This is a genomic window from Ancylobacter koreensis, assembly GCF_023016525.1.
In the GTDB taxonomy this organism is placed as follows: Bacteria; Pseudomonadota; Alphaproteobacteria; order Rhizobiales; family Xanthobacteraceae; genus Ancylobacter; species Ancylobacter koreensis.
Map to the genome: position 1 here is coordinate 55362 of NZ_JALKCG010000003.1, position 57671 is coordinate 113032.

49 protein-coding genes (2 of these 49 cut by a window edge) are annotated in these 57671 nt (G+C 68.7%); 33 read left to right on the forward strand and 16 right to left on the reverse strand.

The window, feature by feature from the left end; genetic code table 11:
- The 14 genes from MWN33_RS10245 to dnaE form a co-directional block, all read left to right on the forward strand.
- Positions 1-430, forward strand: partial view of an NADH-quinone oxidoreductase subunit J gene (locus MWN33_RS10245; protein ID WP_247200404.1) — the 3' portion only. Its footprint begins 176 nt before the window's first position; 430 of the gene's 606 nt are visible here — the last part of the coding sequence; the start codon falls outside the window, past its left edge; the stop codon is at positions 428-430.
- Between the two features lies 1 nt (position 431).
- Positions 432-740 (forward strand): NADH-quinone oxidoreductase subunit NuoK, encoded by a 309-nt coding sequence (nuoK, locus tag MWN33_RS10250; protein WP_247200405.1) that lies wholly within the window; start codon positions 432-434, stop codon positions 738-740.
- Between the two features lie 10 nt (positions 741-750).
- On the forward strand, positions 751-2682 hold the full coding sequence (gene nuoL / locus MWN33_RS10255; RefSeq protein WP_247200406.1) for an NADH-quinone oxidoreductase subunit L: 1932 nt from the start codon (positions 751-753) through the stop codon (positions 2680-2682).
- Positions 2682-4196: an NADH-quinone oxidoreductase subunit M gene (locus tag MWN33_RS10260; RefSeq protein WP_247200407.1), complete on the forward strand. Its 1515-nt coding sequence runs from the start codon at positions 2682-2684 to the stop codon at positions 4194-4196. The genes nuoL and MWN33_RS10260 overlap by 1 nt, the downstream gene beginning before the upstream one ends.
- 31 nt (positions 4197-4227) lie before the next feature.
- Complete coding sequence (nuoN, locus tag MWN33_RS10265; RefSeq protein WP_247200408.1) at positions 4228-5655, forward strand: NADH-quinone oxidoreductase subunit NuoN; 1428 nt, start codon at positions 4228-4230, stop codon at positions 5653-5655.
- A 2-nt stretch (positions 5656-5657) separates the two neighbouring features.
- Entirely contained in the window at positions 5658-6413 is a 756-nt protein-coding gene (locus MWN33_RS10270; protein WP_247200409.1) for a biotin--[acetyl-CoA-carboxylase] ligase, read from the forward strand.
- Positions 6414-6484: 71 nt separating this feature from the next.
- Positions 6485-8113: a ribonuclease J gene (locus tag MWN33_RS10275; protein ID WP_281493736.1), complete on the forward strand. Its 1629-nt coding sequence runs from the start codon at positions 6485-6487 to the stop codon at positions 8111-8113.
- A 96-nt stretch (positions 8114-8209) separates the two neighbouring features.
- Positions 8210-8614, forward strand: a complete 405-nt coding sequence (gene mce, locus MWN33_RS10280; protein WP_247200411.1) for a methylmalonyl-CoA epimerase — start codon at positions 8210-8212, stop codon at positions 8612-8614.
- A gap of 9 nt (positions 8615-8623) precedes the next feature.
- Positions 8624-8893, forward strand: coding sequence for a DUF1467 family protein (locus tag MWN33_RS10285; protein WP_247200412.1), 270 nt, complete (start codon positions 8624-8626; stop codon positions 8891-8893).
- A gap of 440 nt (positions 8894-9333) precedes the next feature.
- Positions 9334-10656, forward strand: a complete 1323-nt coding sequence (gene proS, locus MWN33_RS10290; RefSeq protein WP_247200413.1) for a proline--tRNA ligase — start codon at positions 9334-9336, stop codon at positions 10654-10656.
- A 226-nt stretch (positions 10657-10882) separates the two neighbouring features.
- Positions 10883-12106: a lipoprotein-releasing ABC transporter permease subunit gene (locus MWN33_RS10295; RefSeq protein ID WP_247200754.1), complete on the forward strand. Its 1224-nt coding sequence runs from the start codon at positions 10883-10885 to the stop codon at positions 12104-12106.
- 10 nt (positions 12107-12116) lie between these two features.
- Complete coding sequence (locus tag MWN33_RS10300) at positions 12117-12812, forward strand: ABC transporter ATP-binding protein (protein WP_247200414.1); 696 nt, start codon at positions 12117-12119, stop codon at positions 12810-12812.
- 81 nt (positions 12813-12893) lie between these two features.
- Positions 12894-13349, forward strand: coding sequence for a hypothetical protein (locus MWN33_RS10305; RefSeq protein ID WP_247200415.1), 456 nt, complete (start codon positions 12894-12896; stop codon positions 13347-13349).
- A 343-nt stretch (positions 13350-13692) separates the two neighbouring features.
- Entirely contained in the window at positions 13693-17127 is a 3435-nt protein-coding gene (dnaE, locus tag MWN33_RS10310) for a DNA polymerase III subunit alpha (protein WP_247200416.1), read from the forward strand.
- A 79-nt stretch (positions 17128-17206) separates the two neighbouring features.
- Here the strand turns inward: dnaE and MWN33_RS10315 are convergent, their stop codons facing one another.
- Both MWN33_RS10315 and MWN33_RS10320 read right to left on the reverse strand, forming a co-directional pair.
- Positions 17207-17596 (reverse strand): hypothetical protein, encoded by a 390-nt coding sequence (locus MWN33_RS10315; RefSeq protein WP_247200417.1) that lies wholly within the window; start codon positions 17594-17596, stop codon positions 17207-17209.
- Between the two features lie 9 nt (positions 17597-17605).
- Positions 17606-18625 carry a hypothetical protein gene (locus MWN33_RS10320; RefSeq protein WP_247200418.1) on the reverse strand — a complete coding sequence of 340 codons (1020 nt, stop codon included), beginning with the start codon at positions 18623-18625 and terminating at the stop codon, positions 17606-17608.
- Between the two features lie 353 nt (positions 18626-18978).
- Here MWN33_RS10320 and MWN33_RS10325 point away from each other — a divergent pair, with 353 nt between their 5' ends.
- The 13 genes from MWN33_RS10325 to lpxB all read left to right on the forward strand — a co-directional run bounded on the left by MWN33_RS10325 (position 18979) and on the right by lpxB (position 32743).
- Entirely contained in the window at positions 18979-19977 is a 999-nt protein-coding gene (locus tag MWN33_RS10325) for a 30S ribosomal protein S2 (RefSeq protein ID WP_247200419.1), read from the forward strand.
- A gap of 118 nt (positions 19978-20095) precedes the next feature.
- Complete coding sequence (gene tsf, locus MWN33_RS10330; protein ID WP_247200420.1) at positions 20096-21019, forward strand: translation elongation factor Ts; 924 nt, start codon at positions 20096-20098, stop codon at positions 21017-21019.
- 136 nt (positions 21020-21155) lie between these two features.
- Positions 21156-21890: a UMP kinase gene (gene pyrH, locus MWN33_RS10335; RefSeq protein ID WP_247200760.1), complete on the forward strand. Its 735-nt coding sequence runs from the start codon at positions 21156-21158 to the stop codon at positions 21888-21890.
- A gap of 128 nt (positions 21891-22018) precedes the next feature.
- The gene (gene frr, locus MWN33_RS10340; protein WP_247200421.1) at positions 22019-22582 is read left to right on the forward strand and encodes a ribosome recycling factor; all 564 of its coding nucleotides are present in this window, start codon (positions 22019-22021) and stop codon (positions 22580-22582) included.
- Between the two features lie 74 nt (positions 22583-22656).
- The gene (locus MWN33_RS10345) at positions 22657-23406 is read left to right on the forward strand and encodes an isoprenyl transferase (protein ID WP_343313013.1); all 750 of its coding nucleotides are present in this window, start codon (positions 22657-22659) and stop codon (positions 23404-23406) included.
- 4 nt (positions 23407-23410) lie between these two features.
- Positions 23411-24232: a phosphatidate cytidylyltransferase gene (locus MWN33_RS10350; RefSeq protein WP_247200422.1), complete on the forward strand. Its 822-nt coding sequence runs from the start codon at positions 23411-23413 to the stop codon at positions 24230-24232.
- A gap of 142 nt (positions 24233-24374) precedes the next feature.
- Positions 24375-25520, forward strand: a complete 1146-nt coding sequence (gene rseP / locus MWN33_RS10355; protein WP_247200423.1) for an RIP metalloprotease RseP — start codon at positions 24375-24377, stop codon at positions 25518-25520.
- Positions 25521-25735: 215 nt separating this feature from the next.
- Positions 25736-28186 (forward strand): outer membrane protein assembly factor BamA, encoded by a 2451-nt coding sequence (gene bamA / locus MWN33_RS10360; protein ID WP_247200424.1) that lies wholly within the window; start codon positions 25736-25738, stop codon positions 28184-28186.
- A gap of 88 nt (positions 28187-28274) precedes the next feature.
- Positions 28275-29351, forward strand: a complete 1077-nt coding sequence (lpxD, locus tag MWN33_RS10365) for a UDP-3-O-(3-hydroxymyristoyl)glucosamine N-acyltransferase (protein WP_247200425.1) — start codon at positions 28275-28277, stop codon at positions 29349-29351.
- 3 nt (positions 29352-29354) lie between these two features.
- Complete coding sequence (fabZ, locus tag MWN33_RS10370; protein ID WP_247200426.1) at positions 29355-29861, forward strand: 3-hydroxyacyl-ACP dehydratase FabZ; 507 nt, start codon at positions 29355-29357, stop codon at positions 29859-29861.
- Complete coding sequence (lpxA, locus tag MWN33_RS10375; RefSeq protein WP_247200427.1) at positions 29858-30685, forward strand: acyl-ACP--UDP-N-acetylglucosamine O-acyltransferase; 828 nt, start codon at positions 29858-29860, stop codon at positions 30683-30685. Before fabZ ends, lpxA begins: the two co-directional genes overlap by 4 nt.
- Positions 30660-31568, forward strand: a complete 909-nt coding sequence (locus tag MWN33_RS10380; RefSeq protein WP_247200428.1) for an LpxI family protein — start codon at positions 30660-30662, stop codon at positions 31566-31568. Before lpxA ends, MWN33_RS10380 begins: the two co-directional genes overlap by 26 nt.
- Entirely contained in the window at positions 31565-32743 is a 1179-nt protein-coding gene (gene lpxB / locus MWN33_RS10385) for a lipid-A-disaccharide synthase (protein WP_247200429.1), read from the forward strand. The genes MWN33_RS10380 and lpxB overlap by 4 nt, the downstream gene beginning before the upstream one ends.
- Before the next feature lie 211 nt (positions 32744-32954).
- Here the strand turns inward: lpxB and gltA are convergent, their stop codons facing one another.
- Both gltA and gltX read right to left on the reverse strand, forming a co-directional pair.
- Positions 32955-34265, reverse strand: coding sequence for a citrate synthase (gene gltA / locus MWN33_RS10390; RefSeq protein WP_247200430.1), 1311 nt, complete (start codon positions 34263-34265; stop codon positions 32955-32957).
- 244 nt (positions 34266-34509) lie between these two features.
- Positions 34510-35946 (reverse strand): glutamate--tRNA ligase, encoded by a 1437-nt coding sequence (gene gltX, locus MWN33_RS10395; protein ID WP_247200431.1) that lies wholly within the window; start codon positions 35944-35946, stop codon positions 34510-34512.
- Between the two features lie 123 nt (positions 35947-36069).
- Between gltX and MWN33_RS10400 the strand changes: the two genes are divergently transcribed.
- The gene (locus tag MWN33_RS10400) at positions 36070-38538 is read left to right on the forward strand and encodes a ComEC/Rec2 family competence protein (protein WP_247200432.1); all 2469 of its coding nucleotides are present in this window, start codon (positions 36070-36072) and stop codon (positions 38536-38538) included.
- Between the two features lie 403 nt (positions 38539-38941).
- On the opposite strand, the gene lexA is transcribed toward MWN33_RS10400, so the two are convergent.
- The 10 genes from lexA to MWN33_RS10450 all read right to left on the reverse strand — a co-directional run bounded on the left by lexA (position 38942) and on the right by MWN33_RS10450 (position 48927).
- Positions 38942-39640: a transcriptional repressor LexA gene (gene lexA / locus MWN33_RS10405; RefSeq protein WP_247200433.1), complete on the reverse strand. Its 699-nt coding sequence runs from the start codon at positions 39638-39640 to the stop codon at positions 38942-38944.
- A 233-nt stretch (positions 39641-39873) separates the two neighbouring features.
- Positions 39874-40572: a GntR family transcriptional regulator gene (locus MWN33_RS10410; protein WP_247200434.1), complete on the reverse strand. Its 699-nt coding sequence runs from the start codon at positions 40570-40572 to the stop codon at positions 39874-39876.
- Between the two features lie 114 nt (positions 40573-40686).
- Positions 40687-41070: an oxalurate catabolism protein HpxZ gene (gene hpxZ / locus MWN33_RS10415; RefSeq protein ID WP_247200435.1), complete on the reverse strand. Its 384-nt coding sequence runs from the start codon at positions 41068-41070 to the stop codon at positions 40687-40689.
- A 57-nt stretch (positions 41071-41127) separates the two neighbouring features.
- The gene (locus MWN33_RS10420; protein ID WP_247200436.1) at positions 41128-42351 is read right to left on the reverse strand and encodes a molybdopterin molybdotransferase MoeA; all 1224 of its coding nucleotides are present in this window, start codon (positions 42349-42351) and stop codon (positions 41128-41130) included.
- A gap of 11 nt (positions 42352-42362) precedes the next feature.
- Positions 42363-42848, reverse strand: coding sequence for a cyclic pyranopterin monophosphate synthase MoaC (gene moaC / locus MWN33_RS10425; RefSeq protein ID WP_247200437.1), 486 nt, complete (start codon positions 42846-42848; stop codon positions 42363-42365).
- A 3-nt stretch (positions 42849-42851) separates the two neighbouring features.
- Positions 42852-43667 carry an indole-3-glycerol phosphate synthase TrpC gene (gene trpC, locus MWN33_RS10430; protein WP_247200438.1) on the reverse strand — a complete coding sequence of 272 codons (816 nt, stop codon included), beginning with the start codon at positions 43665-43667 and terminating at the stop codon, positions 42852-42854.
- Between the two features lie 12 nt (positions 43668-43679).
- The gene (trpD, locus tag MWN33_RS10435; protein ID WP_247200439.1) at positions 43680-44705 is read right to left on the reverse strand and encodes an anthranilate phosphoribosyltransferase; all 1026 of its coding nucleotides are present in this window, start codon (positions 44703-44705) and stop codon (positions 43680-43682) included.
- A gap of 44 nt (positions 44706-44749) precedes the next feature.
- On the reverse strand, positions 44750-45358 hold the full coding sequence (locus MWN33_RS10440) for an anthranilate synthase component II (protein ID WP_247200440.1): 609 nt from the start codon (positions 45356-45358) through the stop codon (positions 44750-44752).
- A gap of 137 nt (positions 45359-45495) precedes the next feature.
- On the reverse strand, positions 45496-47010 hold the full coding sequence (trpE, locus tag MWN33_RS10445) for an anthranilate synthase component I (protein ID WP_247200441.1): 1515 nt from the start codon (positions 47008-47010) through the stop codon (positions 45496-45498).
- Positions 47011-47025: 15 nt separating this feature from the next.
- Positions 47026-48927, reverse strand: a complete 1902-nt coding sequence (locus tag MWN33_RS10450) for a peptidylprolyl isomerase (RefSeq protein ID WP_247200442.1) — start codon at positions 48925-48927, stop codon at positions 47026-47028.
- A 188-nt stretch (positions 48928-49115) separates the two neighbouring features.
- Between MWN33_RS10450 and tpiA the strand changes: the two genes are divergently transcribed.
- The 4 genes from tpiA to MWN33_RS10470 all read left to right on the forward strand — a co-directional run bounded on the left by tpiA (position 49116) and on the right by MWN33_RS10470 (position 53208).
- A complete protein-coding gene (tpiA, locus tag MWN33_RS10455; protein ID WP_247200443.1) occupies positions 49116-49871 on the forward strand; it encodes a triose-phosphate isomerase in 756 nt (251 codons plus the stop codon).
- Between the two features lie 143 nt (positions 49872-50014).
- Positions 50015-50413: a preprotein translocase subunit SecG gene (secG, locus tag MWN33_RS10460; protein ID WP_247200444.1), complete on the forward strand. Its 399-nt coding sequence runs from the start codon at positions 50015-50017 to the stop codon at positions 50411-50413.
- Positions 50414-50535: 122 nt separating this feature from the next.
- Complete coding sequence (gene pyrG, locus MWN33_RS10465; RefSeq protein ID WP_247200445.1) at positions 50536-52164, forward strand: CTP synthase; 1629 nt, start codon at positions 50536-50538, stop codon at positions 52162-52164.
- Between the two features lie 174 nt (positions 52165-52338).
- Positions 52339-53208 carry a VOC family protein gene (locus MWN33_RS10470; protein WP_343312933.1) on the forward strand — a complete coding sequence of 290 codons (870 nt, stop codon included), beginning with the start codon at positions 52339-52341 and terminating at the stop codon, positions 53206-53208.
- A 96-nt stretch (positions 53209-53304) separates the two neighbouring features.
- Here the strand turns inward: MWN33_RS10470 and MWN33_RS10475 are convergent, their stop codons facing one another.
- Together MWN33_RS10475 and MWN33_RS10480 are read right to left on the reverse strand one after the other, a co-directional pair.
- Positions 53305-55863 carry a glycosyltransferase gene (locus MWN33_RS10475; RefSeq protein ID WP_247200447.1) on the reverse strand — a complete coding sequence of 853 codons (2559 nt, stop codon included), beginning with the start codon at positions 55861-55863 and terminating at the stop codon, positions 53305-53307.
- Positions 55864-56197: 334 nt separating this feature from the next.
- Positions 56198-56674 (reverse strand): hypothetical protein, encoded by a 477-nt coding sequence (locus MWN33_RS10480; protein WP_247200448.1) that lies wholly within the window; start codon positions 56672-56674, stop codon positions 56198-56200.
- A gap of 207 nt (positions 56675-56881) precedes the next feature.
- Here MWN33_RS10480 and MWN33_RS10485 point away from each other — a divergent pair, with 207 nt between their 5' ends.
- A protein-coding gene (locus MWN33_RS10485; RefSeq protein ID WP_247200449.1) for a glycoside hydrolase family 17 protein crosses the window boundary here: on the forward strand, positions 56882-57671 show its start. Its footprint extends 836 nt past the window's final position; the window shows 790 of its 1626 coding nt (coding positions 1-790); it begins with the start codon at positions 56882-56884; its stop codon lies off the right edge, out of view.

Consider the following 57671-nt stretch of genomic DNA (forward strand, 5'->3'; position numbering starts at 1 on the left):
CGTCGTCTATGTCGGCGCGGTGGCGGTGCTCTTCCTGTTCGTGGTGATGATGCTCGACGTCGATTTCGTCGAGCTGCGCCAGGGCTTCCTGCAGTACCTGCCGGTCGGCGGGCTGGTTGGCTTCATCTTCCTCGCCGAGCTGGTGCTGGTGGTGGGCTCCTGGAGCTTTGGCCAGGGCGTGACCGGCGCGGTCGTCGCACCGGCGCCGGGCGTCTCCAACGCGGTGCAGATCGGCCGCGTGCTCTACACGGACTATGTCTACTTCTTCCAGGCGGCTGGCCTCGTGCTGCTGGTCGCCATGATCGGCGCCATCGTGCTGACGCTCCGCCACAAGGAGAACGTCAAGCGCCAGAGCATCCCGGTCCAGAACGCGCGCACCAAGGCGATGGCGATCGACGTCGTCAAGGTGCCCTCCGGAAAGGGGCTCTGAGATGGCGATCGGCCTTCCGCACTATCTGACCGTCGCGGCCATCCTGTTCACGCTGGGCACGCTGGGCATCTTCCTCAACCGGAAGAACGTCATCGTCATCCTGATGTCGGTGGAGCTCATCCTGCTGGCGGTGAACATCAACCTCGTCGCCTTCTCGGTCTTCCTCGGCAATATCGTCGGGCAGGTCTTTGCCCTGTTCGTGCTGACGGTCGCCGCCGCCGAGGCCGCCATCGGCCTTGCCATCCTCGTGGTGTTCTTCCGCAATCGCGGGTCGATCGCCGTCGAGGACATCAACACCATGAAGGGCTGAGCGGGCAGTCATGTATCAGGCGATCGTCTTCCTCCCCCTGATCGGCTTCCTGATCGCCGGCCTGTTCGGCCGGCTGATCGGCGCGCGCGCCTCGGAGCTGATCACCACCGGGCTGCTCTTCGTCTCGGCCTTCTTCTCCTGGATCGTGTTCTTCAAGACCGCCTTCGGCGGCCAGGACGTGGTGATCGAGCTGTTCACCTGGTTCTCGACAGGCGGCGTCAACGTCGCCTGGGCGATCCGGGTCGACACGCTCACCGCCGTCATGCTGATCCTCGTGACCAGCGTGTCCTCGCTCGTGCACCTCTACTCCATGGGGTACATGCACGAGGACCCGAGCCGGCCGCGCTTCTTCGCCTATCTCTCGCTGTTCACCTTCGCCATGCTGACGCTGGTGACGAGCGACAACCTCGTCCAGCTCTTCTTCGGCTGGGAGGGCGTGGGCCTGGCCTCCTACTTGCTGATCGGCTTCTGGTACGACAAGCCGTCGGCCTGCGCGGCGGCGATGAAGGCCTTCATCGTCAACCGCGTCGGCGATTTCGGCTTCGCGCTCGGCATTTTCGCCGTCTACCTGATGACCGGTTCGGTCGCCTTCGAGCAGGTCTTCGCGGCGGCGCCTTCGCTGCTCGACAAGAACATTCTGTTCCTCGGCCATGAGTGGCACGCGCCGACGGTGATCTGCCTGCTGCTGTTCATCGGCGCCATGGGCAAGTCGGCGCAGCTCGGCCTGCACACCTGGCTGCCGGACGCCATGGAAGGCCCGACGCCGGTCTCCGCGCTCATCCACGCGGCGACCATGGTGACCGCCGGCGTCTTCATGGTGGCGCGCCTGTCGCCGTTGTTCGAGCTGTCGCAGACCGCTCTCAACGTGGTGCTGTTCGTCGGCGCCTCGACCGCCTTCTTCGCGGCGACGATCGGCTGCGTGCAGAACGACATCAAGCGCGTCATCGCTTACTCGACCTGCTCGCAGCTCGGCTACATGTTCGTCGCGCTCGGCGCCGGCGCCTATTCGGTCGGCGTGTTCCACCTGCTCACGCACGGCTTCTTCAAGGCGCTGCTGTTCCTCGCGGCCGGCTCGGTCATCCACGCGATGCACCATGAGCAGGACATGCGGCACATGGGCGGCCTGTGGCGGAAGATCCCGTTCACCTACGCCACCATGATGATCGGCGGCCTGGCGCTGACCGGCTTCCCCTTCACCGCCGGCTATTTCTCGAAGGACGCGATCATCGAGACCGCCTTCGTCAGCCACAGCCCCTTCGCCACCTATGCCTGGGTGCTGACGGTGGCGGCGGCGGCGCTGACGGCCTTCTACACCTGGCGTCAGATGTTCATGACGTTCCACGGCAAGACGCGCGCGGATCACCACACCTACGATCACGCGCATGAATCGCCGCTGACCATGCTCATCCCGCTCGGGCTGCTGTCGCTCGGCGCGCTGTTCGCCGGCATGATCCTCTACCCCTATTTCGTCGGGCACGATGTGGATCACTTCTTCCGCGAGGCCATCTTCATGGGGCCGGAGAACAAGATCCTCGAGGAGATCCACCACATCCCCGGCTGGGCCAAGTGGGCGCCGACGGTGATGATGGCGGGCGGCTTCCTCGTCGCCTACTGGATGTACATCGCCAATACGGCGGTGCCGAAGGCGCTCGCGAAGCAGAACGACGTGCTGTACCGCTTCCTGCTCAACAAGTGGTACTTCGACGAGATCTACAACTTCCTGTTCGTGCGCCCGACCATGTGGCTCGGCAACTTCCTCTGGAAGGAGGGTGACGGCCGCGTCATCAACGGCTTCGGCCCGGACGGCGTCTCCGCCCGCGTGCTCGACGTCACCGACCGCGTGGTGCGTCTCCAGACCGGCTATCTCTACCACTACGCGTTCGTGATGCTGGTGGGCGTCGCGGCCCTCATCACCTGGTTCATGTTCGGGGGCGCGCACTGATGTACGACTGGCCCATTCTCTCCGTCGTCACTTTCCTGCCGCTCGTCGGCGCGCTGCTCATCGTCCTGATGATCCGCGGCGACGACGAGGTGGCGCAGCGCAACGCCCGCTGGGTGGCGCTGTGGGCAACCCTCGTCACCTTCATCATCTCGCTGCTGCTGCTGGTCGGCTTCGATCCGTCGGGCCAGGAGTTCCAGTTCGTCGAGCACCGCCCGTGGCTCGGCGAGTTCGCCGCCTACCGCATGGGCGTCGACGGCATCTCGCTGCCCTTCGTGCTGCTCACGACGCTGCTGATGCCGATGTGCATCCTCGCCAGCTGGGAATCGATCCATGTCCGCGTGAAGGAGTACATGATCTGCTTCCTCGTGCTCGAGACGCTGATGATCGGCACCTTCTCGGCACTGGACCTGCTGCAGTTCTACTTCTTCTTCGAAGGCGGCCTGATCCCGATGTTCCTCATCATCGGCATCTGGGGCGGCAAGCGGCGCATCTACGCGACCTTCAAGTTCTTCCTCTACACGCTGGCCGGCTCGGTGCTCATGATGCTCGCCATCATGGCGATGTACTGGCAGGCGGGCACGACCGACATCGCGGCGCTGCTGAAGTTCAACTTCCCGGCGGGCATGCAGACCTGGCTCTGGCTGGCCTTCTTCGCCTCCTTCGCGGTGAAGATGCCGATGTGGCCGGTGCACACCTGGCTGCCCGACGCGCATGTCGAGGCGCCGACTGCCGGCTCGGTCATCCTCGCGGGCATCCTGCTGAAGATGGGCGGCTACGGCTTCCTGCGCTTCAGCCTGCCCATGTTCCCCGACGCCTCGGCCTATTTCGCGCCGATGGTGTTCACGCTCTCGGTGATCGCGATCATCTACACCTCGCTGGTCGCCCTGATGCAGGAGGACATCAAGAAGCTGATCGCCTATTCCTCCGTCGCCCATATGGGCTACGTGACCATGGGCATCTTCACGCTGACGCAGGAAGGCATACAGGGCGCCGTGTTCCAGATGGTGAGCCACGGCTTCGTGTCGGGCGCGCTGTTCCTGTGCGTCGGCGTGATCTACGACCGCATGCACACCCGCGAGATCGCGGCCTATGGCGGCATCGTCAACCGCATGCCGATCTACGCGACGGTGTTCATGGTGTTCACCATGGCCAATGTCGGCCTGCCGGGCACCTCGGGCTTCATCGGCGAGTTCCTGCCGCTGCTCGCCGTCTTCGGACGCAACACCTGGGTGGCGCTGTTCGCCACCACCGGCGTCATCCTCTCGGCCGCCTATGCGCTCTGGCTGTACCGCCGGGTGGTGTTCGGCGCGCTGGAGAAGGACAGCCTCAAGGGGCTGACGGACGTGACGCCGCGCGAGATGGCTTCGCTCGTCCCGCTGCTGTTCTTCACCATCCTCTTCGGTGTCTGGCCGCAGCCGATCCTCGATGCCTGCAACGTGGCGGTGAGCACCATCGTCGCGCGCGCCGACGTCGCCGCCGGCGCCGTGAAGGCCGCCGCCCTGATGCTGCACTGAACCGATACATGACCCTCGCGGAGCCTCTTCGATGACCCTCACCCTCGCCGCGCTCGGCCCCGCGCTGCCCGAACTGCTGCTGGCCATCTCCGCCATCCTGCTGCTGCTGTTCGGCGCCTTCGTCGGGCCCCGGTCGACCGATACGGTGAACGGCCTCGCCCTCGCCGCGCTGTTCGCCGCACTGGTGCTGGTCATCCTCGGGCCGGCGCAGGCCAGCCTGTTCAACGGCGCCTTTCAGGTCGACGCCTATTCGCGCTTCCTCAAGGTGCTGGCGCTCATCGGCGCCGGCGGCGCGCTCGCCATGTCGGTGGACTGGCTGAAGATCGAAAAGCAGGCCCGCTTCGAATACGCGATCCTCGTCCTGCTCTCGACGCTCGGCATGATGATGCTGATCTCGGCCGGCGACCTGATCGCGCTCTATATCGGCCTCGAACTGATGAGCCTCGCGCTCTACGTCATCGCCGCCAACAACCGCGATTCGGTGCGCTCGACCGAGGCCGGCCTGAAGTATTTCGTGCTCGGCGCGCTCTCCTCGGGCATGTTCCTGTACGGCGCCTCGCTGATCTATGGCTTCACCGGCTCGATCAACTTCGCGCAGATCGCCGAGGTGGCGCGCGAGCCGTCGCTCGGGCTGATCTTCGGCATCGTGTTCACCTTCGCCGGCCTGTGCTTCAAGGTCTCAGCCGTGCCGTTTCACATGTGGACGCCGGACGTCTATGAGGGTGCGCCGACCCCCGTAACCACCTTCTTCGCCGCCGCGCCGAAGATCGCCGCCATGGCGGTGTTCGTGCGCTTCGCGCTGGAGGCGCTGCCGCACGTCGCCCATCAGTGGCAGCAGATCGTGGTCTTCGTCTCCATCGCCTCGATGGCGCTCGGCTCCTTCGCCGCCATCGGCCAGCGCAACCTCAAGCGCCTGATGGCCTATTCCTCCATCGGCCATATGGGCTTCGCGCTGGTCGGCCTCGCCGCCGGCACGGAGCAGGGCGTGCGCGGCGTGCTGATCTACCTCACCGTCTACATGGCGATGACGCTCGGCACCTTCGCCTGCATCCTGTCGATGCGGCGCAAGGACGGCATGGTGGAGAATTATGACGAACTCGCCGGCCTCGCCCGCACCAGCCCGGTGAAGGCGTTCTTCCTTGCCGCGCTGATGTTCTCGCTCGCCGGCATTCCCCCGCTGGCCGGCTTCCTCGCCAAGTACTACGTCTTCCTCGCCGCCATCGAGGCGGGGATGTACACGCTCGCCGTCATCGGCGTACTCACCAGCGTGGTCGGCGCCTTCTACTATCTGCGCATCGTCAAGGTGATGTACTTCGACGAGCCGGCCCCGGCCTTCGAGCCGATGCCGTCCGAGCTGCGCGCCGTGCTGGCGGTCGCCGGCCTCTTCACCCTGCTGTTCTTCGTCTATCCGGGCCCGATCCTGTCGGCGGCGGGCGCGGCGGCGCGGGCGCTCTTCTAGGAATGGCGCCCACCGCCGGTGCGACGCCGGTCGTCCGTTTCGAGACGGTCGGCTCCACCAATGCCGAGGCGCTGGCCCGCCTGGACGGACCCTCGCCCTGCTGGTACGTCGCGCAGCGCCAGAGCGGCGGGCGCGGGCGTCGCGGCCGGCCGTGGACCTCCGAGCCCGGCAATCTCTACGCCTCGCTGCTGCTCGTCGGGGCAGGTCCAGCCAGCCGCCAGCCGGAGCTGTGCTTCGTCGCGGCGCTGGCGCTCTACGACGCCGTGCGCGCCGTCTCCGGCATCGACCCGCTTCGCATCGGGCTGAAATGGCCCAATGACGTGATGATCGACGGCGCCAAGCTCGCCGGTATCCTGCTGGAGGGCGCCGCCCGCGCCGGCGGTCCCGCCGCGACGGTGATCGGGTTCGGCGTCAATTGCGCGCATCACCCCGCCGACACGCCTTACCCCGCGACGGACCTGGCGGCCGCCGGCTATCCTACCGAGCCCGACGCGCTGCTTGCCGCGCTCGACGCGGCGATGCGCGCGCGGCTGGCCGACTGGGCCGGGGAGGGCGGCTTCGCCGGCGTTCGCGACGCCTGGCTGCGGCGTGCGACCGGCATCGGCCGGCCGGTGACGGTGCGGCTCGGCGAGCGGCAGGTGGACGGTGTTTTCGAGGCGCTCGACGTGTCGGGTGCTATGGTGCTGCGCCGGATGGACGGCGCGCGCGAGACGATCAGCGCCGGCGACGTGTTTCCCTCGTCCGCCGCGCCAGTGTGAAAGGCAGTAATGTGAGCAAGTGGCCGGACGAGCTGGTCTTCGCCCCCCTCGGAGGGGTCGGCGAGATCGGCATGAATCTCGGGCTGTACGGACTGGGCCCGCGCAACCGGCGCAAATGGCTGGCCATCGACCTCGGCATTTCCTTCGCGCCGCCGGAGATTCCCGGCATCGATATCATCATGCCGGACGTGTCGTTCCTTGAGGATGAGGCGAAGGCGGGCAACCTCGTCGGCCTCGTCATCACTCACGGGCACGAGGACCATATCGGCGCGCTGGTCGACCTGTGGCCGCGCCTTGGCTGCACGGTCTACACGACGCCCTTCACCCACGCGCTGGCCGAGGTGCGCCGGCTCGGCGAGCCGGGCGCGCCGAAGATCCCCTTCCATGTGGTGCCGACCGGCGGGCGCACGCAGATCGGGCCGTTCGACGTCGAGTTCCTCCCCGTCGCGCATTCGATTCCCGACAGCCACGCGCTCGCCATCCGCACGCCGCTCGGCCTCGTTGTGCACACGGGCGACTGGAAGATCGACCCGACCCCGGTGGTCGGCAACATCACGGATCCGGCGCGCTTCTCGGCACTCGGCGACGAGGGCGTGCGCGCGATCGTCTGCGATTCCACCAACGCCTTCCGAGATGGGATTTCGCCCTCCGAGACCGACGTGCAGCAGGTGCTGGGCGAACTCATCGCCGCCGCGCCGAACCGGGTGGCGGTGACGACCTTCGCCTCGAATGTCGCGCGCGTCCGCTCCATCGCCGAGGCGGCGATGAAGAACGGGCGCGAAGTGGTGCTGGTCGGCCGCGCCATGGAGCGCGTGGTCTCGGTGGCGCGCGAGCAGCACATGCTCGACGGATTGCCACCCTTCCGGCCGGTGGACGCCTATGGCTTCCTGCCGCGCGACAAGGTGGTCGCGATCCTCACCGGCAGCCAGGGCGAGCCGCGCGCCGCGCTGGCCCGCATCGCCGACGACGACCACCCCGACATCGCTCTCTCGCCGGGCGACCAGGTGATCTTCTCCTCGCGCACCATTCCCGGCAATGAGCGGGCGGTGAACCGCATCATCAACGCGCTGGTGCTGCAGGGCGTGAAGATCATCACCGACCGCGACGGGCTGGTGCATGTCTCCGGCCATCCGCGGCGGGGCGAGCTGGAGCAGATGTACCAGTGGCTGCGCCCGCAGGTCGCGGTGCCGGTGCATGGCGAGCCGCTGCATCTGGCTGAGCATGCCGAGCTCGCACGCCGCATGGGTGCGCGGGAGGTCGTCCGCATCGTCGACGGCGACGTGGTGCGCCTCATCAGCGCCGATCCCTCCGCCTCGGCCGAGGTGATCGAGGAACTGCCGTCGGGCCGGCTCTACAAGGACGGCAACGTGCTGATCGGCTCTGACGACCCGGCGGTCGCCGAGCGCCGCCGCATGTCCTTCGCGGGCCTCGTCTCGGTCGCCATCGCCATGTCGGGCAAGGGCGAGGTCGTCGGCGATCCGATGATCGACCTGTCGGGCCTGCCGCGCCTCGGCCTCGGCGGCAAGCCGCTCGACGAGGTGGTGGAGGATGCCGTCCTCGACTGCCTCGACGGCCTGCCCAAGGCGCGCCGGCGCGACCCGGACGCGGTCGCCGAATCCGTCACCCGTGCGGTGCGGGGCTCGGTGAACGCGGCCTGGGGCAAGAAGCCACTGTGCCACGTGCTGGTGGTCACGGTATGACATCGCGGCACGGGCGCTCCGGCCTGCGCGAAAGTTGAATGCCTTTCGCCGGCCGGACGTGCTCCAAAGGGCGCCGCTGAGGCGAGGGAGTGCGCAATGATCGGCCGTCTGAACCATGTGGCGATTGCCGTGCCGGATCTCGACGCGGCTATCGCCACCTATCGCGATACGCTGGGCGGGCAGGTGTCGGGCGTCGTGCCCCAGCCCGAGCACGGCGTGAACACGGTGTTCGTCGCCCTTCCCAACACCAAGGTCGAGCTGCTCGGCGCGCTGGGTGAGAACTCGCCGATCGGCAAGTTTTTGGAGCGCAACCCCGAGGGTGGCATCCACCATCTCTGCTACGAGGTGGACGACATTCTCGCCGCGCGCGACCGGTTGCTGGCCGCCGGTGCGCGGGTGCTGGGCTCGGGTGAGCCGCGCCTCGGCGCGCATGGCAAGCCGGTGCTCTTCCTCCACCCCAAGGACTTCCTCGGCACCCTCGTCGAGCTGGAACAGGCCTGAGATCCCGCCATGGGCGTCACGACCTATATTGCGATCTACTTCATCGTCTGGTGGGTGGTGATCTTCACCGTCCTGCCCTTCGGCGTGCGCTCGCAGCACGAGGACGGCGCGGTCGAGGACGGCACCGAGCCCGGCGCGCCCCAGCGCCCGCTGCTGCTGCGCAAGGCGCTCATCACCACGGTGATTTCCGCCGTCATCGTGCTGGTGTTCGCCTGGGCGGTCGAGACCGGCCGGCTGCACGTCGACATGTTCCCGATGCCGTTCACGATCTACAAATAGGCGCCGGCACGCGGCGCCGGCCGGGCAGGGCGCATAGCCCGCAGGCATTCAGGCAAAAAAAGAGGCGGGACCTCGGTCCCGCCTGCTTTGTTTGGCCGCCCACACCCGATTCCGCGCCGTTTCGGCGTCTGTCGGGGGGCTTTCTTAGCCGTCATTCCTCCCGAGACCTGGACCGTTATCGCGCTCCTGGAGAGCGATCAGCGGACCTCTTTCTAGAGGCCGGCACCATAGAGCAAGAAATGCGGCCTTGTCATCCTTGCGTCGCAATAGAATGATGGTGCATTGCAATAGAATTGGGCTTCCGATCCGGTGCCCCGCCTGCGTTTCAGGCAGCGGGGCGTGCGTGCGGCGCGCAAGGGCTTGTCTTTTGCCGACCGATCCGGTTTCACTCCGCCAGCACCGCCGCGCCTCCGTTCCGGCCGAATCGTGAGTTCCAGCCCATGCGTCTGTCCCGCTACTTCCTTCCCATCCTCCGCGAAGTCCCGAAGGAAGCGGAAATCGTCTCGCACCGGCTGATGCTGCGCGCCGGCATGATCCGGCAGGAGAGCGCCGGCATCTATGCCTGGCTGCCGCTCGGCAAGCGCGTGCTGGACAAGATCTGCAACGTGGTGCGCGAGGAGCAGAACCGCTCCGGTGCCGTCGAGATCCTGATGCCGACCATCCAGTCGGCTGATCTGTGGCGCGAGAGTGGACGCTACGACGACTACGGCAAGGAGATGCTGCGCATCAAGGACCGGCATGAGCGCGACATGCTCTACGGGCCGACCAATGAGGAGATGCTCACCGAGATCGTGCGGGCCTATGTGAAGTCCTACAAGGACCTGCCGTTGAACCTCTACCACATCCAGTGGAAGTTCCGTGACGAAGTGCGCCCGCGCTTCGGCGTCATGCGCTCGCGCGAGTTCCTCATGAAGGACGCGTACTCGGTCGATCTCGACTTCGAGAGCGCCGTCGTCGCCTATAACCGCATGTTCGTGGCCTATCTGCGCACCTTCGAGCGGCTCGGCCTCAAGGCAATCCCGATGGTGGCCGACACCGGCCCGATCGGCGGCAATCACAGCCACGAGTTCATCATCCTCGCCTCCACCGGCGAGAGCCAGGTGTTCTGCCATTCCGACTATCTCGGCATGGCGACCCCCGGCACCGACGTCGACTTCCGGGACCCGGCGCAGCTCCAGTCCATCGTCGACCGGTGGACGAGCCTCTACGCCGCCACCGAGGAGAAGCACGACGAGGCAGCCTTTGCCGCGATACCCGACGGACAGCGCCTGTCCGCGCGCGGCATCGAGGTGGGCCACATCTTCTATTTTGGAACCAAATATTCCGAGCCGATGGGCGCCAAGGTCGCCGGCCCGGACGGCGTCGAGCGGCCCGTGCACATGGGCTCCTACGGCATCGGGCCCTCGCGCCTCGCCGCTGCCATCATCGAGGCTTCGCACGACGAGAACGGCATCATCTGGCCGGAGGCCATCGCGCCGTTCCGCGTCGGCCTGCTCAACCTCAAGCCCGGCGACGCCGCGACGGATGCCGCCTGCGAGGCGATCTATGCCGAGCTCGGCGCGCGCAATGTCGACGTGCTCTACGACGACACCGAGGAGCGGCCCGGCTCGAAATTCGCCACCGCCGACCTCATCGGCCTGCCCTGGCAGCTCATCGTCGGCCCCAAGGGACTGGCCACCGGCTCGGTCGAGCTGAAGCGCCGCGCCGACGGTTTCCGCGAGACTCTGCCGATCTCCGAGGCCATTGCGCGGATCACGGGTTGAAGAAGGCCGGGCGAATCTGCGCAAGTGCTGACCGGCCGCCCGACTTTCGACACGGGCGGCACTACAAGTGCAGGACGACAGGTGCAGGCCGGTGAACGACCGGCATGACGGGACGCGCGGCGGAGCAAGCATGGCGGGACGGAGCGAGGCGCGTCGGGGCAAGGCAGCGCAGGCGCACGCCGCCGCCGAGCCGACCGGCTCACGGCCCTTCAGCGCCTTCGAGTGGATGCTGTCGCTGCGTTACCTCCGCGCGCGCCGCAAGGAAGGCTTCATCTCGGTCATCGCCGGCTTCTCCTTCCTCGGCATCATGCTCGGCGTCGCCACGCTCATCATCGTCATGGCGGTGATGAACGGTTTCCGCACCGAGCTGCTGTCGAAGATTCTCGGCCTCAACGGCCACATGCTGGTGCAGCCCATCGACGGCCCGCTGACCGATTACGAGGCCGTCGCCCAGCGCATCGCCGGCGTGCCGGGCATCAAGCTCGCCGTGCCGTTGGTGGAAGGGCAGGCGCTGGCCTCTTCGGCCTTCAACGCCGGCGGCGTGCTGGTGCGCGGGCTCTCCGAGAAGAACCTGCGCGCGCTGCCGGCCATCGGCGCCAACATCAAGGCCGGCACGCTGGACGGCTTCGACGAGGGCTCCGGCGTCGCCATAGGCAAGCGCCTCGCCGACCAGCTCTCGCTGCAGGCGGGCGACAATCTCACGCTCGTCGCCCCGCGCGGCGCGGTGACGCCCATGGGCACGACGCCGCGCATCAAGGTCTACAAGATCGCCGCAGTGTTCGAGATCGGCATGTCGGAATATGACAGCGCCTTCGTCTTCATGCCGCTCGCCGAGAGCCAGGCCTATTTCAACAAGGACGGCGACGTCACCGCCATCGAGGTCTACACCGACAATCCCGACGCCATCGAGGGCTACCGCTCGGCGGTGCAGGCGGCAGCCGGGCGGCCGATCTACATCGTCGACTGGCGCCAGCGAAACGCGACCTTCTTCAATGCGCTGCAGGTCGAGCGCAACGTGATGTTCCTCATCCTGACGCTCATCGTCGTGGTGGCGGCGTTCAACATCGTCTCCGGCCTCAACATGCTGGTGAAGGATAAGGGCCGCGACATCGGCATCCTGCGCACCATGGGCGCGACGCGCGGGGCGATCATGCGCGTCTTCCTCGTCACCGGCGCCGCCATCGGCGTGGTTGGCACGCTCGCCGGCTTCCTGCTCGGGCTGCTCGTGTGCCTGAATGTCGAGGAAATCCGCCAGTTCATCTCGTGGCTGACATCGACCGAGCTGTTCTCGCCGGAGCTCTATTATCTCAGCCGCCTGCCGGCCGAGATGAACGCCGGCGAGACCGCCACCGTCGTGGTCATGGCGCTCGTCCTGTCCTTCCTGGCCCCGCTCTACCCGTCCTGGCGCGCCGCGCGCCTCGATCCGGTGGAAGCGCTGCGCTACGAATAGGAGGACGGCCATGTCCCTCGCATCCCCGCAGGCGGCACTCCGGCTGGAGAAGGTCGAGCGCAGCTACTCCCAGGGCGATGACCGGCTCGATATCCTGCGCGGGGCCGACTTCACCGTGATGGAAGGCCAGTCGGTGGCGCTGGTGGCGCCCTCGGGCACCGGCAAGTCGACTCTGCTGCACATTGCCGGCCTGCTGGAGCATCAGGACGCCGGCGAGGTGTTCATCGGCGGCAAGGCGACCGCTGGTCTTCCCGACGCCGAGCGCACGCGCATCCGCCGCGTCGATGTCGGCTTCGTCTACCAGTTCCACCATCTGCTGCCGGAGTTCTCGGCGCAGGAGAACGTGATGCTGCCGCAGATGATCCGCGGCCTCTCCCGCAAGGAGGCGGCCGCGCGCGCGGCGGAACTGCTCGGCTATCTCGGCCTCGCCAAGCGCCTCGATCACCGGCCGGGCGAACTTTCCGGCGGCGAGCAGCAGCGCGTCGCCATCGCCCGCGCCGTGGCCAATGCGCCGCGCGTGCTCCTCGCCGACGAGCCGACCGGCAATCTCGATCCCAACACCGCCGACCACGTTTTCCACGCCCTGTCGCAGCTCGTCGAGGCTACCGGGCTGGCGGCGGTGATCGCCACGCATAATCTCGAACTGGCGGGCCGCATGCATCGCCGCGTCACCCTTCAGGAAGGGCACGTGGTCGAATTGCGCTGACCGCGCGGGCGGGCGCGATTACCGCCCCGTGGCGGTATTATCGTGTATTGTCGATTGCGTTGACGCGCACGGATCGCCGCCATGCTGGATCACCTGCTCAAGGCCGATCATATGACGCTCCTCGCCGGCAGCGTCGCCGTGGTGATCGTCCTGATCATCCTGCTGCGCTGGACCGGCCAGCGCGTGGCGATGCCGCGCGCCTCGCTGGCGCTCAAGGGCGACGGCACGTTCGACTACGGCATCGCCGGCACGCAGGCGCACCAGCCCGCGCTGGCCCGCATCGCCGGGCGCCGCCCTTCCGACATGGGAGAGGAGCGCGTCGCCGAGCTGGTCGCCTCCGTCACCGAGACCGGCCAGCCGTCCGTCATCGCCGTGCAGGTCGAGGGCGCGCATGTCGGGGACATCCACGGGCGCGACATCCCGCATTTCCACGCCGCCACCGGCGGGCGCGTCGCCGCCTGCAACGCGGTGGTGCTGAAGGAGAAGGGCGTGCTGACCGTCAGGCTCGACGTCGTCTGGCCGCCCCGGCTCACCTAAGCGGCTGAACTCTCCCGCCGATTCGCAGTGGCCCGGAGGCTGTTGGCATTTCGTCAACCATCACCGGGAACGAAAGAAGAACATGGCTGGACTCTGGGGATTATGGGGGTAATGTTCTCTCTATGTTCCAAGGAGGTCGCCATGATCCGCATCTTCGTACAGGAAGCCGCCGCCCTCGCATCCCTCGGCCTGTTCATCGCCATGATCGGCATCTGGGCCGGCGTCATCACGGGCGTCTGAATCCCCGCCGCCCTGAGGACAGCGGGGAGGAGCCGCCCCGGCGGCTGGACGCACCGGCGCCCGGCCGTCAGCATTGAGCTTCGCCGAATCGCGGGAGGATGGAATGGCAGAGGCAGAGGTCGGGTTCGTTCACCTGCATGTGCATTCCGCCTTCTCGCTGCTGGAAGGCGCGCTCACCATCGGCAAGCTTGCCGAGCTCGCCAAGAAGGACCGGCAGCCGGCCATCGCGCTGACCGACACCGGCAATCTGTTCGGAGCGCTGGAATTCTCGGAGAAGCTGGCGGGCAGCGGCATCCAGCCGATCCTCGGTTGCGCGCTGGCGGTGGATTTTCCCGGCCCCGCGCCTCGTGGCCCCGCCGGCGCGGAGCGGCCGCGCATCGTTCTCCTCGCGATGAACGAGCAGGGCTGGACCAACCTGATGGAGCTGGTCTCGCGCTCCTATCTCGACACCGCCTCGGACGGCGCACCGCACATCAAGCTAGACTGGCTGACGGGCCGCGCCGAGGGGCTGATCGCGCTCACGGGGGGCCCCGGCGGCCCGATAGACCGCGCGTTGGTCGCCGGCAGCAACGATCTCGCCGAGCAGCGCCTTTTCGCGCTTTCCGAACTGTTCGGCGACCGGCTCTATGTCGAGATCCAGCGCCACGGCGTCGCCGAGGAACGCCGGGTCGAGCCGGCGCTGGTTGAACTCGCCTACCGGCTGGAACTGCCGCTGGTGGCGACCAACGAGCCCTTCTTCGCCACCCAGGACGACTATGAGGCGCATGACGCGCTGATCTGCATCGCCGAGGGCCGGCTGGTGGCCGAGCCGGACCGGCGCCAGCTCACGCCGGAGCACCGCTTCCGTACCCGCGCCGAAATGGCGGCGATGTTCGCCGACCTGCCGGAGGCGCTCGTCAACACGGTGGAGATCGCCCGCCGCTGCGCCTATCGCCCGCGCACGGTGAAGCCGATCCTTCCGCGCTTTACGCTCGATCGCGACGAGGCGGAGGAACTGCGTCTGCAGGCGGAGGAGGGGCTCGCCCGTCGTCTCGCCGTGCACGGTCCCGCGCCGGGGCTGACGCAGAAGGACTACGAGGACCGGCTCGCCTTCGAGCTCTCCATCATCGAGAAGATGAAGTTCCCCGGCTACTTCCTCATCGTGTCGGACTTCATCAAATGGGCGAAGGCGCAGGGCATTCCGGTCGGCCCGGGGCGCGGCTCGGGCGCGGGTTCGCTCGTCGCCTATTCGCTCACCATCACCGATCTCGACCCGCTGCGTTTCGGCCTGCTCTTCGAGCGCTTCCTCAATCCCGAGCGCGTGTCGATGCCCGACTTCGACATCGACTTCTGCCAGGAACGCCGCGACGAGGTGATCCGCTACGTGCAGCAGCGCTACGGGCGCGATCAGGTGGCGCAGATCATTACCTTCGGTACGCTGCAGGCGCGCGGCGTGCTGCGCGACGTCGGCCGCGTGCTGGAAATGCCCTACGGGCAGGTCGACAAGCTCTGCAAGCTGGTTCCGCAGAACCCGGCCAACCCCGTCACGCTCAAGCAGGCCATCGGCGACGAGCCGCGCCTTCAGGCGGAGAGCGAGGCCAACCCGGTGGTGAAGCGGGCCTTCGACATCGCGACCCGCCTCGAAGGGCTCAACCGCCACGCCTCCACCCATGCCGCCGGCATCGTCATCGGCGACCGTCCGCTGGCCCGCCTCGTCCCGCTCTACCGAGACCCGCGCTCGGACATGCCGGTGACGCAGTACAACATGAAGTGGGTGGAGCAGGCCGGGCTGGTGAAGTTCGACTTCCTCGGCCTGAAGACGCTGACCGTGCTGCAGACGGCGGTGCGCCTCGTCGCCCAGCGCGGCATTGCGCTCGACCTCTCGACCATCCCGCTCGACGATCCCAAATCCTACGCCATGCTCACCCGCGGCGAGACGGTGGGCGTGTTCCAGGTGGAAAGCGCGGGCATGCGGCGCGCCCTCGTCGACATGAAGCCGGACCGGCTGGAGGACATCATCGCTCTGGTGGCGCTCTATCGCCCCGGCCCGATGGCGAACATCCCGGTCTATTGCGCGGTGAAGAACGGGCAGGAACAGGCCGCCTATGCCCACCCCGCGCTGGAAGGCAGCCTGAAGGAGACCTACGGCGTCATCATCTACCAGGAACAGGTGATGCAGATCGCGCAGACGCTGTCGGGCTATTCGCTCGGCGAAGCCGACCTGCTGCGCCGCGCCATGGGCAAGAAGATCCGCGCCGAGATGGACAAGCAGCGCGAGCGCTTCGTCTCCGGCGCCGTGGAACGCGCCGTGCCCAAGGCCAAGGCGTCGGAGATATTCGACCTTCTGGCCAAGTTCGCGGACTACGGCTTCAACAAGAGCCACGCCGCCGCCTATGCGCTGGTCGCCTACCAGACGGCCTACATGAAGGCCAACTACCCCACCGAGTTCCTCGCCGCCTCGATGACGCTCGACATGGGCAACACCGACAAGCTGGCCGAATTCCGCCAGGAAGCGCAGCGTCTCGGCATCGAGGTCGTGCCGCCCTCGGTGAACCATTCGGGCCGCGAATTCGCTGTGAAGGACGGGCGCATCCTCTATGCGCTCGCCGCCATCAAGGGCGTGGGCGTGCACGCGGTCGACGCCATCGTGGAGGCGCGCGGGGAGCGGCCCTTCGCCAGCCTTTCGGACTTCGCCGCCCGCATCAACGCCAAGGCGCTGAACAAGCGGACGATGGAGAGCCTGGTCAATGCCGGCGCCTTCGACATGCTGGAAAAGAACCGCGCGCGCGCGTCGGCGGCCATCGACCCGGTGCTGGCCCACGCCGCCTCGGTTGGCGCGGAAGTGGCGTCGGGCCAGTGGAACATGTTCGGCGGGCCTGCGGAGGCCGCCGAGCTGCCGCTGCCCAACGCCGCGCCCTGGCTGCCGGCCGAGAAGCTCCAGCGCGAATACGACGCCATCGGCTTCTTCCTCACCGGCCACCCGCTCGACGATTACGGCAAGGCGCTGGAACGGCTGCGCGTGCAGCGCTGGACCGACTTCACCCGCTCGGTGCGCGCCGGCTCCATCGCCGGCCGCCTCGCGGCGACGGTCGTGAGCCGGCAGGAGCGGCGCACCAAGACCGGCAACAAGATGGGCATCGTCGGCCTGTCCGATCCCTCCGGCACCTTCGAGGCGGTGCTGTTCTCCGAGACACTGGCGCAGTACCGCGAGCTGCTGGAGCCGGGCACCGCGCTGCTGCTTCAGGTCTCGGCCGAACTGCAGGGCGAGGACGTGCGCGCGCGCATCCAGTCGGCCGAGCCGCTCGACCAGGCGGCGTCCAAGATGCAGAAGGGCATGCGAATCTTCGTGCGCTCGCCCGATCCGCTGGAAAGCGTGGCGAACCGTCTCGGCTCGATTGCCGGCGGGCGGGGCGACGGCGAGGTGGCGCTGGTGCTGCTGCTCGGCGCGCGCGGCGAGACCGAGGTGGAGGTGAAGCTGCCGGGCCGCTTCAGCCTGTCGCCGCAGATCGCCGGGGCGATGAAGGCGGTGCCGGGCGTCGAGATGGTCGAGATGGCCTGACGCCATCGCGCGGCGGCGATTTCGATCACGCCGCGCGAGCTGCGGGCCGTGCGTCGCCGGCGGTGGAAGGGCGCGACGATCAGACCAGCGCCAGCACCGGCGCGAGTGCCTTCAGCAGGGCGGCCGTCGTCGTCAGCATCTCGCGCAGTGAGTCGAGGTCCTTCTTGAGCTGGGTGAGGTCCTTCGTCGTCGAGCCGATGGACCTCGCCAGCCTGTCGAGGTCCTGGGCGGAGCCGGAGAGCGACAGCGCGCTCAATTGCTGGATGATGTCGCGGATATAGCCGCGGACCGGCCAGAGCTGGATGCGGGCGTCGGCCGGCATCTCGTCGAAAGCGTCCTGAAGCTTTTCGAACGCCGCGTTCAGGGCGTCGATTTCAGCCTTGGACGGGATTCGAATGGGGTCCGATGCGGCCGCGGTCTTGGCGGAGGTCTTGGCGGAGGTCTTGCCGACGGGCTTGGCGGGAGACATGGCTTACTCCTAGCGTTTCGCGTCCTGAAGGGCCTGCAGCTTGCCGATCTCGGTCGCGATCGCGCCCACCTGCTGGACGAAGGCGAGCAGCGCCGCCGTACGCGCCTGCGGCTTGTCGAGGCTGGCGATGATCTCGGCATGGGCGTTCGCCATGGCGGCGATGGCCGCCGGCAGGCGGGCGAGGGCCTCGTGCTGGACAAGCAATGCGTCGCGTTCGCTGACGAGGGCGACATAGAGCTCGTAGCGCCGCTGGAACTCCTCGCCCTTCGCCAGCACGGGCGGACCGTTGCCTGTCGCGGGATCGGCCCGGCCGGGTTCGGCCGTCGCCGCCGGTTCGTCCGGCGGCGGGGTGCGGGCGAGGTCGAGGCGGATGCTGATAAGGCTGTCGTAGTCCCTCAGCAGCTTGCCTGTGTCCGTCCGGATCGCCGTCACGATGCGGGTGAGGGGCGCCTGCGCCTGTTCGAGCAGCGGCTGCACGTCCTCCATGGCGGAACGCAACTGCCTTGCGGCGTGCAGTTCGAGCCCGATCTGCACGATGTGCGAGGCGATGTTCGCCACAGCCGTGATCTGCGGAGTTACGGAGGCAGGAGCCCCCGTCGCGGTCGCCACCCCTCCCACGGCTCCGCCGAGCGTGGCGACCGCGCCGGAGGCGCCGGTGACGAGCGCGGGATCGTTCGCCGCCGCCAGTGCCTTCGCGTATGCGGTGACGGCGCCGAGGAAGCCGGTGACGCTGCGCCAGAGCGCGACGCCATGGCCGCCGAGAAGCTTGTCGGGATTGGGGGAAACATCGACGGCGCCCTTGGCGGCGTAGGCCTGCGCCTTCTCGGCGACATGCACTTTCTGGTTCATCGCCGCGTTGAAGTCGGCCGCCGCATTCGCGCTCGTCAGCAGCCCGCCGGTCGCGCTGGCGAAGGCCTGGATGGATTCGCTCGATGGACGGGCACAGCCGTTCAGGCCGACGAGCGTCAGCGCAAGAGCGGCGACGCGTGCGCGCGCACTCAGCGACGTGAGCGAGGATGTGTGCGCCACGCGGATCGCCCCCGGAACCAGCCAGCACAGCCTTGATAAGTATCATGATAGTATGCATGTTATAGTTGTAATTGCAATGGTTCTACCGCGACACCGAACCGGACCGACGGGCATCGACATTTCCGGTCCTCGCGCCCGCCCGCCCGTGGCTCTTTCCCACCAGCTTGCCTCGCGCGCCGGCTTCCCCTATAAGCCGCGCCATTCCGCACGCGGACTCGCGGCCGGGCTCCCTTCGTCGTTTCCGAACGTCTGATCGTTTCGAACGCTTGGCGCCCAATGGCCGCTCCGGTGCCGTGACCGAAATCCCTCGGCACGGCCATGTCCGCGGAGGCCTAACCGGACGAGAGACGACAATGGCGCTTCCTGAATACTCCATGCGCCAGCTCCTGGAAGCTGGCGTGCACTTCGGGCATCAGTCCCACCGCTGGAACCCGAAGATGGCCCCGTTCATCTTCGGCACCCGCAACAACATCCACATTCTCGACCTGGCCCAGACCGTGCCGGCGCTGCACCGCGCGCTGCAGGCGGTGTCCGACACCGTGGCCCGTGGCGGCCGCGTGCTGTTCGTTGGCACCAAGCGCCAGGCGTCCGATGCCGTGGCCGATGCGGCCAAGCGCTCGGCCCAGTACTATGTGAACTCCCGCTGGCTCGGCGGCATGCTGACCAACTGGAAGACCATCTCGCACTCCATCGCCCGCCTGAAGAAGCTCGAAGAGCTGCTCGCGGCCGGCGAGGGCGTCGGCTACACCAAGAAGGAGCGCCTGACGCTCCAGCGCGAGCGGGAAAAGCTCGATCGCGCCCTTGGCGGCATCCGCGACATGGGCGGCATTCCCGACCTGCTGTTCGTGATCGACACCAACAAGGAAGACCTGGCCGTCGCCGAGGCCCGCCGCCTCGGCATTCCGGTCGCGGCCATCCTCGACACCAATTGCGATCCGGACGGCATCGCCTTCCCGGTTCCGGGCAATGACGACGCCGGCCGCGCGATCAACCTCTATTGCGATCTGGTCGCGCGTGCCGCCATCGACGGCATCGGCCGCGCCCAGGGCGATCTCGGCATCGACGTCGGCGCCTCCGAGGCCCCGCTGGTCGAGGAACTGCCGGCCGAGACCGTCTGGACGAGCCTTGAGCCGCTCTCGGGTCCGCGCGGCATCGCCGACGACCTGAAGAAGCTCACCGGCGTGTCGCCGGCGATCGAGAAGAAGCTGACCGATCTCGGCATCTTCCACTACTCGCAGATCGCCGGCCTGAACGCCGACGACGCGCACCGCCTCGGCGAAGAAGTCGGCCTGCCCGGCCGCGTCGACGGCTGGGTCGCCCAGGCCAAGGAGCTGACCGCCGAGGTCGAGTGATCGCTCCTTCGCGAAGGTGTCACCTCGTGACACCAAGCATGGCATTGCGCGGCCGGCCCGGAACCCTCCGGCCGGCCGTGTCTTCGAATGAATGACTGGATCTTTTGAGGGATCGAACATGGCCAACATCACCGCTGCCCTGGTGAAGGAACTGCGCGACAAGACCGGCGCCGGCATGATGGACTGCAAGGCGGCGCTGAACGAGGTCGACGGCGACATCGAGGCGGCTGTCGACTGGCTGCGCAAGAAGGGCCTCGCCAAGGCCGCCAAGAAGGCTGGCCGCGTGGCCGCCGAGGGCCTGATCGGCCTCGCCGTCTCGGGCGCCACCGGCGTCGTCGTCGAGGTGAACTCCGAGACCGACTTCGTGGCGCGCAACGACCAGTTCCAGCAGCTCGTGCGCGACATCGCGACCGTTGCGCTGACCACGGCGGATGACGTCGAGGCGGTCAAGTCGGCGGCCTATCCGGCCGGCGGCACCGTGGCCGACGCGATCAACAGCGCCGTCGCCACCATCGGCGAGCACATGAACCTGCGCCGCTCCAGGAAGCTGGAAGTGTCGACGGGCGTCATCGGCTCCTATGTCCACGGCTCGGTGGGCGAAGGGCTCGGCAAGATCGGCGTGCTGGTCGCGCTCGAATCGACCGGCAAGGCGGACGAGCTGGCGGCGCTTGGCCGGCAGATCGCCATGCATGTCGCCGCCGCCAACCCGCAGGCGCTCGACGCCGCCGGCATCGAGGCCGATGTCGTCGCCCGCGAGCGCGGCGTGCTGGCCGAGAAGGCCAAGGCCTCCGGCAAGCCCGACAATGTCGTCGAGAAGATCGTCGAGAGCGGCCTGAAGACTTTCTACAAGGAAGTCACGCTGGTCGAGCAGGCCTTCATCCACGATCCGTCCAAGACGGTCGCCCAGGCGGTGAAGGAGAGCGAGGGCAAGGTCGGCGCGCCGATCAAGCTGGTCGCCTTCGTGCGCTTCGGCCTCGGTGAGGGCGTCGAGAAGCAGGAAAGCGACTTCGCCGCCGAAGTCGCCGCCGCCGCCGGCGTCTGACCGCTTCTCACGTTGATAAATCCACGCCGGGCCGCCGAAGGGCAGCCCGGCGTGTTTTACTGTGCGCGGTCGCGAATCGCGCCAAGTTCAGAGGTGCCCCATGTCGCTTCCTTCGGAGATGTCGCTTCCTTCGGAGATGTCGACCCGTTCGGACCGGAACGGACCCGTCTATGGGCGCGTGCTGGTGAAGGTGTCGGGCGAGGCGCTGATGGGCACCGAGCCTTTCGGGCTGCACTGGCCGACCATCGAGCGCATCGCGCAGGACCTCGTCGAGGCGAAGTCGACCGGGGCGGAGATCGCGGTCGTCGTCGGTGGCGGCAACATCCTGCGCGGCGCCAGTGTGGCGGGGCAGGGGCTCGACCGCGCCACCGCCGACCATATGGGCATGCTGGCCACCGTGATGAATGCGCTGGCGCTGGAGAAGGCGGTCGAGCAGGCCGGCAGCCCGGCACGCACGCTTTCCGCCATTCCCATGCCGACCATCTGCGAGCCCTATGCCCGTCAGACCGCTTCCCGTCACCTGACGCGCGGGCGTATCGTGCTGCTGGCCGGCGGCACCGGCAATCCCTACTTCACCACCGACACCGGCGCCGTGCTGCGCGCCGCCGAGCTGGACTGCGGCGCGGTGATGAAGGCGACCAATGTCGATGGCGTCTATACCGCCGATCCCAAACTCGATCCCGATGCCCGGCGCTATGAGCGCCTCACGCATGACGAGGCGCTGGCGAAGGATCTCAAGGTGATGGACGCGGCTGCTTTCGCCCTTGCTCGCGAATCGAAGCTGCCGATCGTCGTGTTCTCCATCCGCGAGCCGGGCGCCATCGCGGCGGCCATTCGCGGCGAGGGGCGGTCGACGACCGTCGCGCCCTAGCGCTGGCGGAGGCCGTTCCGCACGGGGCTTGCCGAGTAGCCGCTTGCCTTGGGCGCCGTTAGATTGGATAAGCCCGGCAACGGGCACCGGCCGGCCTTGCGCCGGCGCACAGTTGAACGAGGTTCGTCATGAGTTCTGGTCCGATCGACATTTCCGATCTCAAGCGCCGCATGCAGGGCGCCATCGGCGTGCTGAAGCAGGAGCTTTCGGGCCTGCGCACCGGCCGCGCCTCGGCGAGCCTGCTGGAGCCGCTTCAGGTGGACGCCTATGGCAGCCACATGCCGCTCAACCAGGTGGCCTCGGTGAACGTGCCGGAGCCGCGCCTGCTGTCGGTCCAGGTGTGGGACCGCGGCATGGTGGCGGCGGTCGAAAAGGCGATCCGCGACTCCAATCTCGGCCTCAACCCGCAGACCGAGGGCCAGGTGCTGCGCGTGCGCATTCCCGAGCTGACGCAGGATCGCCGTCAGGAACTGGTCAAGGTCGCGCATAAATACGCCGAGGCGGCGCGCGTCTCCGTCCGCCATGTACGGCGCGACGGACTCGACGCGCTGAAGAAGGCGGAGAAGGATGGCGAGATGAGCTCCGACGATCTCGACCGCCTCGCCGATCAGGTGCAGAAGGCGACGGATCAGTCGATCTCGGAGATCGATCAGGTGCTCTCCGCCAAGGAGAAGGAAATCCTGGCGGTCTGATATCAGGCACCGGAGGGGGCTCCGTGAATATTGCGAGGCTTGGCGTGCAGCTTGGCGTGCCGGCGGGTGCAGCCATAAAGAACGAGGCGCAGGGGGCGGCATCGCCGCCCCTGCCGGCGCCGCGTCATGTCGCGATCATCATGGACGGCAACGGGCGCTGGGCGCAGAGCCACGGCCTGCCCCGCTTCGAAGGCCACCGTCGCGGCGCCGAGGCGGTGCGGCGCACCGTCACCGCCGCGCAGGAGCTCGGCATCGAGGCGCTGACGCTCTACAGCTTCTCCAGCGAGAACTGGTCCCGCCCCGAGCAGGAGATCTTCGAGCTGATGGGGCTGCTCAAGCGCTTCATCCGTTCGGACCTGCAGGAGCTGCACGCCAAGAATGTGCGCCTGCGGATCATCGGCGAGGGTCATCCCACCGATCCGGAGGTGCAGCAGCTCCTCGACGACGCGCAGACACTCACCAGCGCCAATACCGGCGTCCGGCTGACCGTGGCGTTCAACTACGGCTCGCGCAACGAGATCGCCCGCGCCGCGCAGGAGCTCGCGCGGCAGGTCGCCGCCGGCCGGCTGCGGCCGGAGGAGATCACCCCGGAGCGTTTCGGCGAGGCGCTCGACACCGTCGGCCTTCCCCCGCTCGACCTCATGATCCGCACGAGCGGCGAACAGCGCCTGTCGAACTTCCTGCTCTGGCAGGCCGCCTATGCCGAGCTGGTGTTCCTGCCGGTCTACTGGCCGGATTTCGACCGCACCTGGCTGGAGCGTGCGCTGGCGGAGTTCGGCGGACGGGAGCGCCGTTTCGGCGGCGTCACGCCGGGCGAAGGTTGAATCGTTGAGAATCGGAGCCGATTTCCTGCCACGTCTCGCCTCGGCGCTGGTCATGGCGCCGGTCGCGGTGCTGGCGGTGTGGTGGGGCGGCTGGCCGTTCACGCTGCTTGTCGCCGTCGCCGCGCTGACCCTGCTGTGGGAGTGGCTGCGCATGATCGCGGCCAAGCCGCATGCCCTGCTGCTCGCCATCGGCGGCGCGGCGCTGTTGCTCGCTCTGGCGATGCTGGCCATCCGTCCCGCGCCCGTCGCCATGGCGATCGTCATCCTTGGCGCCATCGCCTCGGCCCTCGCTGCGCGCGGCGGACGCGAGCGCCGGCTCTGGGCGCCGTTCGGCGTGCTCTATGCCGGCGCGCTGGCGCTTCCCGCTGCGGTGCTGCGGGAGGACGGCGAGCTGGGGCTGGTGGCCGTGATCTGGCTGTTCGCCGTCGTCTGGTCGACGGACATCGCCGCCTATTTCTGCGGACGGCTGATCGGCGGGCCGAAGCTCTGGCCGCGCGTCAGCCCGAACAAGACCTGGTCCGGCGCCATCGGCGGAACGCTCGTCGCCACGCTGGCGGGCATGGCGACGCTGCATCTGGCGGGTGTGCACACCGCGATCCTCGCGGCGCCGGTGGGGCTGCTGGCGAGCGTCGCCAGCCAGGCCGGCGATCTCTTCGAATCCTCGATGAAGCGGCATTTCGGTGTGAAGGATTCGAGCCATCTCATTCCCGGCCATGGCGGGTTCATGGATCGGCTGGACGGCTTCGTCGCCGCCGCGGCGCTGGCGCTGCTGATCGGGCTGATCCGCAACCCGCAGGCGCCGGTGCGCGGGTTTCTGATGTGGTAGGCCGGGCAGGCGAGGGGACTGCGACCTCTTCGCCGGTCCCCATGGCCTTGCGCTATTGCCACGGGTTTGCCCAAGTTCGCCTTAAAGCCTGCTTATGGATCATGGGTCGCGCCGTCCGGCGCGGCCATCTGGGAACATGCTGATGGAATTTCTCGCCTCGATGGGCGGCAATGCGAGCTGGCTGCTCGGCTATGTCGTGCCGTTCCTCTTCGTGCTGACGATCGTCGTCTTCTTCCACGAGCTCGGCCATTTCTGGGTGGCGCGCCGGGCCGGTGTGAAGGTGGTCGCCTTCTCCGTGGGCTTCGGCCCCGAGATCGTGGGCTTCAACGACCGGCACGGCACGCGCTGGCGCCTGTCGGCGATCCCGCTCGGCGGCTATGTGAAGTTCCTCGGCGACGAGAACGCCGCCAGCACGCCCGACCATGGCGCGCTCGACGAGATGAACGAGGCGGACCGGCGCGAGAGCTTCTTCCACAAGCCGCTGGGCGCGCGCGCCGCCATCGTGGCGGCCGGGCCCATCGCGAACTTCATCCTCGCCATCGTGATCTTCGCCGGCCTGTTCATGACGGTGGGCCGGCAGGTGACGACGCCGCAGGTAGACGCCGTGCAGGCGGGCAGCGCCGCCGAGCGCGCCGGCTTCCAGCCCAACGACGTGATTCTGTCCATCGACGGCCAGCCCATCGATTCCTTCGGCGACATGCAGCGCGTCGTCAGCGTCAACGCCGAGCGCAAGCTGAACGTCGAGATCGAGCGCGGCGGCCAGCGTGTGACCGTCGAGGCGACGCCGGACCTGCGTGAGGTGACGGACAGCTTCGGCAACGTCCATCGGATCGGCGTGCTCGGTATCTCCCGCAACACGAGCGGGGGGCAGGTGCGCACCGAGCGATTCGGCCCGGTCGAGGCCGTGGGCATGGCGACTCGCGAGGTGTGGTTCATCGTCGACCGCACCTTCAGCTATCTCGGCGGCGTGGTGACGGGGCGCGAATCCGCCGATCAGCTCGGCGGGCCGATCCGCATCGCGCAGGTTTCCGGGCAGGTCGCGACCTTCGGGATCGGTGCGCTGCTTCAGCTTGCCGCGGTTCTGTCGGTCTCGATCGGACTTCTTAACCTCTTTCCTGTACCTCTGCTCGACGGCGGACACCTGCTTTTCTACGCCATCGAGGCGCTGCGCGGCCGCCCGCTCAGCGCACGGGCGCAGGAAGTGGGCTTCCGCATCGGTCTCGCCCTCGTCCTGATGCTGATGCTCTTTGCAACGTGGAACGATATCCTCAGTATATCAAAATCTTGATCCCGACTCGCGGCGGCGTTGCCGAGGCGCCACGCCAGCGGGAAAAGGCGTTAATGGCGGCCCGTTCGGTTTGCAGGCTCTTCAAAAGTCTGTATCAAACGGGGTGCAGGGTGAGGATCGACTCCGCACGCGTACCCTATGGTGCGCATTCGGGGGCTTCCCAGAACAACGGTAAGGTTGCGCACCAAATGGCTCGTTTCCGGTTCGTGAGTAAGATGGCTTCGGTCCTCGGTGTGGTGACGCTGATGGCCGTTGCCGGTGTCGCCGGATCAGTCGCCGTGCCTGGGGTTGCCGTCGCGCAGACGGCGAGTTCGATCGTCGTCGAGGGCAATCGCCGCGTCGATGCCGACACCATTCGCTCCTATTTTCAGACCGCCCCGGGCCAGTCGCTCACCCCGTCCAAGATCGACGAGGCGCTGAAGTCGCTCTACGCGACCGGCCTTTTTTCCGACGTCAGCATCAGCAGCCGCAGCGGCCGTCTGGTCGTGACCGTCGTCGAGAACGAGGTGATCAACCGCGTCGCCTTCGAGGGCAACAAGAAGGTCAAGGACGACCAGCTTTCCGGCGAGGTCCAGTCCAAGGCGCGTGCGCCGCTGTCCAAGACCACTGTGCAGGCCGACACGCAGCGCATCATCGACGTCTATCACCGCGCCGGCCGTTACGACGTGCGCGTGGTGCCAAAGACCATCGAGCGCGGCCAGGGTCGCGTCGATCTCGTCTTCGAAATCACCGAGGGCGAGAAGCTCGGCGTCTCCGAGATCCGTTTCGTCGGCAACAAGGCCTTCTCGGCTTACAAGCTGAAGGACGAGGTCACGACGACCGAGAGCAACTGGCTCTCCTGGCTCAAGAACTCGGACATTTACGACGTCGACCGCATCAATACCGACCAGGAGCTGCTGCGCCGCTTCTATCTGAAGAACGGCTATGCGGATTTCCGCATCCTGTCGGTGACCGCCGATCTCGACCGCAAGTCGGGCGGCTTCATCCTGACCTTCACCCTCGACGAGGGCGCGCAGTATCGCGTCGGCACGGTCGATGTGGCGTCCAACATCAAGGACGTCGACGTGGCCAACATCCGCGCCGCACTCCGCGTGGCGCCGGGTCAGGTCTATAACGCCGAGCTCGTCGAGAAGTCGGTCGAGAACGCCACCATCGAGGTGTCGAAGAGCGGCTACGCCTTCGCGCAGGTTCGTCCGCGCGGCGACCGCAACGTCGAGAACCGCACCATCTCCCTGACCTTCGCGGTCGAGGAAGGTCCGCGCGTCTATATCGAGCGCATCGAGATCCGCGGCAACACCCGCACGCGCGACTGGGTCATCCGCCGCGAGTTCGATCTCGCCGAGGGCGACGCCTATAACCGCGTGCTGGTCGACCGCGCCGAGCGTCGCCTGCGCAACCTCGGCTACTTCAAGGAAGTGAAGATCACCAACGAGCCGGGCACCGCGCCCGACCGCATCATCCTCGTGGTGACGGTCGAGGATCAGCCGACCGGCGAGTTCTCGGTCTCGGGCGGCTACTCCACCTCGGACGGTTTCATCGGCGAAGTGTCGATCTCGGAGAAGAACTTCCTTGGCCGTGGCCAGTATGTCCGCCTGTCGGGCCAGCTCGGCGAGAACGTGCAGGGCGTGGACTTCAGCTTCACCGAGCCGTATTTCCTCGACTACCGCGTGGCCGCCGGTTTCGACCTGTTCTGGAAGGAAACCAGCGCGACCGATTACAGCCCGTACGACACCTCGACCTATGGCGGCACGCTGCGCGTGGCCCTGCCGCTCACCGACGAGCTGACGCTGGGTCTGCGCTACACGCTGTCGCAGAAGGAAATTACGGTTAACTTCGACAACTGCGCGGATTACCTGTCGCCCGCTCAGTGCTACCTCTACAACCTCGACAGCCTGAGCAGCGTGTCCTGGGCCATCCTGGAAGTGAACGGCGAGTCGGCCATCACCTCGGCCGTTGGCTATACGCTGAGCTACAATCTGCTCGACAATAACCGCGACCCGACGAACGGCTACCTGCTCGAACTGAAGCAGGACTTCGCCGGCCTCGGCGGCGACGTGAACTTCGTCCGCACCACCTTCGACGCCCGCTACTACAAGCCTCTGTTCGGCGATTTCGTCCTCATGCTGCGCGGCCAGGCCGGTAACGTAGCGTCGTGGGGCGGCGAGGACCTGCGCATTCTCGATAACTTCTTCAAGGGTCCGGACCTCGTGCGCGGCTTCGCGCCGAACGGCATCGGCCCGCGCGACCTTGCGTCGGGCGACATCTGGGCCGGGGAAGATCCGAACGCTCTGGGTGGTACGCTCTACTGGGGCACGACGGCGGAAGTGCAGTTCCCGCTTTCCTTCCTGCCCAAGGACATCGGCATGAAGTTCGCCGTGTTCGCGGATGCCGGCTCGCTGTGGGATTATCAGGGCAATACGGTATTCCCGGGTACGCCCGGTTGGCAGGATGGCCTTACGGACTGCAGCGCGATACAGGGTTCGAAGACGCAAGGCTGGAACAATGTCTGCGTCGCCGATAGCGACCTGATCCGCTCCTCGGTCGGCGTCAGCCTGATCTGGCAGTCGCCCTTTGGTCCGCTGCGCTTCGACTACGCCTGGGCGCTGTCGAAGGAGTGGTATGACGAAACGCAGGCGTTCCGCTTCAGCGGCGGCACCCGCTTCTGATAGACTGCCTCCATATCGGTTGCACGGCGGCCCGGTTGTCCGGGCCGCTTGTGCGTTTGGGAAACAGGTCGGCGGTCGGCACGCGGCGATGAGCGATCCCTTTTTTCATCCGGCGCCCGCGCCGCTGACCATCGCGGAAATCTGCGCGCTGGTCGGCGCCCCGTCGCCGGCCAGCCCCGAGGCGGATCGGGCGATCGGCAATGTCGCCGCGCTCGGCGAGGCCGGACCCGCCGATCTCGCCTTCATGGACGGCGCCCGCCATGTGCCGGAACTGGCGGCCACGCGGGCCGGCGCCTGCCTCGTCACCGAGCGTTTCGCCTCGCATGTGCCGGCCGGGACGGTCGCCCTGCGGGTGGCGCGGCCGCAGGCGGCCTTCGTTGCGGTGACGCGCCGCCTTTATGAAAGCAGCCTGCGTCCCGGCTCCGTCTTCGGCCAGACCGGCGTCGCCTCGGACGCCATCGTGCATCCGCAGGCGCGGCTCGAGGCGGAGGTGACGGTGGATCCCGGCGCCGTCATCGGGCCGGGCGCCGAGGTTGGCGCGGGCACGGTGATCGGTGCGGGCGCGGTGATCGGGCCGGGCGTGCGCATCGGGCGCGACTGCTCCATCGGCGCCGGCGCCTCGCTGCAGCACGCGCTGCTCGGCGACCGGGTGATCGTGCATCCCGGCGCCCGCATCGGGCAGGACGGCTTCGGCTATCTCGGCGGCGCGCGCGGCCACGCCAAGATCCCGCAGATCGGCCGCGTCGTCCTTCAGGACGATGTCGAAATCGGCTCCGGCACCGCCATCGACCGCGGCGGGCTGCGCGACACGGTGATCGGCGAGGGCACGAAGATCGACAATCTCGTGCAGATCGCCCACAACGTCGTCGTGGGCCGGCACTGCATCATCGTCTCGCAGACGGGCATCGCGGGCAGCGCCACGCTCGGCGATTTCGTCGTCCTGGGCGGCCAGGTCGGCGTCATCGGCCATGTGCATATCGGCGACGGCGCGCGCATCGCCGCGACGAGCAATGTGAAGGACGACGTGCCGCCGGGCGTCGAGTGGGGCGGCTCGCCCGCCAAGCCGATGCGCGACTGGTTCCGCGAAGTGATGGCCGTCCAGCGTCTGGCGCGCGGCGACCGGCCGTCGGGCGGACCGCATGAGCGGCGACAAGAGGGGCAGTAGGGCATGGACGTGCAGACCGATACCGTCACCGCCGAAACCACCGTCAACGAGACCGCGTCTCTCGGCTCGGCCGACATTCTGCGGATTCTCGCGACGCTGCCGCACCGCTATCCGTTCCTGATGGTCGACAGGATCGTCGGCATCGAGGGCGACAGGAAGGCTGTCGGCATCAAGAACGTCTCGGCCAACGAGCCGCATTTTCAGGGGCATTTCCCCGACAACCCGGTGATGCCCGGCGTGCTCATCCTCGAAGGCATGGCGCAGACCGCCGGCACCATCTGCCTGCTGGAGCGCCCCGGCGAGGGGCCGCCGGCGCTCGTCTACTTCATGACCATCGACAAGGCGAAGTTCCGCCGTCCCGTCGTGCCGGGCGACGTGCTCGAATACCATATGACGCAGATCACCAAGCGCCGGAACATGTGGTGGTTCCGCGGCGAGGCGAAGGTCGACGGTCAGCTCGTGGCGGAGGCCGAGGTCGGCGCCATGATCGCCCGGGGGGCGGCCAAGTGAGCGCCGCGCGGATCGATCCGTCGGCACGCGTCGAGGACGGCGCCACGCTCGGCGAGGGCGTCGAGATCGGGCCGTTCTGCACGGTCGGGGCCAATGTCGTGCTGGAGGCCGGCGTGCGCCTCGTCTCGCACGTCGCCGTCACCGGCCATACCACGCTGGGCGAGGGGACGGTGGTCCATCCCTTCGCCTCGCTGGGCTCGCCGCCGCAATCCTATCATTACAAGGGCGAGCCGAGCCGGCTGCTGGTCGGGCGCAACTGCATCATCCGCGAACATGTGACGATGAACACCGGCACTGCCGGCGGCCATATGGAGACGGTGGTCGGCGAGGGCGGCATGTTCATGGTCGGCAGCCATGTCGCGCATGACTGCGTGGTCGGCGCGCATGCGGTCTTCGCCAACAACGCGACGCTGGCGGGCCATGTGACGGTCGGCGACAACGTGTTCATTGGCGGCCTGGCGGCGGTGCACCAGTTCACCCGCATCGGCGACGGCGCGATGATCGGCGGCATGTGCGGCGTGCATTTCGACGTCATTCCCTTCGGCCTGATGATGGAAGGCCATCCCGGCCTGCGCTCGCTGAACTACACCGGACTGAAGCGGCGCGGCCTCACGCTGGCGCAGCGCCGGCTGTTGCAGGGCGCCTATCGCGAGCTGTTCTACGGCGCCGGCACGCTGTCCGAGCGCACCGATCGCGTGGCCGGCGAGTTCGGCGAGGATGCGAATGTCATGCGCATCGTCGATTTCGTGCGTAGCGTCGGCCGACGCCGCCTGACCGTGCCCGTCGACTCGGTCGATCATGTCGGCGAGCCCGAAGCCGCCTGAGGGCGGCCCGGCCGGGCCCGAGGCGCCGGCGCCGGGCGCGCCGCTCGCCATCATCTGCGGCGGCGGCGCCTTTCCGCTGGCGGTCGCGCAGGCGGCGCGGCAGGCGGGGCGCCGTGTCGTGCTCTTCCCCATTCGCGGCTTCGCCGATCCTTGGGTCGAGGCTTGGCCGCATGCGTGGATCCATATCGGCCGCTTCGGGCTGCTCACGCGCGAGCTACGCCGGCGCGGCTGCCGGGATGTGGTGTTCATCGGCAATGTGCTGCGCCCGCGCGTGCGGGACATCCGCCTCGACTGGACGACGCTCACCTTGCTGCCGCGCGTGTTCCGCATGCTGCGCGGCGGCGACGATCACCTGCTCACCAGTGTCGGCCGGCTGTTCGAAGAGGCGGGCTTCCGCCTCGTCGGAGCGCATGAAATCGCGCCGGAGATTCTCATCCCTGCCGGACGGCTCGGCGCCGTGGCGCCGGATGCCGGACAGATGGAGGATATCGAGCTCGGCCGCCGGGTTCTCGCCATCACCGGACCGCTGGACATCGGCCAGGGTCTGGTGGTGATGAACCGGCATATCGTCGCCATGGAGGCGGCGGAGGGCACCGACCTGATGCTGGCGCGCGTCGCCGAGCTGCGCGCCATTGGCCGTATCAAGATGCCTACGCGCTGCGGCGTGCTGGTGAAGCGGCCGAAGGAGGGGCAGGACCGAAGGCTCGACCTTCCCTCACTCGGCGTGCGCACGGTCGAGGGCGCCGCGCGGGCGGGCCTTGCCGGCATCGCGGTCGAGGCGGGCGGGGTCATCGTCTCGGATGTCGAGGCGCTGCTGCGCGCGGCCGACGCCGCCGGGGTGTTCATCCACGCCTTCGCGCGCGACGAGGCGGGCGACGCATGAGCGGGCCGCTCGACGTGTTCATCGTCGCGGGCGAGGAGTCCGGCGACGCGCTCGGTGCCGGACTGATGGCGGAGCTCAAGGCGCTGCATCCCGCCGGCGTGCGATTCCGGGGCGTGGGCGGCGCGCGCATGCAGGCCCAGGGGCTGGCCACGCTGTTCCCCATGGAGGACATCACCGCCATGGGGTTCGCGCAGGTCATTGGCGGCCTGCCGCGCATCCTGCGGCGCATGGGGGAGACGGTGCGAGCCATTGTCGAGCGGCCGCCCGACATCCTCGTCATGGTCGACGCGCCGGACTTCACCCATCGCGTCGCCCACAAGGTGCGGGCGCGGCTGCCCGGCCTTCCCATCGTGAAATATGTCGCTCCCACCGTCTGGGTCTGGCGCGAGGGCCGGGCGCGGGCGATGGCGCCGGATTTCGACAGGGTGCTGGCGCTGCTGCCGTTCGAGCCGGAGGCGATGCACGCGCTCGACGGGCCGCCCACCACCTATGTCGGCCATCCCCTGCTCGGTGAACTCGACCGCCTGCGGCCGAATGCCGAGGAGGCCCGGCGCCGCGAGGCGAAGCCGCCGGTCCTTCTGGTGCTGCCCGGCAGCCGGCGCGCCGAGCTTGCGCGCCTCGGCGCCACGTTCGGCGCGGTGCTGGAGCGCTTGCAGACGTTGCAGCCGCCGCCCGACTGCGTGTTGCCGACGCTGCCGCGCCGTCTCGCGCAGGTCGAGCAGATGATCGCGAACTGGCCGGTCAAACCGCGCATCGTCGTCGACGAGGAGGAGAAGCGGGCCGCCTTCCGGGTCGCCCGCGCCGCGCTCGCCGCCTCCGGCACGGTGACGCTGGAGCTGGCGCTCGCCGGCATCCCGACCGTGGCCGCCTATCGCGTGCCGTGGCTGGAAGGGCGTATCGCGCCCTTCATCATCAAGGTGAAGACGGCGATCCTGCCGAACCTCATCCTGGGTGAGGCGGCGATGCCGGAATATCTGCAGTGGCACATCGACCCGCCCGCCATGGCGGCGCAGCTCGCCCGGCTGATCGAGGGGGGCGCGGAGCGCGAGGCGCAGCTCGCCGCCTTCGCGCGGCTCGACGCGGCGATGGGTGAGGGCGGCGAGCCGCCGAGCCGCCGGGCCGCCCGCGCGGTGCTTGAGACGCTTGCGAGTGGCCGGGGCGTGGGCGGCGCCTGAGCGGCGACTGCCTCGGCGCGTCACGAACGAGCCTCGAGCCGCCATGTCGAGAAAGCAAAGACGTCGAAAAGCAAAATCCCCGCCCTCCGGTCGGAGGACGGGGATTGCTGGAACTCTCGACCGTCCGGCGGGCACGTCGTCTGCCCGGCCGTTCAACCTTCGTTGCCGGAGCACGACGCGCCGTTTCCGGCGCGCCGCCCGGCGTGGCCGCTCACTTGCGGCGGGCGATCGGCACGTAGTCGCGGGCGACGTCGCCGGTGTAGAGCTGGCGCGGGCGGCCGATGCGCTGGCCGGGATCCTCGATCATCTCCTTCCACTGACCGATCCAGCCCACCGTGCGGGCGAGGGCGAACAGCACGGTGAACATGGAGGTCGGGAAGCCGAGGGCGCGCAGCGTGATGCCCGAATAGAAGTCGATGTTCGGGTAGAGCTTGCGCTCGACGAAATACTCGTCCTGCAATGCGATGCGCTCCAGCTCCACCGCGATGTCGAGCAGCGGGTCGTCCTGGATGCCGAGCTCGCCGAGCACCTCGTGGCAGGTGCGCTGCATGATCTTGGCGCGCGGGTCGTAGTTCTTGTACACGCGATGGCCGAAGCCCATCAGGCGGAACGGGTCGTTCTTGTCCTTGGCGCGCTTGATGAATTCCGGGATGCGGTCGACCGAGCCGATCTCGCCGAGCATCTTGAGCGCGGCCTCGTTGGCGCCGCCATGGGCGGGCCCCCAGAGGCAGGCGATGCCGGCGGCGATGCAGGCGAAGGGATTGGCGCCGGAGGAGCCGGCGAGGCGCACCGTCGACGTCGAGGCGTTCTGCTCGTGGTCGGCGTGCAGGATGAAGATGCGGTCGATAGCGCGGGAGAGGATCGGGTTGACCTTGTATTCCTCGCACGGCACCGAGAAGCACATGCGCAGGAAGTTCGAGGCGTAGTCGAGGTCGTTCTTCGGGTAAACGAAGGGCTGCCCGATCGAGTATTTGTAGGCCATCGCCGCCAGCGTCGGGATCTTCGCGATCATGCGGATCGAGGCGATCATGCGCTGCTGCGGGTCGGAGATGTCCGTGCTGTCGTGATAGAAGGCCGACAGGGCGCCAACCGAGGCCACCAGCACCGACATGGGGTGCGCGTCGCGACGGAAGCCGTGGAAGAACCGGCTCATCTGCTCATGCACCATGGTGTGGCGCGTGACGCGGTAGTCGAAATCCGCCTTCTGCGCGGCGGTCGGCAGCTCCCCGTAGAGGAGCAGGTAGCAGGTTTCGAGGAAGTCGCCGGTCTCGGCAAGCTGCTCGATGGGGTAGCCGCGATAGAGCAGGATGCCTTCGTCGCCGTCGATGTAGGTGATCTGGCTTTCGCAGGCGGCGGTCGAGGTGAAGCCGGGGTCGTAGGTGAACTTGCCGGTCTGGGCGTAGAGCTTGCCGATATCGATGACGTCGGGGCCGATGGTGCCGTTCAGTATCGGCAGCTCCCAGCTTTCATCGCCAATGGTGAGGGTGGCGGATTTCGCCGAAGTGCCGTTGCTGGCGTCCATGCGGATTCTCCCTGAGCCTGTGGAACCGATGAAACGGATCACGTCTTGCGGGTGCAGTGCCGAGCCTGGAAGGCAGTGGCCGGAGACGGGGCGTGTCTCGCTGCGGCCCGAGAGGCAGTCGTAGCGGTTTCGATCCGCCCTCGCAAGCGCAGCGAAACCGGTACCGCAATGCGGCCGGAAGGCGACGGCGCGATGGCGGCGAAACGATTTCACCTGTGCCGCCGCGCCGTGCTAGACGGGTTTCTTACGCCTTCGCGAGGGAGGCAGTCTGGTCGGCGATGCGGGCCAGCGACTCCTCGCGGCCGAGCACCGCCAGAACGTCGAAAATGCCCGGCGAGGTGGTCTTTCCGGTCATTGCCGCGCGCAGCGGCTGGGCGATGGCACCGAGCTTCACGCCTCGTTCTTCGGCCGCCGCGCGCACGGCCGCCTCGGTCTCGGCGGCGTTCCAGTCGGCGACGGCGGCGAGCTTTTCGGCCGCCGTGGCGAGCAGATGGCGGGCCTCCGCGGTCAGAAGAGCCTGCGCCTTCTCTTCGATCGGCAGCGGACGCGCGTTCAGAATATATGATGCGCTGTCAATAAGTTCTACCAACGTCTTCGCGCGCTCCTTCAGGCCCGGCATGGCGGCCAGAAGCTGCGCTCGGCGCTCCGGCGTGAGCGCGGCGGCGATGCCGGCACCGTTCGGCAGATAGGGCAGCAACGTGTCGATGGCGGCCAGCAGCTCGGGATCGGGGGTCGAGCGCATGTAGAGGCCGTTGATGTTCTCCAGCTTGGCGAAATCGAAGCGCGCCGCCGAGCGGCCCACGCGGTCGAGATCGAACAACGTGCTCATTTCCTCGGCCGAGAAAATCTCCTGGTCGCCATGGCTCCAGCCGAGGCGCACGAGGTAGTTGCGCAGCGCCGCCGGCAGGTAGCCCATGGCGCGGTAGGCATCGACGCCGAGGGCGCCGTGGCGCTTGGAGAGCTTGGCGCCGTCCGGCCCGTGGATGAGCGGGATATGCGCCATCTTCGGCACCCCCCAGCCCAGCGCATGGTAGATCTGCGTCTGGCGCGCGGCATTGGTGAGGTGGTCGTCGCCGCGGATGATGTGCGTGACGTTCATGTCGTGGTCGTCGACGACGACAGAGAGCATGTAGGTCGGCGTGCCGTCGGAGCGCAGCAGCACGAGGTCGTCAAGATCCTTGTTCGGGATGACGACGCGGCCCTGCACGAGATCGTCGATCACGGTCTCGCCTTCGGTCGGGGCCTTGAGGCGGAAGACCGGCTTGCGGTCGGTGGGGTAGTCGGCCGGATCGCGGTCGCGCCAGCGCCCGTCATAGCGCGGCGGCCGGCCCTCCCTGCGGGCGGTCTCGCGCATCTCCTCCAGCTCGGCGGCGGTGGCGAAGCAGGGATAGGCGCGGCCGGCGGCGATCATCTGTTCCACTGCCTCGCGGTGACGCTCAGCGCGGGCGAACTGGTAGATGACGTCGCCCGACCAGTCGATGCCGAGCCAGTTCAGCCCGTCGATGATGGCGTCGATGGCTTCGGGGGTGGAGCGCTGGCGGTCGGTGTCCTCGATGCGCAGCAGCATCTTGCCGCCCTTGGTGCGGGCATAGAGCCAGTTGAACAACGCGGTGCGCGCCCCGCCAATGTGCAGGAAGCCGGTGGGCGAGGGGGCGAAGCGGGTGACGACGGTCTCGGACATGTTTCTTTCGTCTCGCGCCGCGCGGCAGGGGCGGCGTCAAAGCGTTGCGGCGTGGCGGTTGCGGACGGAGCGTGTACCATAGGTGCGCGACACGGCAAAAGCGTTGCAACGGGCGGGCGGGGAATGCAGGGGCCGCCGCGGCGGGACCCGGACGAGGAATGGCCGGGAGAGGGCAGGCCTGACGGAGCGGGGCGTCGCCGGGGCGCGCGGGCGGCGGTGCTGGCCGACGCGCGTCGCGGGACGGGGCTCGCGCCCCTGCTGGCGGGCCGGTGGCCGGATCTGCGCCTCGGCGCGCTGACCACGGGGCTCTCCGCCGCGCTGGCGCGCGAACTCGACGACCGGCGCGGTTTCCTCTTCCTGCCCGTCGGCTTCGCCCTCGGCGCCGTGCTCTATTTCGCCGCCCCGCAGGAACCGCTCCCCTATGCCGGCTTCATGCCGGCGGGTGTCTTCGCCGCACTGGCGTGGTGGCGGCGCGAGCGGGCCTTCGGCTTCCATCTCTTCGCGCTGCTGGCGGTGATCGCGCTCGGCTTCGCCGTCGCGGCGCTTCAGGTGCAGCGCATGGCGCATCCCGTGCTCGGGCAGACGCTGTATGCCGCCGAGATCACCGGCTTCGTCGAATCCGCCGAGCAGCGTCCGCGCGGCAGCCGGATCACGCTGCTGGTCACCGGCTTCGCGCGCCCGCCCGCAGAGCCGCCGCAGCGTGTACGGGTGACGCTTTCGAGCCGCAAGCCGCCGGGGGTGGGTGCGCATGTGAGCCTGCGCGCCACGCTCGGCCCGCCGCCGGGGCCGGCCTATCCCGGCGGCTTCGATTTCGGCCGGGCGATCTGGTTCGACGGCATCGGCGCCACGGGCTTCTCTCTCGGGCGGCCGGAGCTTGCGCCGGCGACCGGTCCGCCGCCCTGGGGCCTCGCCCTCGCCACCTGGCTCGACGGCACGCGCCGGGCCATCGCCGCGCGCATCCGCGCCGCCCTGCCGGGAGAGGATGGCGGCGTCGCCGTGGCACTGGTGACGGGACTGCGCGACGCGGTGGCCGAGCCGATCGAGGAGAGCATGCGCATCGCCGGCTTGTCGCACATCCTCTCCATTTCCGGCCTGCACATGGCGCTGGTGGCGACGACGGTCTTCTTCCTCGCCCGCGCGCTGCTGGCGCTGGCACCGGAGCTTGCGCTGGCGCGGCCGATCAAGGCGTGGGCGGCGCTGCCGGCCTTCGCCTCGGCGACCTTCTATCTGCTGCTGTCGGGTGCCGAGGTGCCGACCCAGCGCGCCTATGTGATGACGCTGCTCGTGCTGGCCGGCGTGGTGCTCGGGCGGCCGGCGCTGACGCTGCGCACGCTGGCGCTCGCCGCGCTGGCGCTGATGGCGCTCACCCCCTGGGCGGTGCTCGACCCCGGCGCGCAGATGTCCTTCACCGCCACACTGGCGCTGATCGCCGCCTATGAACGCTTCGGCCGCTTCATCGCCGCGCCGCCGGGAATGAAGACGCCGCTATTCGCGGTGCCGGCACGCTACCTCGCCGCGCTGGTGCTTGGCTCGCTGGCGGCGGGGCTGGCGACGGCGCCCTATGCCGCGTTCCATTTCCAGCGCCTCGCCCCGCTCAGCCTGCCGGCCAACCTCGCCGCGACGCCGGTGGTGTCGCTCGTCGTCATGCCGTTCGGCCTCCTCGGCGCGCTGCTCATGCCGTTCGGCTGGGATGGCCCCGTGTGGCGCATCATGGGCTGGGGGATTGGCGTGATGCTCGACATCGCCGACATGGTGGCCGCTCTGCCGGGTGCGGACCGCGGCATACGGGGCATGCCGGCTGCGAGCCTCGCGCTGCTCTCGCTGGCGCTTGCGGTACTGTGCCTCGCCCGCACGCGGCTCATGTTGCTGGCGCCCGCGCTCGGCGGGCTGGCGCTATGGATTGCCGCCGGCACGCCGCGCCCGGAGCTGCTGGTCGACGCGCAGGGGCGCACCGTGGCGGTGAGGGGCACCGATGGGCGCCTCCACGTGATGGGCGACCGGGCGGCCGGGCTGGCAAATCGCTTCGCCGTCGAGCAATGGCTGAGCGCGGATGGCGACCGTACCCGCATCGGCGCGAAGGACATCGCGGCGGCGGCCACGTGCGATCCGCTCGGCTGCACGCTGCCGCTCGCGGACGGTGGGCTGGTGGCGCTGTCGCGGCAGCGGGACTCGCTGGAGGACGATTGCCGTCTCGCGCGCGTGCTGGTGACGCCGTTCGAACCGCCCCTGGTCTGCGCGGCCGAACTCGTGCGCATCGACCCATCACGACCTATGGGCGGGCTCGCCGGCTACCATACGCCGGAAGGCGGCTGGCGCTTCGTCGCGGCCCGCCCGGCCGAGGGCGCCCGGCCCTGGGAGGCGAGGAGCGCTCCTGTCGCGCCGGAGGCGGGTGGCGGTGCCCGAACGCCACCGCCCCTCATCCCGGCGCCGCCTGCCGCAAGGCAAGCCATCGGGGCGGCTGCCAAGGGAGCGCTCCCTTTCCGCGCGCCAGCGGATGCCTTCGACACGCCCGATACCTACCAGCCCGGGACGGACGGGAACGGGACAACAACGGAAGACCCGCCCGAGGAGGAAGAGCCGGGCGGCGGGTGAATGGAAGAGGGCCCGGCTGGAGGCGCTGGCCGTCCCTGCGCCAGACATGCCCGCCGACGCGCCGGACGCATATCGCCCCGCCTCGATGCGGCGGGTCAAGACGGCGGGCTTCCCGGAGGAGGAGCCGGAGAGTTCAGCGAACGGAAGCGGAAGGCGGCGGGCCGTCCCTGTGCTGACGGATGCGTTCGGCTTGCCGGACACCCGGTCCCAGCCGAGATGGATGAGACGGGGTCATGCCGGAGGGTGAAGGGCCGGAGGGCGAACGAACCGAAGCGGAAGGCGCGCACCGGCTCCCATCCGTGAATGCTCAGGCGAACGTTCAGCAGCGCCGGAACCGGAGTGGACGCGAACGGAAACGGAAGGCGAGGGCGGAAAGCGCCCGCCCGCCAGACCTAGCGGACGCTTAGTAGCGCCGGAACAGGCCGACCAGCTTGCCCTGGATGCGCACGCGGTCGGGGCCGAAGATGCGGGTCTCATAGGCCGGGTTGGCCGCCTCCAGCGCGACCGAAGCGCCCTTGCGGCGCAGGCGCTTGAGCGTGGCTTCCTCGTCGTCGATCAGCGCGACGACGATCTCGCCGGTGCTCGCCGTGTCGCATTTGCGGATCACCGCGAGATCGCCGTCGAGAATGCCGGCCTCGACCATGGAGTCGCCGCGCACTTCCAGCGCGTAATGCTCGCCGCCCGCCAGCATTTCCGGCGGCATGGATATGGTGTGGTCGCGCGACTGGATGGCCGAGATCGGCGTGCCGGCGGCGATGCGGCCCATGACCGGGATCGGCACCACGCGGCGGGCATCGTCGTCCTCGCTCGCGGGCCGCACACGGCCGAGATTGCCTTCGATGACATTGGGCGAGAAGGTCCGCGCGGCAGGCTTGGGCGGCTGCGCGTCCTCCGGCAGGCGCACCACTTCCAGCGCGCGGGCGCGGTTCGGCAGGCGGCGGATGAAACCGCGCTCCTCCAGCGCCGTAATGAGCCGGTGAATGCCCGACTTCGACCTGAGGTCGAGCGCGTCCTTCATCTCCTCGAAGGAGGGGGGCACGCCGTCCTTCTGGAGGCGGTCATTGATGAAGAGAAGCAGCTCATGCTGTTTGCGGGTAAGCATCCGGTGTTCCGTCTGGCGGCTGACGCGGGCTGAAACAAATCACGAACAGAGACTATCCGTTCCTATTGTGTTCCACAATGGGTAAAGGCATCGCTAAGAGGCGGAAAATGCACGCTTTCCGGCGGCGCGACCGGAAAAACGCCAAGCCAGTCGGGGAAACGGCGGTACCCGGCGGCCGGAAAGGTGCGCGGCCAGGGGCATGATTCGCACCGGCGCGCCGTGTCCGCCGCCGGTCAGACGGTCTGCGCGTATTGCTCGTAGGCGTCGTGCACGATGGCGATATGGCTGCGCATGGCATTGGCTGCGGCCTCGCGGTCGCCGCGCAGGATCGCCGTCGTCACCCGGTCATGCTCGGTGTGCGAGAGCGCGAGGCGCCCCAGCGCGCGGAACTGCGCGCGGCGGAAGGGCGAGAGCCGGCGGCGCGTGCCGACCGTCATTTCGATGAGGTAGTCGTTGTGGCTGCCCGCATAGATCGAGGTGTGGAACTGCTCGTTCGCCTCGCGATAGGTGGCGAAATCGCCGATGCGCATCAGTTCGCCCATGTCGGCGTGCAGCCGCTCCAGCTGGCGGCGCTCCTGCGGCGTCATGGCGAGGGCGCTCAGTCCCGCGCACAGCGCCTCCAGCTCGGCCATGACGTCGAACATATTCTGCAGCCGCTCGACGCTCGGGCGGGCGACCACGGCGCCGCGATGCGGGCGGGCGTCGACGAGGCCGGAGGCGGCGAGTTCGCGCAGCGCCTCGCGCACCGGCGTGCGGGAGACGCCGAAACGCGCCGCCAGCGCCGTCTCGTCGAGCCCGGTGCCCGGCGGCAGGGTGCCGCGCGTGATCTCGTCGGCGAGCTGCATGCGCAGTTCCTCGGCGCGCGTCACGCGGCCGCGCCGTCCGGCATCGGCGGGCGGTTCGAGCGGGAAGCGGACAGGCAGCACGGACATCGGCGGCTGACGAATCTGAGGGAGACGGCGCGGGGTCCCGACCGTGCCGCATCATTAGCCGGGGCGACCCGTTTCACCAAGAACTTCATGACGATGCCGGCGCTGCGGGCGGCCTCACCTGTCGTCGATCAGGCTCACATGGGCGGCGACGACCTTCCAGCCGGCCGGGGTGCGCATCCAGGTCTGCATCTGGCGGCCGACCTTGCCGGGCGTCGAGCTGCGGCGGAACAGGGTGGAGGCGACGGCGAAGTCGCGGCCATAGGTGGTGATCCTCGTGCCGTCCAGCGTGCGCTCCAGCCCTACCGGCGAGCGGGCGGCGCGGAAGGCTCGGATCTCGTCGATCCCGTAGAGGTTCTCGCCGCCGCCGTAACGCAGCGTGGTGGGGTCGTCCCAGAACAGGTCGTCGAGCGCGGCGACGTCGTTGGAGACCAGCGCGCGCTCATAGCGGTCGAACGCCGCGCGCACCTCGTCCAGCACCTCGGCAATGTTGATGTCCATGCGCCCGCTCCCCTTCGGCTCCCGATGTTTCGAGCGAACAGGCAGCCGGGCGCCCGGTCAATCCTCCAGCGGGAAAATCTCGCAGTCCTCGCCCGCCTGCGCGGCGGGCGCGAAGGGCCGGCGGACCAGCAGCACGTCGGCGCGGGCGAGATTGGCCAGCATGGAGCTGTCCTGCACGGGCAGCGGGCGCACGAGCGGCAGGCCGTCCTCATCGCCGACGATCTCGGCACGCTGAAAATCCATGCGCTGCTCGTTGGCCTTCACCGGGCCGGCGAGGCGGGCGGGGCGCAGCTCCAGGCCAGGCGGCACGTCGACGCCCTGCAGCGCCTTCAGCAGCGGCACGAGGAAGATGAGCGCGCAGACATGCGCGGACACCGGGTTGCCGGGCAGGCCGAGCACCAGTGGCCGCGCCGCCTCCTTCGCCGGGCTGCCGAACATCAGCGGCTTGCCCGGCCGCAGCGCGATCTTGTGCACGGCGAGCGCCACGCCCTCGGCGGTGAGGGCGGGTGCGATGAGGTCGTGGTCGCCCACCGAGGCGCCGCCCGTCGTCACCAGCACGTCGAGTCCGGCACCGAGTGCGTCGCGCACGCCGGCGCGGGTCTTTGCCATATCGTCGGGCAGGATGCCGAGGTCGATCACCTCGGCGCCGGCCTCGCGGGCCAGGGCGGCGAGGGAATAGAGGTTGGAGACGATGACCTGATGGGCGCCCGCGCCCTCTCCCGGCCGCACCAGCTCGTCGCCGGTCGAGAGGAGGCCGAGGCGCGGGCGGCGGGCGACGCTCACCTCAGCCACGTCGGCAGCGGCGATCAGCGCGAGGTCGCGGGCGCGCAGCCGGTGGCCGGGCGCGAGCAGGGTCTCGCCGGTGGCGAAGTCGCCGCCGGCCTTGCGGATGTGGCGGCCGATGGCGGCCGTCTCGGTGACGGTGACCGCCTCGCCCTCGCGGGTGGTGTCTTCCTGGATGACGATGGCGTCGGCGCCTTGCGGAAGCACGGCGCCGGTGAAGATGCGCACCGTGGTGCCCGGCTCGACGCGGCCGGCGAACGGGCGGCCGGCGGCGGATTCGCCGATCAGGGTGAGCGTGGCGGATGCGGCGGCGTCCTGCGCGCGCACGGCATAGCCGTCCATGGCCGAGACGTCGGCGCCGGGCGTGGTGCGGCGGGCGAGCACGGGGGCGGCGAGCACGCGGCCCTGCGCGCCGTCGAGCGGCACGTTCTCGGCCTCGACCGGACGGGCGGCGGCGAGCAGCAGCGCCAGCGCCTCCTCCACGGGCATCAGCGCCATGGCGGCCCCCGCTATTCGCCCTGCCAGTGGCCGGAGCGGCCGCCGGATTTCTCCACGAGGCGCACCGCCTCGATGCGCATGAAGCGGTCCACCGCCTTCGCCATATCGTAGACGGTGAGGCAGGCGACGGTGACGGCGGTGAGCGCCTCCATCTCGACGCCGGTCTGGCCGGACGTACGCACGCTGGCGCGCACGATCAGGCCGGGCAGGGCGGGGTCGGGCTCGATCTCGACGGCGACCTTGGAGAGCAGCAGCGCATGGCAGAGCGGGATCAGCTCATGCGTGCGCTTGGCCGCCATGATGCCGGCGAGGCGGGCGGTGCCGATGACGTCGCCCTTCTTCGCGTTGCCGGACAGGATGAGGTCCAGCGTTGCCGCCTGCATGACAACGCGGCCCTCCGCCACCGCCACGCGGTCGGTAACGGCCTTGTCCGCGACATCCACCATGTTGGCGGCGCCGGCGGCGTCGAGATGGGTGAGGCGGGGCGCGTCCGTCATCGCTCAGCCGGCAGCGCGGGCGGGCGTTGCGGGCGCCAGCAGCGCGCGCGTCGCCGCCGCCACATCCGCCTGCCGCATCAGGCTCTCGCCGACGAGGATGGTGGAGATGTTCACCCGCGCCAGGCGGGCCACGTCGTCCGGCGTGAAGATGCCGCTCTCGCCGACGATCAGCCGGTCGGCCGGGATGCGCGGGGCGAGGCGTTCGGAGGTGGCGAGCGTCACGTCGAAATTGCGCAGGTTGCGGTTGTTGATGCCGACGAGCCGGGCGGGAAGCTCCAGCGCGCGGTCGAGCTCGGCGTCGTCATGCACCTCGACCAGCGTGTCCATGCCGAGACCATGGGCGGTGTCGACGAGATCGCGCGCCAGCGCGTCGTCGACCGAGGCCATAATGACGAGGATGCAGTCGGCGCCCCAGCTGCGCGCCTCGTAGACCTGATAGGTGTCGTGCATGAAGTCCTTGCGCAGCGCGGGAAGCGCGCAGGCCGCCCGTGCCGCTACGAGGAATCCCGGCGCGCCCTGGAAGGAGGGAGCGTCGGTGAGCACGGAGAGACAGGCCGCCCCGCCCGCCTCGTAGGCGGCGGCTAGTGCCGGCGGGTCGAAATCGGGGCGGATCAGCCCCTTGGACGGGCTCGCCTTCTTGATCTCGGCGATCAGAGCGGTACGCCCGGCGGCGATCTTCGCCTCGATCGTCTTGAGGAAGCCACGCGCAGGCGGCTGCGCCTCGGCGGCTGCGCGCACCTGTTCGAGCGGTCGCGCGGCCTTGGCGGCTGCAATTTCCTCGCGCTTGTAGGCGCCGATCTTCTCAAGAATGTCCGCCATCCCGTCCTCCCGTCACTCGGCCGCCGCGAGGGCGGAGACGGCGACGAGCTTCTCCAGCGCCTTCGCCGCGTGGCCGCCCTTCAGGCTGGCGCGGGCGAGCTCAAGGCCGCCGCCGAGCTCGTCCGCCTTGCCGGCGACGACGAGGGCGGCGGCGGCGTTGAGCAGCGACACATCGGCATAGGCGCTCGACTCGCCGTCGAGCACCGCGCGCAGCGCCAGCGCATTGGCGGCACCGTCGCCGCCCTTGAGCGATTCGGGCGTCGCGCGCGCGACGCCGAACTCTTCCGGCGTGATCTCGAAGGCACGGATAGTGCCGCCCTTCAGCTCGGCAACGAAGGTCGGGCCGGTGGTGGTGATCTCGTCGAGCCCGTCCGAGCCGTGCACGACCCAGGCATGCGCCGAGCCGAGCGTGCGCAGAACCTCGGCGATCGGCTCCACCCAGGCACGGGCGAACACGCCGACCATCTGGCGGGTCACGCCGGCGGGATTTGAAAGGGGGCCGAGAAGATTGAAGATGGTGCGGGTGCCCAGCTCCACGCGGGTCGGTCCCACATGCTTCATCGCCGGATGGTGCGCCGGGGCGAACATGAAGCCGATGCCCGCCTCGCGGATGCAGGTGGCGATCTGCTCAGGGCCGAGGTCGATCTTCGCGCCGAGCGCCATCAGCACGTCGGCGGCGCCGGACTTGGAGGACAGCGCGCGGTTGCCGTGCTTGGCCACCGGCACGCCGGCGCCGGCGACGATGAAGGAAGCGCAGGTGGAAATGTTGTAGGAGCCGGAGGCGTCCCCGCCCGTGCCCACCACATCGACCGCCCCGGCCGGAGCCTCGACGCGCAGCATCTTGGCGCGCATGGTCGAGACCGCGCCGGCGATCTCCTCGACCTCCTCGCCGCGCACGCGCAGCGCCATCAGGATGGCGCCGATCTGCGAGGGTGTCGCCTCGCCCGACATCATCACGTCGAAGGCGGCGGCGGCTTCCGCGCGCGTCAGCGTGGTGCCGGTGGCCAGCTTGCCGATGATGGGCTTGAGGTTGTCCATGTTTCCCCGCTTCGTTCCGGCGCGTTCCCGCCTGTCCTTCGTGCCTACGCCGCCTGCTTCCGGCCAGGGCCAGCGTTCCAGTCCCGCGCCAGATCGAGGAAGTTCTTGAGGATGGTACGCCCGTGCTCGGAGGCGATGCTCTCCGGGTGGAACTGCACGCCATGGACGGGCAGTTCGCGGTGCGACAGGCCCATGATGAGGCCGTCGTCGGTCTCGGCGGTCACAGCGAGGCTGGCCGGCAGCGTGTCGCGTTTCACCACCAGCGAGTGGTAGCGCGTCGCCTTGAGCGGGCCGTTGATGCCGCGGAACACGCCCTCGCCCTTGTGGGCGATCTGCGAGAGCTTGCCGTGGATCGGCACCGGGGCGCGCACCACGTCGCCGCCGAACACCTGGCCGATGGCCTGGTGGCCCAGGCACACGCCGAACACCGGCACGCCGTCCTTCGCCGCGCGTTCGATCAGCGCGCAGGAGATGCCGGCCTCGTTGGGTGTCGCCGGGCCGGGCGAGATGACGATCGCCTCGGGCTTGAGCGCCATCGCCTCGTCGACGGTGAGGGTGTCGTTGCGGCGCACCTCCACCTCGGCGCCGAGCCCGCCGATATAGTGGACGAGGTTCCAGGTGAAGCTATCGTAATTGTCGATGAGCAGGATCATCGTGCGTCCATCCGCCGGCCCGTGCCGGCTGCAAAAGCTCTAGGGGTTCACCCGGCGCGGGGTCAAGCCGCGCCGGCAGGCGACAGGTCTATCGCCAGCCCCGCCATCGCTCGTGACGCCTATCTCCGCTCATCGTCCTACTGCCCCCGTCCGGCCCGGGCGGCGAAGCGCACGGCCTCCTCGGCGGCGCGGAACAGGGCGCTGGCCTTGTTCACGCATTCCTGCTGCTCGCTCTCGGGCACCGAGTCGTAGACGATGCCTGCACCAGCCTGCGCATACATGCGTCCGTCCTTCACCACGGCGGTGCGCAGCACGATGCAGGTGTCCATCTCGCCGTCGGCGCCGAAATAGCCGATGGCGCCGGCATAGATGCCGCGCTTGTCGCTTTCCAGCTCGTCGATGATCTCCATGGCGCGCACCTTCGGCGCGCCGGAGACGGTGCCGGCCGGGAAGCCGGCGGCCAGCGCGTCGAGCGCGTCGCGGCGCGGGTCGATCTTGCCCTCGACATTGGAGACGATGTGCATGACCTGGCTGTAGCGCTCGATGAAGAAGCTGTCGGTGACATGCACCGAGCCGATCTTCGCGACGCGGCCGACGTCGTTGCGGCCGAGGTCGAGCAGCATCAGGTGCTCGGCGCGCTCCTTCGGGTCGGCCAGCAGCTCGTCTTCCAGCGCTTTGTCCTCGTGCGGGGTGGCGCCGCGCCGGCGGGTGCCGGCAATGGGGCGGATGGTGACGGTGTTGTCGCGCAGCCGGACAAGGATCTCCGGCGAGGAGCACACCAGCGAGAAGCCGCCGAAGTTGAAATAGACGAGGAAGGGCGCCGGATTGATCCGCCGCAGCGCGCGATAGAGCGAGAAGGGCGGCAGCGCGAAGGGTGCCTCGAAGCGCTGAGACAGCACCACCTGAAAGATGTCGCCGGCGCGGATGTATTCCTTCGCCCGCTCCACCATGGCGCGGTAGGCGGCCGGCTCGGTGTTGGACTGCGCCGCCACCGGCTGGTGGAAGGCGTCCTCGCTCGGCAGGTTGGGCAGCGCGCTGTCGAGCGCGGCGACCACCTTTTCCAGCCGCTCGCGGGCGCGCTCATAGGCGAGGGCGGCCGGGACGCCGGCATCCGGGCGCACCGGGGTGACGACGGTGATCTCGTCGCGCACGGCGTCGAACACCACCATCACGGTGGGGCGGATGAAGATCGAATCCGGCACGTCGATGACGTCGGGCTTGGCGTCGGGCAGGCGCTCCATCTGGCGCACCATGTCATAGCCGAGATAGCCGAACACGCCTGCCGCCATGGGCGGGGCGCCGTCCGGCAGGTGGATGCGCGATTCCTCCACCAGTCTGCGCAGCGAGACCAGCGGCTTGTCGGGGCAGGGCTCGAAAGCCTCCGCATCGACGGCGGCGCTTCGGTTGATCTCGGCCCGCCCGGCATGGCAGCGCCAGATCACATCCGGCTCGATGCCGATCATCGAGTAGCGCCCGCGCGTGGCGCCGCCCTCGACGGATTCGAGCAGGAAGCTGTTCGCCCGCTCGCCGGCGATCTTGAGGAAGGCCGAGACGGGAGTCTCTAGGTCGGCGATGAGCGTGGTCGTGACGACCTGCGGCTCGCCGCGCTCATAGGTCGCCGCGAAGCTCGCGGCGTCGGGGGTCAGGCTCATGACGCGATTCCCGGATCAGTTGACCGCGTCGGTGCCGACGATCTGGTCGAGCGCGGCGCGGTTGACGCGGGCGCCGAGGCTGCCCTGCAGCTCGACGAGATATTCGGTCATCACGTCGTTCTCGAGGCTCTGGCGGATGTCGCTTACCAGCTTGTCGTTCGGCGCGCTCGCCGTAGGAACGCCCGCGCGCAGCACCTGGAACAGCAGGCGGCTGTCGCCGCCCTCGGCCAGGCTGCTGCCGACGCCGCCTTCGGGCGTCTCGAACACGGCGGCGATGATGTCCTGCGGCACGCCGTCGGCGGTGCGGCCACGGCGCAGGCCGTTGGCGGCGCGCAGCTCCAGCCCGGCCTCGTTCACGGCCTGGTCGAACTTCGTGCCGGCGGCGACCTTGGCCTTCAGCTCCTCCACCTTGGCATCGAGCGCCTGGGCGGTCTTGTCTTCCTTCCAGCGCTCCAGCACCTGCGCGCGGGCCTCATCGAAGCTGCGCTCGCGCGGAGCGGTGACGGAAGCGACCTCGTACCAGGCATAGCCGCCCGCCTGACCATTGACCTGCGGCAGGGTGACGGGATCGTTCTCCGCGCCGACCTCGGTGGCGAAGGCGCCGCGCAGCACCTCGGCGCGGCCGGGGAAGTCGGCGATCATGCTGCCGTCGGGCGCGCGGCCCTGCGCGTCGGTCTCGATGGTCTGGAGCTGGAGGCCGGCCTTGCCGGCGATCTCCGAGAGCTGGGCGCCGCTGGCCCGGTCGTCCTCGATCTCGTCATACCTGGTCAGCAGGGCGCGCTGGGCGGCGTTCACCTGCAGCGCGGCGCGGATGGCGGGCGCCACCTCCGCCAGCGGCTGGGTGGCGCCGGGCGTGATCGCCCCGACATGCACGATGACAGGGCCGAAGCGGCCATTGACCACGCCGCTGGTGCCGTCGGCCGGCAGCGAGAACGCCGCCCCGGCCACCGCCTTGTCGATAATGTCGGCGCGGGTGACGTCGCCGAGATCGACATCCTTGGGGTCGAGCTTGCGCTCGGTCACGATGTCGGCGAAGGGCGTGCCCGCCGCGATGCGGTCGGCGGCGGCCTTGGCCTCGTCCGCATTGGGGAACACGATCTGCTGCACGACGCGCTTCTCGGGCGTGCCGTAGGTGGCGAGGTTCGCGTTGTAGGCGGCCTCGACCTCCGCGTCGGTGACGTTCTCAGTGCTGGCGAGTGCCTGCGGGGTGAGCGCGAGCACGGTCACCTTGCGGAATTCCGGGGCGCGGAACGCGGCCTTGCGGGCATCGAAGAAGCTGCGCAGCTCCTCGTCGGTCGGCTCGGCCTGGGCGGGCAGGGCGGCCGCGGTCAGCATGGCGTAGTTGACCGAGCGCTCCTCGTTCTCGTAGCGCGCCACCGCATCCTTGAGCACCTGCGGCACCTCTATGCCGCCGCCCAGCGACTGGATGAGCTGCTGGCGCAGCGCCAGCGCGCGCTCGGCGGTAACGAAGCGCGCCTCGGTGTAGCCGTTCGAGCGCAGGATCTGGTTGAAATAGTTCGGGTCGAAGGCGCCGCCCGGCCCGAAGAAGGCCGGGTTCGACTGCACCCGGCGGGCGATCTCGGCGTCCGACAGGGCAAGCCCCATCGCCTTGGCCTGATCGTTCAGCGCGGCCTCGGCGAGCTGCTCGTTGAGGAGCTGGTCGGGAATGCCGAAGGCGCGCGCCTGCTCGGGGGTGATGCCGCGCTTGAGCTGCTGGCTGATCTGCTGGAGACGCTCCTGATAGATCTGGCGGAATTCCGGCACCGTGATCTCGGTGCTGCCGATCGTCGCCAGCGTCTGGCTGCCGAAGCCGCGGAACACGTCCGCGATGCCCCACACGCCGAAGCTGAGGATGAGCAGGCCCATCAGGATCTTGGCGACAATTCCGGAAGCGCTCTTGCGCAGCGTGTCAAGCATCTAGGTTCTCGTCTGGCGTCGTGCGGGCGAAAGGCCCGGAGCGCGAAAGGCGCGCATAATAGGGAGGCGTCCGGCGCGCCGCAACGGCACCGCGCCGCATTTGGCGGCCTAACGATACCCTGTTAACGCCGCGACACTCTGCTATGAGGAACCTTGCGTGGCGTTTTTGTGAAAGGTGAGTGACGGGCATGTCGAAGCGTCGTCCGCTGGTGGCCGGCAACTGGAAGATGCACGGCCTCAAGGCATCCATTGCGGAGTTCGGCCGCATCAGCGCGGGCTACGATTCCGCTCTCCGCGCGAAGGTCGATCTCGTGGTTTGCCCGCCGGCGACGCTGATGTCGGCACTGGCCATCGTGGCGCTGGGCACCCGCATCGGCATTGGCGGGCAGGACTGCCACACCAAGGCCGCCGGCGCCTATACCGGCGATATTTCCGCCGAGATGATCGCCGACACCGGCGCCTGCGCCGTCATTCTCGGCCATTCCGAGCGCCGCTCCGAACATGGCGAGACCGACGCCCTGGCGCGCGCCAAGGTCGAAGCCGCCTGGCGCGCCGGGCTCGTCGCCATTCTCTGCGTCGGCGAGACGCATGCCGAGCGCGAAGCGTTCCGCGCGCTCGACGTGGTGCGCAGCCAGCTCGCCGGTTCGGTGCCGGACGGCGCCACCGCCGCCAATCTCGTGGTCGCCTATGAGCCGGTCTGGGCCATCGGCACGGGCCTGACGCCGACCACGGCGGATATCGCCGAGATGCACGCGCTGCTGCGCGCCGAGCTGATCGCCCGCTTCGGGCACGAGGGGCGGGGCGTACGCCTGCTCTATGGCGGCTCGGTGAAGCCGGAAAATGCGGCGGATATCCTGGCCATCGCGGATGTGGACGGTGCTCTGGTCGGCGGCGCCAGCCTGAAGGCGGAGTCTTTTCTCGCCATCGCGCATGCCTATCTATAGGCGTCGCCATACGCGCTTTGCATGGGTGGCGGACGTTGTGGCGCGGCGGCTGGAAACCCCGGACGCAATCGTGTAGGAACGCGCCCAAAGAATGCGGTGGGTGCGTTGCGCCCGCCGTCGCACGAGCATTTTGAAGGCGTCAGATGCAAACCGTAATTATCGTCATCCATCTCATGGTCGTGCTGGCCCTCATCGGCGTCGTGCTGATCCAGCGCTCGGAAGGCGGCGGCCTCGGCATCGGTGGTGGCGGCGGTGGGGGCGGCGGCGGTGGCTTCTTCAGCGCCCGCGGCACGGCCAACGTGCTGACCCGGGCCACGGCGATCCTGGCGGCGCTGTTCTTTGTTACCAGCCTCTCGCTGACCATTCTGGCCGGCTGGGGGCGTGGTCCCTCCACCATCTTCACCACGCCCGCCTCGGCTCCCGGCGCGCCTTCGGCGCCCGCCCCCGGCGGCACGGTGCTCGACCAGCTCAACGCTGCGCAGCCCGCGCCGCCCGCAGCCCCTGCCGCGCCCTCGGCGCCGCAGGTTCCGCAGTCGCAGTGAATCCCGCGCGGCCCAGACCCGCCCTCCGGTCCGGTCCGCGTCCGATTTACCCACAGGCGGGAGCCCGTTCGGCAAGACGGGCTCTCGTCGAATCGCGTTTTTGCCGTTAGAAACCGGACTCCATGGCGCGCTATATCTTCATCACCGGCGGCGTCGTGTCCTCGCTTGGCAAGGGCCTCGCCTCCGCCGCTCTCGGTGCATTGCTGCAGGCCCGTGGTTACAAGACCCGGCTGCGCAAGCTCGACCCCTACCTCAACGTCGATCCGGGCACGATGAGCCCGTATCAGCACGGCGAGGTCTTCGTCACCGATGACGGTGCCGAGACCGACCTCGACCTCGGGCATTACGAGCGTTTCACCGGGCGTCCGGCCACCAAGCAGGACAACATCACCACCGGGCGCATCTATCAGGACATCCTGACCAAGGAGCGCCGTGGCGACTATCTCGGTGCCACCATCCAGGTGATCCCGCACGTCACCAACGCCATCAAGGACTTCGTGCTCTCGGGCAATGAGGGCTACGATTTCGTGCTGGTGGAGATCGGCGGCACGGTCGGCGACATCGAGGCGATGCCCTTCCTCGAAGCCATCCGCCAGATCGGCAACGAGCTGCCGCGCAAGCACTGCATCTACATCCACCTCACCCTGCTTCCCTTCATCCCCTCGGCCGGCGAACTGAAGACCAAGCCGACCCAGCACTCGGTGAAGGAGCTGCGCTCCATCGGCATCGCGCCGGACATCCTCCTCTGCCGCACCGACCGCGAGATTCCGCGCGAGGAGCGCCGCAAGCTCGGCCTGTTCTGCAATGTGCGCGAGAGCGCGGTGATCGAGGCGCGCGACGCCGACAGCATCTATGCCGTGCCCTCCGCCTATCACGAGGCGGGGCTGGACGGGGAAGTGCTGGCCGCCTTCGGCATCGAGCCGGCGCCCGAGCCCGACCTGTCGCGCTGGCAGAAGGTTGAGGCGGGCGTGCGCAACCCCGAGGGGGCGGTGACGATCGCCATCGTCGGCAAGTACACGGGCATGAAGGACGCCTACAAGTCCCTCATCGAGGCGCTGACCCATGGCGGCCTTGCCAACAATGTCCGCGTCAATCTCGACTGGATCGAGAGCGAGATCTTCGAGCGCGAGGATCCCGCGCCCTTCCTCGAACACGTGCACGGCATCCTCGTGCCGGGCGGATTCGGCCAGCGCGGCGCCGAGGGCAAGATCCGCGCGGCGCAGTTCGCCCGCGAGCGGCGCGTGCCCTATCTCGGCATCTGCTTCGGCATGCAGATGGCGGTGATCGAGGCGACGCGGAACCTCGCCGGCGTGGCGGCAGCCAATTCGACCGAGTTCGGCCCGACCTCGGAGCCCGTGGTCGGCCTGCTGACCGAATGGCTGCGCGGCAACGAGCTGGAGAAGCGCGGCCTCGACGGCGATCTCGGCGGCACGATGCGGCTCGGCGCCTATCCCGCCGCGCTGGCGGAGGGCAGCCGCGTGGCCGACATCTACGGCTCCACCGCGATTTCCGAGCGCCACCGCCATCGCTACGAGGTCAACATGGCCTATCGCGACCGGCTGGAGGCCTGCGGCATGCTGTTCTCCGGCCTGTCGCCGGACGGGCTGTTGCCGGAGATCATCGAATACCCCGACCATCCCTGGTTCGTCGGCGTGCAGTTCCATCCGGAACTGAAGTCGCGCCCCTTCGCGCCGCACCCGCTCTTCGCCTCCTTCATCGGCGCGGCGGCGGTGCAGAGCCGGCTGTTCTAGCCGCGCTCCCCGCGCGCCGGCCCGCCTTGTCGCGGCCAGCGGCGCGCTCCTTCCCGGGACGAAACACGCCCAGCGGGCAATCGAGGCTGGATTCGCGTGCGCGTGGCGTGCTCTGATCCGCCCGGGGCTACGGGCCGGCGCCGTGCGGCGGCCGTGAAGGGGAGGAATGTGCCGGTGATTCGAGGTCTCGATCACGTCGTCCATGTCGTTCGCGATCTGGAGGCGGCGGGCGAACTCTACGATCTGCTCGGCTTCACGGTGGGCAGCCGCAACCGCCATCCGTGGGGGACCGACAACCGCATCGTCCAGATGCCGGGCTTCTTCATCGAGCTGCTGGAGATCGCGCAGCCGGAGGCGATCGTGCCGCATGGCGAGACGAGCTTCTCCTTCGGGGCCTTCAACCGTGATTTTCTCGCCGAAGTCGGGCAGGGGCTCTCCATGCTCGTTCTGGAAGGCCACGACCCCGCCGCCGACAAGCTGGAATTCGACACGGCCGGCTATGGCGGGCTCGACCTGTTCGACTTCTCCCGCAAGGGCAAGCGGCCGGATGGCTCGGATGTCGAGGTGGCGTTCTCGCTCGCCTTCGCCCGCGAGGCTGCCTCGCCTCAAGCCGGCTTCTTCACCTGCCTGCAGCGCCGGCCGGAGAACTTCTGGGCGCCGGACCTTCAGCGCCACATGAACGGCACCACCGGCGTCGCCGGCGTCGTGCTCACCGCGCAGGACCCGGCGGCCCATACCGACTTCCTCTCCGTCTTCGTCGGCACCGATCTGCGCCGGGCGGTGGATGGCTGGCACATCGCCCACACGCCGCGCGGGGATGTCGACCTGATGAGCCCGGCGCTGTTCAGCCAGCGCTTCGGCGTCGCCGCGCCGGAAGGCCCGGGGCTGCGGCTGGCGGCGTTGCGCTTCGCGGTGGAAGACATCGCCAAGCTGCGCCGGCGCGTCTCCTCCTCGCGCATGGGTGCGGAGGAGATCGAGGGGCTGGTGGTGGTGAGCCCGAAAGCCGCACTCGGCGCCACGCTCGCCTTCGAGCCGGCGGCCTGACGCGCCACTTCATGACCGGAAATAACAAAGGGCCCGGAATCGCTTCCGGGCCCTTTTTCATGTCCTGATTCCGCCGCTTCGACCGGCGGATGAGGATCAGCTCACGATCTTCTCGGGCACGACGTCCGCCTGCGGGACGCGGCCGGGCAGCAGCGCCAGCGCGCGGGCGCGCAGCGAGGCCCAGGTGCTGAACAGGTTGAGCGGCGAGCCCTCCAGCCAGCCGATGCCAGCGGCCGCCAGGAAGGGCAGGCTCTGCACGGCGAGGGCGAAGGCGAACAGGTCGACCTCGACGACGGCGTGCCAGTTGGTCATGCGCAGCGAGATCGCCGCGACCAGCAGGCCGGCGCCGATGATCGCCTCCGGCAGGGCCGGGAAGGCGCGGGCGGCGTCGGCGAGCCAGGAGCCCTTGGCGGTACGGGCGAAGGCGAGGTCCTTGTAGCGGAAGCTGTCATAGACCGCCTTGGCCACGGTGAACTGCACCGCCATCGCCGCGAAGGCGGCGCCGAGCATGCGCACCGGGGTGGTCGCCACGCGTAGCCGGTAGAGCGCGATGAAGTGCAGCACGTAGATGCCGAAGCAGAACAGGATCGGCACGGTGAGGATGCGCTGCGGCACGGCGATCCCGAGGCCCAGCACCAGCGGCACCCAGAGCAGCGACAGGACCGCTACCAGCGCGCCGATGCTCTCCGAGCCGAGCCAGCTGACCCAGCCGATGGAGAATTCGCGGCGCTGCGCGGGGGTAAGGCGGGTGCCACCATTGGGCAGCATGCGGCGCCAGTGCTTCTTGATGATCTGCATGCCGCCATAGGCCCAGCGGTGGCGCTGCTTCTTGAACGAGGCGAAGTCGTCCGGCAGCAGGCCCCAGCCATAGCGCTCATTGGTGTAGTGGCTCTTCCATCCGCGCTCGACGATGGCGAGGCCGAGATCGGTGTCCTCGCAGATCGTGTCGCTCGACCAGTCGCCGGCCTCGACCATGGCGGCGCGGCGCATCAGGCACATGGTGCCGTGCACGACGATGGCGTCGTGCTCGTTGCGCTGGACCATGCCGATGTCGAAGAAGCCGGCATATTCGGTGTTCATCGCCTCGTGCAGCAGGCTGCGATTGGCGTCGCGGTGGTCCTGCGGCGCCTGCACGATGCCGACCGTCGGGTCCTCGAAGGAGGGCACCAGCTCCATCAGCCAGTTCGGATCGACCACGTAGTCGGCGTCGATGATGCCGATGATCTCGGCGTCCGGCGCGGTCTGCAGCATGGCCTGGCGAAGGGCGCCGGCCTTGAAGCCCTCGACCTTGGGCAGGTTGATGAACTTGAAGCGGTCGCCCAGCTCGCGGCAATAGGCCTCGATCGGCTCCCAGAAGGCCGGGTCCGGCGTGTTGTTGATGATGACCAGGCACTCGAAGTTCGGCCAGTTCAGCCGGGCGACGCCGTCGAGCGTCTGCTTCAGCATCTCCGGCGGCTCCTTGTAGGCCGGGATGTGGATCGAGACCTTGGGCGTGCGCGAGGGCGCCACCGCGTCGGCGCGGCGCAGCAGGCGGCGCGGCGAGCGGCCGAAGGCGATGGTGGCCAGTTCCTCGACCCGGTACAGCATCACCACGACGAGCGGCACCAGCAGCACCAGGCTGACGATGAACGTCACCTTGTTGCCGCCGACCACGTAATGGGTCAGCCAGTGGTCGGTCACGGTGGCGATCCAGGCGCCGACGAGCGCGCCGGCGCCGACCATTACCGTCGCCTGCGTCATGGTCAGCCGCGCGAAGCGGAAGACGGGCAGGGCGAAGGCGATGCCGAGCAGCAGCGCGATGGCGGCGGTGGCGGTGTAGGTCGAGGGGGTGATCGGGCCGGAGAGCGGGAACTTCAGCTCGCGGTCGGCGTCGAGCACGCCCCAGTACTGGCCGACGCTGCCCTCGAAGCTCTTCCACGGCGCGTCGAACGCCTCGATGAGGTTGTATTCGATGCCGAGCGCATCGGCGCGCGCGGCGAATTCGCGGATGATCTTCGCCTGCTCGACCTCGCCCGGCATGGCGTTGTCGCGGTTGTAGCCCTGGCTCGGCCAGCCGAACTCGGCGATGACGATGCGCTTGCCGGGATAGGCGGCGCGCAGCCGGTCATAGATCGAGATGACGTGGTCGACCACCTGCTCGGGCGGGATGCCTTCCCAGTAGGGGAGCATGTGGGCGGCGATGTAGTCGACCGCCGAGACGAGTTCCGGATGGTCGAGCCACACGTCCCAGGTCTCGCCGGTGGTTACCGGGACGTTGGTCTCGCGCTTGACGCGGCGGATGGTCTCGATGAGCTGCTCGGGCGTGCGCTCGGCGCGCAGGATCGACTCGTTGCCGACCACGATGCCCACGACGTTGGAATTCTTCTTCGCCGCATCGATCGCGTTGGCGATCTCGCGGGCGTTGCGGTCCTCATCCTCGTCGAGCCACGCGCCGACCGTGGTCTTCAGGCCCTTCTCGGCGGCGATCTTCGCCACGAGGTCCAGATTGCCGGTCGAGGCGTAGGTGCGCACCGCGCGGGTATAGGGTGCGACCGCCTCGACGTCGGCGCGGATCTGCGCCTCCGTGGTCGCCTCGCCCTTGTCCGGGTTGGTGTCACGCCCATAGGGCGCGAAGGACATGCTCTGGAAGCGGTCGGTAACGGAAGGAGCCGTCACCTCCTCGCGCAGGGCAAGCCAAGCAAAGGCATGTACGCACGTGACGACCGCAAGCGCTGCGGCGGCGACACGAACAGCGGGGCGCATGAGACAAACCCACGAACAAAGGTGAGGGTGACGGATGGAATATAGTACAGTTTCAACGCAGGTGCAGCATTCTCGTCGCCGCATCGCGACAGGCGCGATACGTCTTCCGGAAACGCCGCTTCGTCGCTGAAACGCGTCGAGACGGATATTGGTTCCGCACTATGGCAAGCACGTGTCGCGGCAATGTCGGCCGCCGGGCCGTCACGCGAATTTATTGCGCAGGCAGAAGGGCCTGCGCCGGCGTCGGTTATTGCGCGGGCGCCTTGGCGGGAGCGGCGGCGGGCGCGGGCGGCGGCGCGTCGGGATTCACCCAGCAGGCATGGACGCGCTCGGACAGGCGCTCCTGCGCCTTGCTGTCGATGTTGCCCTGCCGCACGAGGCAGCGAAAGGCGATCTTGAGGTGCTCGGTGGGGCAGCCGAAGCGCTCATAGAGCTCCATGTGGCGCCGCGCGGTGTCGATGTCGTCGCGCCAGAGCAGCATGGCGATGCGCCGTCCGCTCCACACGCATTCCGGCAGGCCGGCATTGCCGGGCAGCTTGGCGGCCTCGGCAAACTCCTCCACCGAGCGGCGCTGGGCCTCATCCTTCGCCTGCTCCTCCGGCGTCTTCTGCTCGGCCGGCTTCTGCTCGGGCGAAGCGCTCTGCGCGAAGGCGACGGGCGCCGCCGCCATCAGGATGAAGCCGCCGAACAGGGCGGCGGCGAGGGGACGTACGGAGCACAACATGGGGGAAAACGTCACACGCGAGAGGGGGAACACCGGGCCGGTTAGGACAGTAGGAGAACCGGCGGAATTTGTCAGCATGACGGCGCCCCGCCAAGCCGTTCGCGGACGCAAAATTCCGCCGTTTTCCAAACGCCTCTTGCCGGAGCACGAAAGCACCGCTACCCGGCATGTGAATCCGTCGGTCGGCCCTTCCCGGAGAGTTCCCGCATGCGAATGCCTCTCGCGCTTGCCGCCCTTGTCTGCGCGGCAATCGTCGCCGTCTGGGCGTGGCTCGGCCAGCCCGTGCCGGCTCCGGTCTCGCCGCTGGCGGCCGGCGAGAAGCTGCCCTGCGTCTCCTATGCGCCATTTCGTCCCGGTCAGGACCCGTTCACCCCGGCGAGCGACATCACCCCGGCGCAGGTCGATGACGACCTCGCCCGGCTGGCGAAGATCACGAACTGCGTACGCACCTATTCCTCGACGCAGGCGAGCCTCGATTCCGTCCCCGAGCTCGCCCGCAAGCATGGCCTGGCCGTGCTGCTCGGCATCTGGATCGCCCGCGATCCCGTCGCCAACCGCGCCGAGATCGACCGCGCCGTGCAACTCGCGCAGCAGAACCCCGACGTGGTGAAGGCGGTGATCGTCGGCAACGAGGTGCTGCTGCGCGGCGAACAGTCGTCGAACGATATCGCCGCCTTCCTCAAGGAGGTGAAGGGCAAGCTGCCGCCGGGCGTCGAGGTCACCTATGCCGATGTCTGGGAATTCTGGGAGCGCAACCGGGGGCTGGCCGATTCGGTCGATTTCGTCACCGTGCATATCCTGCCCTTCTGGGAGGACCTGCCGGTGGCGGCGGAGAAGTCCGTCGCCCATCTCGGCGAGATACGCGAGCATGTCGGCGAGATGTTCGCGGGCAAGGAGATCCTGATCGGCGAGACCGGCTGGCCGAGCGAGGGGCGCATGCGCGAAGGCGCCTTGCCCTCGCCCTCCAATCAGGCGCGGGTGATCCAGGAGCTGCTGG

Coding starts and splice junctions, on each gene's coding strand:
- nuoK (WP_247200405.1), top strand. CDS start 432: ATGGCGATCGGCCTTCCGCACTATCTGACCGTCGCGGCCATCCTGTTC.
- nuoL (WP_247200406.1), top strand. CDS start 751: ATGTATCAGGCGATCGTCTTCCTCCCCCTGATCGGCTTCCTGATCGCC.
- MWN33_RS10260 (WP_247200407.1), top strand. CDS start 2,682: ATGTACGACTGGCCCATTCTCTCCGTCGTCACTTTCCTGCCGCTCGTC.
- nuoN (WP_247200408.1), top strand. CDS start 4,228: ATGACCCTCACCCTCGCCGCGCTCGGCCCCGCGCTGCCCGAACTGCTG.
- MWN33_RS10270 (WP_247200409.1), top strand. CDS start 5,658: ATGGCGCCCACCGCCGGTGCGACGCCGGTCGTCCGTTTCGAGACGGTC.
- MWN33_RS10275 (WP_281493736.1), top strand. CDS start 6,485: ATGAATCTCGGGCTGTACGGACTGGGCCCGCGCAACCGGCGCAAATGG.
- mce (WP_247200411.1), top strand. CDS start 8,210: ATGATCGGCCGTCTGAACCATGTGGCGATTGCCGTGCCGGATCTCGAC.
- MWN33_RS10285 (WP_247200412.1), top strand. CDS start 8,624: ATGGGCGTCACGACCTATATTGCGATCTACTTCATCGTCTGGTGGGTG.
- proS (WP_247200413.1), top strand. CDS start 9,334: ATGCGTCTGTCCCGCTACTTCCTTCCCATCCTCCGCGAAGTCCCGAAG.
- MWN33_RS10295 (WP_247200754.1), top strand. CDS start 10,883: ATGCTGTCGCTGCGTTACCTCCGCGCGCGCCGCAAGGAAGGCTTCATC.
- MWN33_RS10300 (WP_247200414.1), top strand. CDS start 12,117: ATGTCCCTCGCATCCCCGCAGGCGGCACTCCGGCTGGAGAAGGTCGAG.
- MWN33_RS10305 (WP_247200415.1), top strand. CDS start 12,894: ATGCTGGATCACCTGCTCAAGGCCGATCATATGACGCTCCTCGCCGGC.
- dnaE (WP_247200416.1), top strand. CDS start 13,693: ATGGCAGAGGCAGAGGTCGGGTTCGTTCACCTGCATGTGCATTCCGCC.
- MWN33_RS10315 (WP_247200417.1), bottom strand. CDS start 17,596: ATGTCTCCCGCCAAGCCCGTCGGCAAGACCTCCGCCAAGACCTCCGCC.
- MWN33_RS10325 (WP_247200419.1), top strand. CDS start 18,979: ATGGCGCTTCCTGAATACTCCATGCGCCAGCTCCTGGAAGCTGGCGTG.
- tsf (WP_247200420.1), top strand. CDS start 20,096: ATGGCCAACATCACCGCTGCCCTGGTGAAGGAACTGCGCGACAAGACC.
- pyrH (WP_247200760.1), top strand. CDS start 21,156: ATGTCGACCCGTTCGGACCGGAACGGACCCGTCTATGGGCGCGTGCTG.
- frr (WP_247200421.1), top strand. CDS start 22,019: ATGAGTTCTGGTCCGATCGACATTTCCGATCTCAAGCGCCGCATGCAG.
- rseP (WP_247200423.1), top strand. CDS start 24,375: ATGGAATTTCTCGCCTCGATGGGCGGCAATGCGAGCTGGCTGCTCGGC.
- bamA (WP_247200424.1), top strand. CDS start 25,736: ATGGCTTCGGTCCTCGGTGTGGTGACGCTGATGGCCGTTGCCGGTGTC.
- lpxD (WP_247200425.1), top strand. CDS start 28,275: ATGAGCGATCCCTTTTTTCATCCGGCGCCCGCGCCGCTGACCATCGCG.
- fabZ (WP_247200426.1), top strand. CDS start 29,355: ATGGACGTGCAGACCGATACCGTCACCGCCGAAACCACCGTCAACGAG.
- MWN33_RS10380 (WP_247200428.1), top strand. CDS start 30,660: ATGTCGGCGAGCCCGAAGCCGCCTGAGGGCGGCCCGGCCGGGCCCGAG.
- lpxB (WP_247200429.1), top strand. CDS start 31,565: ATGAGCGGGCCGCTCGACGTGTTCATCGTCGCGGGCGAGGAGTCCGGC.
- gltA (WP_247200430.1), bottom strand. CDS start 34,265: ATGGACGCCAGCAACGGCACTTCGGCGAAATCCGCCACCCTCACCATT.
- gltX (WP_247200431.1), bottom strand. CDS start 35,946: ATGTCCGAGACCGTCGTCACCCGCTTCGCCCCCTCGCCCACCGGCTTC.
- MWN33_RS10400 (WP_247200432.1), top strand. CDS start 36,070: ATGCAGGGGCCGCCGCGGCGGGACCCGGACGAGGAATGGCCGGGAGAG.
- lexA (WP_247200433.1), bottom strand. CDS start 39,640: ATGCTTACCCGCAAACAGCATGAGCTGCTTCTCTTCATCAATGACCGC.
- MWN33_RS10410 (WP_247200434.1), bottom strand. CDS start 40,572: ATGTCCGTGCTGCCTGTCCGCTTCCCGCTCGAACCGCCCGCCGATGCC.
- hpxZ (WP_247200435.1), bottom strand. CDS start 41,070: ATGGACATCAACATTGCCGAGGTGCTGGACGAGGTGCGCGCGGCGTTC.
- MWN33_RS10420 (WP_247200436.1), bottom strand. CDS start 42,351: ATGGCGCTGATGCCCGTGGAGGAGGCGCTGGCGCTGCTGCTCGCCGCC.
- moaC (WP_247200437.1), bottom strand. CDS start 42,848: ATGACGGACGCGCCCCGCCTCACCCATCTCGACGCCGCCGGCGCCGCC.
- trpC (WP_247200438.1), bottom strand. CDS start 43,667: ATGGCGGACATTCTTGAGAAGATCGGCGCCTACAAGCGCGAGGAAATT.
- trpD (WP_247200439.1), bottom strand. CDS start 44,705: ATGGACAACCTCAAGCCCATCATCGGCAAGCTGGCCACCGGCACCACG.
- MWN33_RS10440 (WP_247200440.1), bottom strand. CDS start 45,358: ATGATCCTGCTCATCGACAATTACGATAGCTTCACCTGGAACCTCGTC.
- trpE (WP_247200441.1), bottom strand. CDS start 47,010: ATGAGCCTGACCCCCGACGCCGCGAGCTTCGCGGCGACCTATGAGCGC.
- MWN33_RS10450 (WP_247200442.1), bottom strand. CDS start 48,927: ATGCTTGACACGCTGCGCAAGAGCGCTTCCGGAATTGTCGCCAAGATC.
- tpiA (WP_247200443.1), top strand. CDS start 49,116: ATGTCGAAGCGTCGTCCGCTGGTGGCCGGCAACTGGAAGATGCACGGC.
- secG (WP_247200444.1), top strand. CDS start 50,015: ATGCAAACCGTAATTATCGTCATCCATCTCATGGTCGTGCTGGCCCTC.
- pyrG (WP_247200445.1), top strand. CDS start 50,536: ATGGCGCGCTATATCTTCATCACCGGCGGCGTCGTGTCCTCGCTTGGC.
- MWN33_RS10480 (WP_247200448.1), bottom strand. CDS start 56,674: ATGTTGTGCTCCGTACGTCCCCTCGCCGCCGCCCTGTTCGGCGGCTTC.